At 56.6% G+C, this 57,671-nt stretch carries 45 protein-coding genes, 3 pseudogenes and 1 riboswitch (2 of these 49 running past the window's edge); of the genes and pseudogenes, 38 read left to right on the top strand and 10 right to left on the bottom strand.

Annotated elements, in window-relative coordinates:
* Window positions 1–946, bottom strand: the 5' portion of a protein-coding gene (gene aceB / locus ACQUQF_RS21790) for a malate synthase AceB (protein WP_435181320.1). Its footprint begins 359 nt before the window's first position; the window shows 946 of its 1,305 coding nt (coding positions 1–946); it begins with the start codon at window positions 944–946; its stop codon lies beyond the left edge, outside the window.
* Window positions 947–1,183: 237 nt separating this feature from the next.
* Between aceB and ACQUQF_RS21785 the strand changes: the two genes are divergently transcribed.
* On the top strand, window positions 1,184–2,278 hold the full coding sequence (locus ACQUQF_RS21785; protein WP_435181319.1) for a phosphotriesterase family protein: 1,095 nt from the start codon (window positions 1,184–1,186) through the stop codon (window positions 2,276–2,278).
* Between the two features lie 125 nt (window positions 2,279–2,403).
* Window positions 2,404–3,804 (top strand): dihydroorotase, encoded by a 1,401-nt coding sequence (locus tag ACQUQF_RS21780; RefSeq protein ID WP_435181317.1) that lies wholly within the window; start codon window positions 2,404–2,406, stop codon window positions 3,802–3,804.
* 21 nt (window positions 3,805–3,825) lie between these two features.
* Here ACQUQF_RS21780 and ACQUQF_RS21775 read toward each other — a convergent pair whose 3' ends face one another.
* Window positions 3,826–4,248, bottom strand: coding sequence for a DUF3830 family protein (locus ACQUQF_RS21775; protein ID WP_435181315.1), 423 nt, complete (start codon window positions 4,246–4,248; stop codon window positions 3,826–3,828).
* A 93-nt stretch (window positions 4,249–4,341) separates the two neighbouring features.
* On the opposite strand from ACQUQF_RS21775, the gene ACQUQF_RS21770 reads away from it, so the two are divergent.
* Complete coding sequence (locus tag ACQUQF_RS21770) at window positions 4,342–6,075, top strand: hydantoinase B/oxoprolinase family protein (RefSeq protein ID WP_435181313.1); 1,734 nt, start codon at window positions 4,342–4,344, stop codon at window positions 6,073–6,075.
* An 18-nt stretch (window positions 6,076–6,093) separates the two neighbouring features.
* Here ACQUQF_RS21770 and ACQUQF_RS21765 read toward each other — a convergent pair whose 3' ends face one another.
* Both ACQUQF_RS21765 and rdfA read right to left on the bottom strand, forming a co-directional pair.
* The gene (locus tag ACQUQF_RS21765) at window positions 6,094–7,404 is read right to left on the bottom strand and encodes a M20/M25/M40 family metallo-hydrolase (RefSeq protein WP_435181311.1); all 1,311 of its coding nucleotides are present in this window, start codon (window positions 7,402–7,404) and stop codon (window positions 6,094–6,096) included.
* A 245-nt stretch (window positions 7,405–7,649) separates the two neighbouring features.
* A complete protein-coding gene (gene rdfA, locus ACQUQF_RS21760) occupies window positions 7,650–8,288 on the bottom strand; it encodes a rod-determining factor RdfA (RefSeq protein WP_435181309.1) in 639 nt (212 codons plus the stop codon).
* Between the two features lie 97 nt (window positions 8,289–8,385).
* On the opposite strand from rdfA, the gene dapA reads away from it, so the two are divergent.
* The 11 genes from dapA to lhgO all read left to right on the top strand — a co-directional run bounded on the left by dapA (window position 8,386) and on the right by lhgO (window position 23,518).
* Window positions 8,386–9,264: a 4-hydroxy-tetrahydrodipicolinate synthase gene (gene dapA, locus ACQUQF_RS21755; RefSeq protein WP_435181307.1), complete on the top strand. Its 879-nt coding sequence runs from the start codon at window positions 8,386–8,388 to the stop codon at window positions 9,262–9,264.
* A gap of 121 nt (window positions 9,265–9,385) precedes the next feature.
* Window positions 9,386–11,413: a hydantoinase/oxoprolinase family protein gene (locus ACQUQF_RS21750; RefSeq protein WP_435181305.1), complete on the top strand. Its 2,028-nt coding sequence runs from the start codon at window positions 9,386–9,388 to the stop codon at window positions 11,411–11,413.
* On the top strand, window positions 11,410–13,137 hold the full coding sequence (locus tag ACQUQF_RS21745; protein WP_435181304.1) for a hydantoinase B/oxoprolinase family protein: 1,728 nt from the start codon (window positions 11,410–11,412) through the stop codon (window positions 13,135–13,137). The genes ACQUQF_RS21750 and ACQUQF_RS21745 overlap by 4 nt, the downstream gene beginning before the upstream one ends.
* Window positions 13,134–14,447, top strand: coding sequence for a M28 family peptidase (locus ACQUQF_RS21740; protein WP_435181303.1), 1,314 nt, complete (start codon window positions 13,134–13,136; stop codon window positions 14,445–14,447). The genes ACQUQF_RS21745 and ACQUQF_RS21740 overlap by 4 nt, the downstream gene beginning before the upstream one ends.
* A 120-nt stretch (window positions 14,448–14,567) precedes the next feature.
* Window positions 14,568–16,259, top strand: a complete 1,692-nt coding sequence (locus ACQUQF_RS21735) for an ABC transporter substrate-binding protein (protein ID WP_435181302.1) — start codon at window positions 14,568–14,570, stop codon at window positions 16,257–16,259.
* An 83-nt stretch (window positions 16,260–16,342) separates the two neighbouring features.
* Window positions 16,343–17,362: an ABC transporter permease gene (locus ACQUQF_RS21730; RefSeq protein ID WP_435181301.1), complete on the top strand. Its 1,020-nt coding sequence runs from the start codon at window positions 16,343–16,345 to the stop codon at window positions 17,360–17,362.
* A 1-nt stretch (window position 17,363) separates the two neighbouring features.
* Entirely contained in the window at window positions 17,364–18,263 is a 900-nt protein-coding gene (locus ACQUQF_RS21725) for an ABC transporter permease (RefSeq protein ID WP_435181300.1), read from the top strand.
* Window positions 18,260–19,402 (top strand): ABC transporter ATP-binding protein, encoded by a 1,143-nt coding sequence (locus tag ACQUQF_RS21720; protein WP_435181299.1) that lies wholly within the window; start codon window positions 18,260–18,262, stop codon window positions 19,400–19,402. Before ACQUQF_RS21725 ends, ACQUQF_RS21720 begins: the two co-directional genes overlap by 4 nt.
* Entirely contained in the window at window positions 19,403–20,473 is a 1,071-nt protein-coding gene (locus tag ACQUQF_RS21715; RefSeq protein WP_435181297.1) for an ABC transporter ATP-binding protein, read from the top strand.
* 41 nt (window positions 20,474–20,514) lie between these two features.
* Window positions 20,515–22,266, top strand: coding sequence for a hydantoinase B/oxoprolinase family protein (locus ACQUQF_RS21710; protein ID WP_435181296.1), 1,752 nt, complete (start codon window positions 20,515–20,517; stop codon window positions 22,264–22,266).
* 43 nt (window positions 22,267–22,309) lie between these two features.
* The gene (gene lhgO / locus ACQUQF_RS21705; RefSeq protein ID WP_435181295.1) at window positions 22,310–23,518 is read left to right on the top strand and encodes an L-2-hydroxyglutarate oxidase; all 1,209 of its coding nucleotides are present in this window, start codon (window positions 22,310–22,312) and stop codon (window positions 23,516–23,518) included.
* A 734-nt stretch (window positions 23,519–24,252) separates the two neighbouring features.
* Here the strand turns inward: lhgO and ACQUQF_RS21700 are convergent.
* Window positions 24,253–25,533, bottom strand: coding sequence for a tyrosine-type recombinase/integrase (locus ACQUQF_RS21700; protein ID WP_435181294.1), 1,281 nt, complete (start codon window positions 25,531–25,533; stop codon window positions 24,253–24,255).
* 671 nt (window positions 25,534–26,204) lie between these two features.
* Between ACQUQF_RS21700 and ACQUQF_RS21695 the strand changes: the two genes are divergently transcribed.
* The 5 genes and pseudogenes from ACQUQF_RS21695 (at window position 26,205) to ACQUQF_RS21675 (ending at window position 30,684) form a co-directional block, all read left to right on the top strand.
* The gene (locus tag ACQUQF_RS21695) at window positions 26,205–26,681 is read left to right on the top strand and encodes a hypothetical protein (protein ID WP_435181293.1); all 477 of its coding nucleotides are present in this window, start codon (window positions 26,205–26,207) and stop codon (window positions 26,679–26,681) included.
* The gene (locus tag ACQUQF_RS21690; RefSeq protein ID WP_435181292.1) at window positions 26,668–28,383 is read left to right on the top strand and encodes an AAA family ATPase; all 1,716 of its coding nucleotides are present in this window, start codon (window positions 26,668–26,670) and stop codon (window positions 28,381–28,383) included. The genes ACQUQF_RS21695 and ACQUQF_RS21690 overlap by 14 nt, the downstream gene beginning before the upstream one ends.
* A complete protein-coding gene (locus ACQUQF_RS21685; protein WP_435181291.1) occupies window positions 28,380–28,844 on the top strand; it encodes a hypothetical protein in 465 nt (154 codons plus the stop codon). The genes ACQUQF_RS21690 and ACQUQF_RS21685 overlap by 4 nt, the downstream gene beginning before the upstream one ends.
* Window positions 28,845–28,915: 71 nt before the next feature.
* A pseudogene (locus ACQUQF_RS21680) lies at window positions 28,916–29,690 on the top strand (IS5 family transposase); the annotation flags it as partial.
* Window positions 29,691–29,718: 28 nt separating this feature from the next.
* Window positions 29,719–30,684 (top strand): annotated as a pseudogene (locus ACQUQF_RS21675) (tyrosine-type recombinase/integrase).
* A 92-nt stretch (window positions 30,685–30,776) separates the two neighbouring features.
* On the opposite strand, the gene ACQUQF_RS21670 reads toward ACQUQF_RS21675, so the two are convergent.
* From ACQUQF_RS21670 to ACQUQF_RS21660, 3 genes are all read right to left on the bottom strand, one after another.
* Entirely contained in the window at window positions 30,777–33,572 is a 2,796-nt protein-coding gene (locus ACQUQF_RS21670; RefSeq protein WP_435181290.1) for a DEAD/DEAH box helicase, read from the bottom strand.
* 178 nt (window positions 33,573–33,750) lie between these two features.
* The gene (locus ACQUQF_RS21665) at window positions 33,751–34,878 is read right to left on the bottom strand and encodes a helicase-related protein (protein ID WP_435181289.1); all 1,128 of its coding nucleotides are present in this window, start codon (window positions 34,876–34,878) and stop codon (window positions 33,751–33,753) included.
* 72 nt (window positions 34,879–34,950) lie between these two features.
* Window positions 34,951–35,268 (bottom strand): DEAD/DEAH box helicase, encoded by a 318-nt coding sequence (locus ACQUQF_RS21660; RefSeq protein WP_435181510.1) that lies wholly within the window; start codon window positions 35,266–35,268, stop codon window positions 34,951–34,953.
* 329 nt (window positions 35,269–35,597) lie between these two features.
* Here ACQUQF_RS21660 and ACQUQF_RS21655 point away from each other — a divergent pair, with 329 nt between their 5' ends.
* The gene (locus ACQUQF_RS21655; protein WP_435181288.1) at window positions 35,598–39,377 is read left to right on the top strand and encodes a helicase-related protein; all 3,780 of its coding nucleotides are present in this window, start codon (window positions 35,598–35,600) and stop codon (window positions 39,375–39,377) included.
* Window positions 39,378–39,403: 26 nt separating this feature from the next.
* Here ACQUQF_RS21655 and ACQUQF_RS21650 read toward each other — a convergent pair whose 3' ends face one another.
* Entirely contained in the window at window positions 39,404–43,018 is a 3,615-nt protein-coding gene (locus tag ACQUQF_RS21650) for an Eco57I restriction-modification methylase domain-containing protein (protein ID WP_435181287.1), read from the bottom strand.
* Between the two features lie 180 nt (window positions 43,019–43,198).
* On the opposite strand from ACQUQF_RS21650, the gene ACQUQF_RS21645 reads away from it, so the two are divergent.
* A complete protein-coding gene (locus tag ACQUQF_RS21645) occupies window positions 43,199–43,588 on the top strand; it encodes a hypothetical protein (RefSeq protein WP_435181286.1) in 390 nt (129 codons plus the stop codon).
* Here the strand turns inward: ACQUQF_RS21645 and ACQUQF_RS21640 are convergent.
* Window positions 43,541–43,714, bottom strand: a pseudogene (locus tag ACQUQF_RS21640) (IS4 family transposase); the annotation flags it as partial. The gene ACQUQF_RS21645 and the pseudogene ACQUQF_RS21640 overlap by 48 nt on opposite strands.
* Before the next feature lie 538 nt (window positions 43,715–44,252).
* Here ACQUQF_RS21640 and ACQUQF_RS21635 point away from each other — a divergent pair.
* The 17 genes from ACQUQF_RS21635 to ACQUQF_RS21555 form a co-directional block, all read left to right on the top strand.
* On the top strand, window positions 44,253–45,365 hold the full coding sequence (locus tag ACQUQF_RS21635; protein WP_435181285.1) for a hypothetical protein: 1,113 nt from the start codon (window positions 44,253–44,255) through the stop codon (window positions 45,363–45,365).
* Window positions 45,366–45,841: 476 nt separating this feature from the next.
* On the top strand, window positions 45,842–46,009 hold the full coding sequence (locus ACQUQF_RS21630) for a DUF1931 domain-containing protein (RefSeq protein WP_435181284.1): 168 nt from the start codon (window positions 45,842–45,844) through the stop codon (window positions 46,007–46,009).
* A gap of 160 nt (window positions 46,010–46,169) precedes the next feature.
* Window positions 46,170–46,541: a DUF7568 family protein gene (locus ACQUQF_RS21625; protein WP_435181283.1), complete on the top strand. Its 372-nt coding sequence runs from the start codon at window positions 46,170–46,172 to the stop codon at window positions 46,539–46,541.
* 52 nt (window positions 46,542–46,593) lie between these two features.
* A complete protein-coding gene (locus ACQUQF_RS21620) occupies window positions 46,594–47,334 on the top strand; it encodes a hypothetical protein (RefSeq protein ID WP_435181282.1) in 741 nt (246 codons plus the stop codon).
* Window positions 47,335–47,796: 462 nt separating this feature from the next.
* Window positions 47,797–49,203 carry an ABC transporter substrate-binding protein gene (locus tag ACQUQF_RS21615; RefSeq protein WP_435181281.1) on the top strand — a complete coding sequence of 469 codons (1,407 nt, stop codon included), beginning with the start codon at window positions 47,797–47,799 and terminating at the stop codon, window positions 49,201–49,203.
* Between the two features lie 46 nt (window positions 49,204–49,249).
* Window positions 49,250–50,140 (top strand): carbohydrate ABC transporter permease, encoded by an 891-nt coding sequence (locus ACQUQF_RS21610; protein WP_435181280.1) that lies wholly within the window; start codon window positions 49,250–49,252, stop codon window positions 50,138–50,140.
* A 1-nt stretch (window position 50,141) separates the two neighbouring features.
* Window positions 50,142–51,011 (top strand): carbohydrate ABC transporter permease, encoded by an 870-nt coding sequence (locus tag ACQUQF_RS21605; RefSeq protein ID WP_435181279.1) that lies wholly within the window; start codon window positions 50,142–50,144, stop codon window positions 51,009–51,011.
* A gap of 2 nt (window positions 51,012–51,013) precedes the next feature.
* The gene (locus ACQUQF_RS21600) at window positions 51,014–52,177 is read left to right on the top strand and encodes an ABC transporter ATP-binding protein (protein ID WP_435181278.1); all 1,164 of its coding nucleotides are present in this window, start codon (window positions 51,014–51,016) and stop codon (window positions 52,175–52,177) included.
* Window positions 52,178–52,468: 291 nt separating this feature from the next.
* Window positions 52,469–52,699 (top strand): hypothetical protein, encoded by a 231-nt coding sequence (locus tag ACQUQF_RS21595; protein WP_435181277.1) that lies wholly within the window; start codon window positions 52,469–52,471, stop codon window positions 52,697–52,699.
* A gap of 139 nt (window positions 52,700–52,838) precedes the next feature.
* Window positions 52,839–53,102 (top strand): DUF7389 domain-containing protein, encoded by a 264-nt coding sequence (locus tag ACQUQF_RS21590; protein WP_435181276.1) that lies wholly within the window; start codon window positions 52,839–52,841, stop codon window positions 53,100–53,102.
* A 427-nt stretch (window positions 53,103–53,529) separates the two neighbouring features.
* Window positions 53,530–54,921 (top strand): ATP-binding protein, encoded by a 1,392-nt coding sequence (locus tag ACQUQF_RS21585; RefSeq protein WP_435181275.1) that lies wholly within the window; start codon window positions 53,530–53,532, stop codon window positions 54,919–54,921.
* A 230-nt stretch (window positions 54,922–55,151) separates the two neighbouring features.
* Window positions 55,152–55,337, top strand: coding sequence for a hypothetical protein (locus ACQUQF_RS21580; protein ID WP_435181274.1), 186 nt, complete (start codon window positions 55,152–55,154; stop codon window positions 55,335–55,337).
* Between the two features lie 59 nt (window positions 55,338–55,396).
* Complete coding sequence (locus ACQUQF_RS21575; protein ID WP_435181273.1) at window positions 55,397–55,879, top strand: hypothetical protein; 483 nt, start codon at window positions 55,397–55,399, stop codon at window positions 55,877–55,879.
* 152 nt (window positions 55,880–56,031) lie between these two features.
* Window positions 56,032–56,100: riboswitch (Fluoride riboswitch) on the top strand.
* 6 nt (window positions 56,101–56,106) lie between these two features.
* Window positions 56,107–56,490, top strand: coding sequence for a fluoride efflux transporter FluC (locus ACQUQF_RS21570; RefSeq protein WP_435181272.1), 384 nt, complete (start codon window positions 56,107–56,109; stop codon window positions 56,488–56,490).
* Entirely contained in the window at window positions 56,490–56,849 is a 360-nt protein-coding gene (gene crcB / locus ACQUQF_RS21565) for a fluoride efflux transporter CrcB (protein ID WP_435181271.1), read from the top strand. The genes ACQUQF_RS21570 and crcB overlap by 1 nt, the downstream gene beginning before the upstream one ends.
* A 160-nt stretch (window positions 56,850–57,009) precedes the next feature.
* On the top strand, window positions 57,010–57,399 hold the full coding sequence (locus ACQUQF_RS21560; RefSeq protein ID WP_435181270.1) for a hypothetical protein: 390 nt from the start codon (window positions 57,010–57,012) through the stop codon (window positions 57,397–57,399).
* Window positions 57,396–57,671, top strand: partial view of a hypothetical protein gene (locus ACQUQF_RS21555; protein ID WP_435181269.1) — the 5' portion only. The gene runs 165 nt beyond the window's last position; the window shows 276 of its 441 coding nt (coding positions 1–276); its start codon is at window positions 57,396–57,398; its stop codon lies beyond the right edge, outside the window. The genes ACQUQF_RS21560 and ACQUQF_RS21555 overlap by 4 nt, the downstream gene beginning before the upstream one ends.

Below are 57,671 nucleotides of genomic sequence, written 5' to 3'. Positions count from 1 at the left end.
TGTAGCTCCCCTCGTCGGTCTCCTGAAGGCTCACCGCATCGGTATCAAGGACCTGTCGGTCCTCGCTTCCTTCAAGCTCTATCTCTTGACCGTCCACCTCCATGATCCAGCTACCGATCTTCGGCGGTAGTGGCGACCTGTTCGCCTCGACGACCTGCCCCGGTGTCAACGACCAGATACCTGTCATCCCCTTCGCCCTGTTGTCCTCCATCCGTGCGTGGTAGCCCTCGACATCACGGATATCGTCGTACGGACCGTCGACAGCAATGAGGCCGGCAGCACTGGCACCACGAGAGGTGTTGTGACGGAGTTCCGGCCACGCCGGTAGCTCCCCGGTGGGCGTCATGGCTCGCATATCCTTGGTGTAATCGACCTCACCATCGACGAGAAGGAACAGTCGCTCGAGATTGTTCGCAGGCTTGCCGATCTCCTCTCGGAGGTCGCCCATGGCTAGCTCAGCCTCACCGCTCTCGACGATCACAGACATCGAGAGGCTCCCCTCCTCGAGCCCGTATTCGGATTCGACAATTGTGAGGAACTCGTCGGCCTTCTTCCAATCATCAATATCACCGACCTCCGGAATCACGAAGCCGTCGATATGCTCGATAGCACCATTGCTCGGGTCTGCATTCTCGAGCATGTGCTGGAACCCTTGATATCGGGTCGTCGGGTCGTCACGGTGCCAGACGATGCGGGGATGTATCTCGCCGGGGAAGTCGGCGCCATGCTCGGAGATGACATCGACGATGTTCTCGACGCCCTCGTCTCGCATGTTCGGCGCCGTTGCGTCCTCGTTGTCTGGGACCCAGACATCGGGTGCTTGCATTCCACGAAGTTGGACGGCACTTCGGAGCATCTTGGCGGAATCATCTTCTCCTTCGACTGCGGTCGGTGTGGTGAAGAACGTTCGCACGAACTCACGTTGGTAACGTCTCTCTAAGCTCATCGCAACCATATCGGATGATACCCTGATATGTAATAAAGGTACCGTGAACTGACGTCTACGATCTGTAGGATGCCGTCCTGCCTTCTTTCCCAGGGATGACTGAGGAACCTTAGATACCGATATGAGAAAGCGTATCCAAGGGCCTCTCATCAAGAGATTCACGATCGCCGAGAGAGCTCGGACGGCGCGGCTACCTCAGATGAAAGCTATTTGTATCAGTCCAGCAATGAAGGAGATATGTCCGACGCGACCGGACAGGTACTATCCGTGGAAGGGCCGATTGCACCTGAGACCGTGGGAGTGACGCTACCCCATGAACACGTGTTCATCGACTTCACGGATGGTCCGTCCTCACTACCAGAGTCGAGTGTCGAGCGACGCATCGCTCGTGAACCGGTGACCATGGAGAACCTCTGGTACGTTCGGCGACACCCGATGCAACATGAGGACAATCGCCGACTCGATGATGCCGATGTTGCCGCCGATGAACTCCGCCGATTCACCCAGGCCGGCGGTCGGACCCTCGTCGATGTCACCCCGAAGAACGTCGGCGGTGACCCAGAGCGCGTCCGCGGACTCTGTCACGGACTCGGACTCCACTGCATCCACGGTACGGCAATCTACATGGAGACGTTCCATCCAGAACGGGTCACCCGGATGTCGGTCGACGATATCCGTGAGGAGTTCGTCCGCGATGTCCGCGAAGGTATCGATGGGACACGTGTCCGAGCGGGCGTCATCGGTGAGATCGGGTTGAGTGGTCGGATCCACGACGACGAGAGGAAGGTCCTCCGGGGGGCAGCCAGAGCCGCTGCGGAGACCGGTGCACCTCTTGCCGTTCATCCGCCGGGTCGAACACCCCACGCCCAACGTGACCGAACGTATCCCTCCTCACGATGGGGATTGGAGATCCTGGACATCATCGAGGAGGAGGGTCTCCCACCGGAACGAGTCGCGATATGTCATATGGATCGGACCATCTTCGAGGAGCTTGGGTACCAACGTGACATTGCAGAGAGAGGCGCGTATCTGGAGTACGACCTCTGGGGACACGAGCTCCACCTCGATAGGTACAACGATGCCTACATGCCGGATGCACAGCGACTCGAGTTCACGACGACGCTGATCGACGAAGGGTATGCTTCCCACCTCCTCTTCTCACACGATGTCTGTAACAAGGTCCAGTACACGACCTATGGCGGATTCGGGTACGCCCATATCCCTCGGAACATCACGTCTCTCCTACGTGATCGTGGCGTCGACGAAACTACTATCGACCAGATCCTCATACAGAATCCTGCGGACTGGCTCACCTTCGCCGAACCAATCTGAGCACCGATGGTGGCGACATCGACATGATTGTCACGTGGTGGTAGATCGATCAGCGGATGGCGGTTGTCGATGCCATCAGCGAGCTGGACCCTGAGATATAACTTGATGGCTGTCGAGGTCGTACTATGGGTCTTGATACTATCATCCGTGATGGTACGGTCGTTAATGCCGATGCGACCTGGGAGGCAGACATCGGGATTGCGGACGAGCAGGTGGTGGCGGTCGGTGATGCGACGAGGTTCCCCGACGCAGACAAAGTCATCGATGCGACGGACCGCATCGTGATGCCGGGGGTGGTCGACCCCCACGTTCATGTCGCTGATATGTTCTCGGGCGATACGTATCGGACTGCAACCGCGGCCGCTGCACTTGGTGGCGTGACAACCATCATCGACTTCGGATGGCAGGCCTGGACCGGCGAGATGAGCCCGTACGACAGGCCAGCGTCACTAATCGAGGGGATCGAACGGAAACAGGAGAAGGCCGATGAGGCCTTCGTCGATTTCTCACTCCATGGCGGTATCACCCGTGAGGATCCGGCCGTGTTCGATGATCTCAAGATGGCCATCGAATCAGGCGTCACGTCCTTCAAGATGTACACCACGTACGAAATGGGCCTCTCGTACGGCTTCATCGACCGAGTGCTCGAGCAACTCGCCGATATCGGAGGTGTTGCCGTCGTCCACACCGAGGATCCGACCATCTGTGACACCCGAACGGACATGCTCCGGGCGGCCGGGCGTGGTGATCCGACCGACTATCCGGATTCGCGGCCAGACTACGCAGAGGCCGTGTCCGCCGCGACGGTCGGTCGCCTGGCGGCCGAGCATGGCGCCAAGTACTACGGGTTCCATACTACGAGTCGGAAGGCACTCGCCGAGCTGGAGCGGGTCAGATCCGAAGCAGGACCCGAGACCATCCGAGCAGAGACATGCACGCATTACACCGCGCTTGACGAATCGGTGTACGAAGAACAAGGGAATCTGGCGATGATCGCCCCACCTATCCGCCCCTCCGCCGACCAAGATGCGCTGTTCGAGCATCTCAGACGTGGGACGCTCGATGTCGTCTCGTCGGACCACTGTGGCTACACCCGAGCTGACAAGGATGTCGACGACTGGTGGGACAGCGCGTTCGGTGCGAACGGTCTTCAGACCGAGCTACCTGTGTTCCACGACGAGGCGGTCCATGGCCGAGGATTCTCGTATCCAGCACTGGTCCGCGTTAAGTCAGCGCTCCCTGCGAAGCTGTTCGGCCTCCCGCGGAAGGGGGCCATTGCGCCCGGTGCAGATGCCGATATCGTGGTGTTCGACCCGAATACGACATACGAGATCGATGCTGCCGATAACGCCTCGATCTCGGACTTCACCCTTTACCAAGGACGGGAGGTGACAGGGGGCGTTGAGACGACGCTCGTCCGGGGTGAACCTGTCGTCGAGGACGGTGAGCTCGTGGCATCACCAGGTCATGGCGAGTTTGTATCTCGGGAGCCCCCGGAGTGGACCCCCGACACCGTCCTACAGTGATACACTATCCTCCACACAGCGCTACTCATCCGTTATCCGAAGGGTCACATCTTGACCGCCATCCTCGAGCGTGGTCGCCTCGATCGAGCTCAGTGTCTCTTGCGAGGCGTCAAGTGTGGCGACGTGATTGCCAGCCTGCTCTCCAGCCGGGCTCTTGAAGCAGGTCGGCCCACACGCCACTAGCAGCTCCTTGTCGTTCTTGTAACCCGGATAGAGGAGTACATCTCCGCGTGAGGGGTAGACGGTGTGGTTCTCCCGTGGGAGTTCTGGAAGTGCAGTATCTTCGAGGTTCACCCATGTCGCGTAGCCACTCCACCGAACGTGCAACAGGGTCGATTCGAGTGGGAGAAGGTCGTGAAGGGCGTCCACGCTCTCCGAAGCCTCTTTTTCGAGAAGTTCACCACGCAATACGGTATCGCCAAGGTCGAGTTCTAACGCTGACACAGTTCCATGGTCTCTGTGACCGATGATAAATCTGTCCCCGCCTCCTGCGACGAAACAATCAAGAGGCTGTCCGGAGGAGTATGACCGGTGACGATGTCATCCGCCCAATCTACAGTCGATCCTGCAACGGTAGAGATCATCCGTAACTACCTCCAATCAGCAGCGACCGAGATGCAACGCACACTCGTCCGGACAGCGTACAATACGGCGATCTACGAGATGCTGGACTTCGGTATCTCGATCTACGACGCAGATCTCAACCTTGTCGCCGATTCCCCCGGATTGACACTCTTCCTGGGTGCGAACGACTACAGCATCAAGAAGGGCGTGGAGTACGTCGGGGAGGAGAACCTCGCACCGGGCGACATCGTGATGATGAACTATCCGTATTGGAGCTCGGCCCACACCCTCGACCCCTGTCTGTTCTCGCCCGTCTTCGACGAGGACGACGACGAGATTATCGGCTACACCGTCGTCCGTGCACATTGGATGGATCTTGGCGCGAAGGATGCGGCGTACGTCCACGATTCGACCGAGGTATACCAGGAGGGTATCCTCTTCCCCGGAACGAAGGTCTACAAGCAGGGCGAACCCGACGAGGAACTCCTCGAACTTCTTCGGTTCAACACCCGTGTGCCCGACAAGGTAATCGGTGACCTGAACGCGCAGGTCGCTTCACTGAACATCGGTGGACGGCGGCTCCGTGAACTGTACGGTAAGTACGGGTACGAGACCATTGAGACCGCCGTCGACCAGGTCACCATCCACGGTGAACGGCAGACCAGGGAGGCATTGCGCGAGTTGCCTGACGGGACATGGTACGCTGAAGATTTCGTCGATGATGATGGCATCAACGAGGAGCTCGTAAAGGTCGCGGTCGAGGTGACGATCGACGGTGACGAGTTCCGACTCGACTTCTCGGACTCGTCGGACGAGGTCGAAGGACCGATAAACGTCCCCTACGGCGAGACAGTGACGATGGGGAAGCTCTGCCTCAAGACCCTCACGACCCCGCATGAACCATCGAACGGCGGCCATTACACCCCGTTGTCGGTGACGGCGCCTGAAGGGAACCTGTTCCACGCGACCCATCCGGCGCCGACGTTCACCCTCTGGCCGTCGATGTTGGGTGTCGAGACCGTGTTCAAGGCACTCTCGAAGGGACTCGACGGCATCCCAGCCCATTCGGGCGGCGATATCTGTGCGTTCATGACGTGGGGAGAGGACCCCTCTACCGGCCGATCGTTCATGCTAGGTTGTAACGAAGGCGTCGGTTGGGGGGCCACCGATGAACACGACGGCGCAAACGGACTGATGCACATCACCGAGAGCAACGTCCGCAACACTCCGATCGAGATCTTGGAGCATAAGGCCCCGATCGAGGTCGAGCAGGTCGAACTCCGTACCGACTCCGGGGGTGCTGGAGAACATCGTGGGGGGCTCGGTATCCATCGTAGCTATCGATTCACCGCTGACAGTAACGCCCTCGTCACCGTGAAGAAGACGAAGACCGATGGCTGGGGCATCGGTGGTGGGGAATCAGGCGCGCGGAACGAGGTCGTCCTACGTCCGGAGACGGAGGAAGCCGAGTCAACGGGTACATGTCGTGATTCATTCACTGCTGGCGAGCGGCTTTGGAACCGCTCAGGTGGTGGTGGAGGACACGGAGATCCCCACGACCGATTGCCGGAGGTAGTTCGAGCAGACGTGATCGATGGCTATGTATCCCGGGAGGCAGCGCGAGACACCTATGGAGTCGTACTACATGATGACAACAGTATCGACCACGAAGCGACCCGTGCCTTACGTCAGAAGAAGATCCAGTGACAGGAGGGGATCCGAAGGTCACGTCGTGGGAGTATACTCCACGAGGAATACAGCAAGGGTAGCGATCGTCTCGAGATACTCCTCTCGGTCGATCCATTCGTCGCGATCGCCCATCGCACCGGCCTCTGGGCCGAAACCCACTGTTGGAGCATTCCAATACAGAATCGGGTACCGGATATCGCTGGCCGTATGCCCATAGTAGTAGGTGGGTGAGTGACCTGTTACCTGTTCGATTGTAGTATCCGCTGTCTGGACAGCTGCCGTGTTGGTCGGTGTCTCTGCGGACTCGGCCACGTGATCACCCCGATGGATGGCTACGCTCGTGACGCCGTTCTCCTGGGCAGTTTCATAGACCGTCTGACGGACCCCCTCCTCGACAATGTCCAGCGATACGCTGGGTGGGAAGGCGAGCGCGATCGTAATCGTACAGCGTTGCGGCATCTCATAGACTGCACGACCGCTATCATCGACATCGACATCGGAGAGCAGGACACCGGCAGAGGTTCCAGCCGCATCCTCGACGCCTGAGTGTGCATGTTTGTCGGCAAGTTCGTCAGTCCAAGCGTGTAGTTGCTGTGTTACAGGTCCGACAGCATCGACCGGGTTCACACCTTGGTGGGCGTACAGCGGATGATGGGTCTCGCTTGTCTGTGGTGGTCTTCCTTCCAGGATCACGGTACATTCATAGAGTCCATTGCTGCCCACCTTGAGATCCTTCAGCCCCTGTCCGCTTTCAGCGGGGTGAACGTACACTGCTGCATCAGCTGGTCCGTGTTGTCGCATCAGACCATATGTTCCCGCGACCCCGAGTTGCTTCCCGAGAATGCTGGCCACACTGACCGAAGTTGCTGGGTCCCAACCACCCTCCGCCAATGTCTGAAGGGCCCCGATGGCGGCGGTGACTCCGCTGACGTCGTCCGCAATGCCAGGGCCGGCGAGTCGTCCGCCCTCGAAGTCAACGCCAACGCCCTCTGTTGCATACCGATAACTGGCAGGTGATTTATCTGCATGTGCGAACAGGAGTGTCGTAGCCTCATCTCTCTGTTTTGTATCCTCACGGCTGGGGAACCGACCGACAACGTTCTTGCCGAACTTCATCCCATCAGGATTAGATTCGAGCTCTTCCTGAAACGCTGGCTGGTCCTCGATATCACCGCGTTGGAGGGTGAAATCCGAGGTTGATGCGCCGACCAACTCCAGTCGTTCTGCCACCCACTGCTGGAAGGTCTCGACATCCTGGAGGGATGCCTGTAGCCCGCTTCGTAACACCTCTGTGTGTCGGTCCGCGTGCTCGAACACTCGTTGCTTGATCTCATGGTGCACGGTCATACAGTACTTCTCTAGGTCGAGAAGTTGGGATAAATAGATTTTCCCTGACTCAAGAACGGAGACGCCGCCAAGGTATTTACAGAAGTACTACTGTAAATCACATCCGTCGATAACGGAACCATCCGCTGAAAAACATGAATTTCATGGTAATGAGTACCCAATACCGTGCTAGTCCATACCACGTTTACAAAAGTACTACTGTAAAGACCTGTCTAGGGCTGTCCTGTCAAGAGAAGACACGTTCCTTAGAGGACCCCGTCCTCCTCCTGGCATTGACAGCCACCGTTCCGGAGGAGGTTACCCAGATCATGGCTCGTCTGGCACGCCTTACAGAAGACACTCACATCCACATAGACATCGAATTCATCCAAAGCAATCTGGTCCTGGTTTCGAAGCTGTTCGAGTTTGCTGTCCGCAACAGCAACCGTCCGGTTCTGAATCGAGAAGATTTCACTGGCGACCTTGTCCACTGGATCGTGATTTTCCTTCTCAGGCTTCGAGGTATCGAGACAGTCGGTCAGGTGATTGTAGATGGTCTGATGTGAGACGAAGTCCGATTCAACTTCCTCGATGGCGACATCTGCACGCTTGAGGGCATGGCGGATGTTCACTCGGACCCCTTCGGTCACGTCATCATCGGTGAGCATGCGATAGGTGTTGTCCACTTCCCCCTCAAGGTAATCGAAGTCCCCAGCGTCAAGCGCTGCACGGAGAAGCCGCTTGTTGAACTCATCGGTCAATGCCCGGATACTCATCTGGTCCGTGCCCTCGCCACGCCACTTTGCCGTTAAATCCTCGTCGATCGTGGTCAGGTCGTATTTCTGCCGTAATCGCCCGACCTTGCAACAGTTTTCTTGTTCTGCCGCCCCGGTGGATTTGGTCATATAGTCGTGTTATTCGGCCCCGGCTGTAAAAACTGTTCGAGTACGTGAATCGGCCTGACCCGAACCATTATACACCTACCAGAAAAATAGGGGAGGTATGTCCGTGACAGAAGGTGTACTTCCACCGATCACGACACCAATGGACGACAACGGGAACATCGACTATGATGCACTCCGCGCTCATATAGACCGGCTTGAAGATGCGGGTGTGCACGGGATAATTCCCTGCGGGTCGACCGGTGAGCGTGCGACGCTCACACGCGAGGAACACGAGCAAGTTATCGAAACGACGGTGGAGACCGCATCGACAACGGTCCTTGCGGGGACCGGGGCGAGCTCGACGGAGGAGGCTATCCAACTGTCGCAGCACGCTGCAGATGTCGGCGCGGATGGTGTCCTCATCATCTATCCGTACTACAGCTGGCCATCTAACGAGCACGTCGTCCGACACTACGAGGCCATCGCCGACGCAATCGACATCCCGTTGGTCATATACAATATCCCGAAACGCACGGCACGGAATCTCGAACCGGATGCGACCGTCCGGCTCGCCGAACATCCCGACATTGCAGGCATAAAGGAATCCGCGGGGGACATCAACCAGATCTACGAACTCCTCCGGCGGACACATGACATGGAGTTCGATGTGCTCTCCGGGTATGACTCGCAAGCTCTCTCGACGCTCACGCTCGGCGGAACAGGTATCACGAGCGTCGCTGCGAATGTCTTCCCGGAGACGGTGTGTGAGCTTTTCGAGGCAGCCCGTGAAGGAGAATTAGAGCGAGGTCGGCAGCTTCATGAGGAGATTCTGGAGATCGAGACCGCGATGAACCTCCAAACTATCCCTGTTGCCGTGAAGGCTGCGCTCGATATCGTCGGAGTCCACGGACCACATGTCCGGCCACCGCTGTACGAAGCGGACCAGGACACAAGAGAGAAGCTAGAGGATTTCCTGGACGACCGCGAGCCTGCGTAATCACTAACTGGCCGCAGAACAGATCTCTCACCGCTAACGAGCCAAAAGCAATCTCGCTCGGTGGTTTCGATTGGGCGGGATAAACTATTTAATGATTCCCGAGTATTGACTTGACGTACGCATGTCCGACCATTTAGCTGTAGATATCGGTGGAACGTTCGTCGACGCTATTTCGTTCGACTCTTCTACCGGTGAAATCTCGCTTGAGAAGGCATCGACCACGCAGGAGGATCCGAAGGAAGGAGTCCTGGATGCCGTCGGGAAGGTAGACTTGAACCTCGCTGACTCCCGGGCATTCACTCACGGCACGACGTTGGGTCTGAACGCTTTACTTGAGCGGGAGGGCGCCACGACAGGTATCATCACCAATGAAGGCTTCCGGGACGTGTTCGAACTCGGTCGGTATGACGTCGAAGAAGGTGAGATGTATAACATCACCTACCAACGACCGGAGCAATTGGTGGACCGACGCCGCCGTCTCGGGGTCCCAGGTCGGCTGAACGCTGATGGGGAGGTCGTCGAACCACTCGACGAGACCGCTGTGCGAGAGGCCGTCCGTGAACTCGTCGAAGACTGGGACGTCGAGTCCATCGCGGTCTGCTTCCTCCACGCGTACAAGAATCCCGAACACGAGCAACGAGTTGCTGACATCATCAAGGAAGAATATGATGATGTGAGCGTGTCCCTCTCCTCAGACATCACCAACGAGTACCGCGAGTACGAGCGGACCGCAACGACCGTCCTGGACGCATACATCAAACCGATCTTCGAGTCATATGTCGACCAGCTCCGTGACTCGCTCCACGACCGTGGGCTCGAGGCGCCGTTCTTCATCACCCGTTCCGGTGGTGGTGCACTCGCGGCTGACAACGCCAAGACCGCACCGGTCCAGACAATCCTCTCAGGGCCGGCTGGTGGACTCATCGGCGCATCGTTCGTCGGTCGACGGACCGACCGCGAGGATCTCATCACCGTCGACATGGGCGGGACCAGTCTCGATGCCTGTGTGATCGAGGACGGTACCCCTGCAGTCGAGTATGAGGCAACACTCGAGAACCAGCCCGTGATGATCCCGATATACGACATCCGGACGATCGGGGCAGGCGGTGGATCCATCGCCTGGCTCGACGGTGGCCTTCTGAAGGTGGGTCCGAAGAGTGCAGGCGCCAACCCCGGCCCGATCTGCTATGGGAAGGGCGGTGAGGAGCCGACGTTGACCGACGCAGCCGTCGCACTCGGGTACATCGATGCCGATGCGTTCCTCGATGGTGAGATGGATCTCGCGACCGACGCTGCAGGACAGGGTATCGCAGACCGCATTGCTGACCCCCTCGGGATGTCGGTTGCTGAGGCGAGCGAAGGTATCTTCAACGTCACGCTCGCCAACACCGTAGGTGCGATCAGGGAGATCACCGTCGAGAAGGGACTCGATCCCCGTGAGTTCACGATGTGTGCGTATGGCGGAGCAGGACCGATGTTCGCCCCATTGCTCGCGCGTGAACTGGGGATGAAGGAGATCCTCATCCCGCAAGCACCCTCGGTATTCTCGGCCTGGGGGATGCTGATGGCCGACGTCGTCTACGACTTCTCACAGACACGAATCAACGTGTTGGAGGAATCGGACTACGACACACTCATCTCCGACTTCGAGCGTCTCGAGGATGAGGGACGTCAGACGCTCGCCGATGAGGGGTTCACCGACGACGAGCAGCAGTTTGAGCGGTCCGTCGAGATGCGGTACCTCGGACAGGAACACACCGTCGAGGTGCCTGCCGACGATATTAGTTCACTTGAGGAGCTCGGCCAACGGTTCGAGTCACACCACGTCGATCGGTACGGTCACGCCATGGACGACCCCGCCGAGGCAGTCCATATCCGGGTGCGAGCCGTCGGGACGACGGAGAAGCCCGAACTCCAGTCCGCCGATAGCGTCGAAGATGTCCCAGTGACAACGACCGAAGCGTACTGTTTCGCCACGGAATCATTCACCGACTTCGATGTCGTACCGCGGAGCTCACTTGCCCCGGGCGACACCGTTCCTGGGCCTGCGATTATCCGAGAGCCCACCACGACTATCGTGTTCCACTCCGATCAGCGGGCGACCGTCGACGATTTCGGACATCTGGTCATCGCGGAGGCCGACGAATGAGTCGAACGGCGACCCGGACGGACCCAGCGACCGTCGAGGTCGTTCGTAACTACCTTCACTCCGCAGCGAACGAGATGCAACGCACCCTCATCCGCACCTCGTACAACACCACCATCTACGAGATGCTGGACTTCGGCATCTCGATCTACGACGCCGACCTCAACCTCGTTGCCGATTCCCCCGGCCTCACGATGTTCTTGGGTGCGAACGACTACAGCATCAAGAAGGGCGTGGAGTACGTCGGGGAGGAGAACCTCGCACCGGGCGACATCGTGATGATGAACTATCCGTATTGGAGCTCGGCCCACACCCTCGACCCCTGTCTGTTCTCGCCCGTCTTCGACGAGGACGACGAGATTATTGGCTACACTGTCGTCCGTGCACACTGGCGCGATATCGGCGCGAAGGATGCAGCGTATGTTCACGATTCGACCGAGGTGTACCAGGAAGGCATCCTCTTCCCCGGGACGAAGGTCTACAAGCAAGGCGAACCCGACGAGGAACTCCTCGAACTCCTCCGGTTCAATTCTCGGATGCCCAGTGCGACGTTGGGTGACCTGAACGCCCAGGTCGCAGCCATCCGAATCGGTCGGCAACGATTGCAGGAACTCCATAACCGACATGGGAGCGAGACCGTCGAGGCTGCAGTCGAGCGTGTCCTTGACCACGGTGAACACCAGGCTTGCGAAGCACTACGTGACCTTCCAGATGGCACTTGGTATGCAGAGGACTACCTTGATGACGATGGAATCAACGACGAACTGGTCAAGATGGCTGTGGAGGTGACGATCGACGGTGACGAGTTCGGCGTCGATTTCACCCCCTCCTCGGACGAGGTGGAGGGCCCGGTGAACGTCCCCATCGGGATGACCGAGACGACATGCAAACTGGCGCTGAAGACGTTGACAACTCCGCACGAACCGTCGAACGCTGGTCATTACGCTCCACTATCGGTGACGGCGCCCGAAGGGAACCTGTTCCACGCGACCCATCCGGCGCCGACGTTCACCCTCTGGCCGTCGATGCTCGGAATCGAGGTCATCTTCAAGGCACTTGCGAAAGGGCTTCCGGAGCGCCTCCCCGCTGCGTCAGGAGGTGACCTCGGCGCAATCATGGTCTGGGGGACAGATTCCGACTCCGGGCGGATGTTCATGGAGGGCTGTAACGAGGGTATCGGCTGGGGAGCCACCGACGACCACGACGGCGCGAACGGACTGATGCATATCAGCGAGACGAACGTCCAGAACACACCGATCGAGGTCCTCGAACACAAGGCGCCGGTCCAGATCGAACAGTTGGAGATACGGCCGGACTCAGGCGGTGCCGGACGTCACCGTGGTGGGGTCGGTGTCCAGCGGGATTATCGTTTCCTCGAGGATGCGAAGGCGCTGGCCACGGTCAAGAAGACGAAGACGGACAACTGGGGGATCGATGGTGGTCAACCGGGCGCCAGGAACGCCGTCGTCCTCCGACCAGGCACCGACGACGAGGAGTCGACCGGCACCTTCCGTGACTCATTCACCGCAGATGAGGTCGTCTCGAACCGGACCGCCGGTGGGGGCGGCTATGGCGACCCGTACGAGCGGTCGCCGGAGGCGGTGCGCGCCGACGTCATCGACGGCTACGTCTCCCGCGAGGCAGCACAAGAAAAGTACGGTGTAGTTCTGAACGACGATGATAGCATCGACCATGAGGCAACCCGTGACCGAAGGGCAGACAGATGAACCTCCCTGATGCAGTAATCGGTAGAGCGTATCGGAGTAGACGTGGCTGGCGGTTGCTGGAGGAGATCGTCGATCGTGATCGGATGGCCGGTCATGACGGCGAGAAGGAAGCAGCGACGGCATTGGCAGAGGCGCTGGCTACGGCCACTGGAGGTGAGACACAGATCAACACGTTCGATATCACCGGATGGTGGCGAGATGAGACAACCATCGAGGTAGACGATCGAACCTTTGACGCTGCACATGAGGTAGTCGCACTACCGAACAGCCCTGCCAGCGAAGGTTCCGCGACCGTGGTCGATGTCGGACATGGGACGCCGGAGGAGTTCGAGCAACACGATGTCGAGGATAAGTACGTGCTAGCGACCAGGGGTAGTCCAACCGGTCACCCCCATGTCCACCGCTGGGAGAAGTACGGCCGGTCGGTCGACGGCAGGGCGGCAGGTTTCATCCTCGGAAGCGATCTGGAGGGCTGTCTTCCGCCGACAGGCCATATCGGAGCTCCCGACAAGGCCCCTGCCGCGATACCAGGTGTCGGCGTGAGTCAGGAGGTGGCCGCATGGTTACGACGGCACGAGCCGCAGACGGTCTCGCTGTCGGTCTCCGCAGACTCCCGGCAGGCGACGTCACAGAACGTCGAGGCGATACTCGGCCCGAATACCGACGAGGAGGTGCTCGTGACCGCCCATCTGGATGCACACGATGTCGGAGACGGAGCCGAAGACAACGGTCTCGGTTGCGCAGCATTGGTCGAGATAGCTGCAACGCTCTCAATGGTCGAGGACGATCTCGACACGAGGGTGCGGTTCGTCGGGTTCGGAGCTGAGGAGGTCGGGATACAGGGGTCAGCTCGGTGGGTCTCGGAACACGACCTGGATGCGATCAAGGCTGTGATGAACGTCGACACCGCAGGGACAGGTCGGACACTACGGCTCAAGACGATGGGATTCGACGCCGTCGAGACAGCGGTCTCAGCTGCAGCTCAGACACTGTCGGTGCCGGTCGAGTTCCATCGTGATATCATCCCTGACTCCGACCACTGGCCGTTCGTCCAACGGGGTGTTCCCGCTGTCACCGCTAACTCGGTCCGTGAGACGGAGGGTCGAGGTTGGGGCCATACGCACGGTGACACCCTCGACAAGCTCGATCAACGAGACCTTCGGGAGACGGCGATCGTGCTCAGTGCGGGAGTGCTCCAGCTCGCGGCAGCTGACGTCGATGTCCCACATACAGACCCTGGGGATATCCAGGAATTGATCCCTGAGAATCACCGACGAGGATTGGAGGTCAGTGGCCGATGGCCCTTCTGAATCAGTTCGTTTCTGTAACTCGTAGGAATCGACCGTCGATGTAGGAAAGGGGATAATTTTGCCGGGGCATATAAGAGGTCTCCCAAACCTTTTTATCGGTGTGGGGTGAGATAGGTTCGTATGGTGAGCAGTAACGATGACCAGTACCGCAGGCGAGAGATGCTTAAGTACACCGGCATCGGGGTCGGTACGACACTGATCGCTGGGTGTGCTGGTCAAGACAATCCGGACAACCGGAATAGTCCCACGGACCAAGATACAACTACCACGCAAGATTCTGCAGACGATACTCAGAATCAGAACAACAATCAGGCAAATCTGGTCACTTACATCGGGTCCGGTGAGGTGGCAACCCTAGATCCGGCGAAACACCAGTTCCTGCAGACCAGCACACTGGCTGTCAACCTCTACGACCCTCTGCTCTTCATCGATCCAAAGACGCAAGAGCCGACAGCACACGTTGCGACCGATTGGTCAACGTCCAATAATGGAACAACGTGGGAGTTCAAACTGCGCGACGATGTTACGTTCCACAACGGCGACCAGCTTACCGCCGAGGATGTCGCGTACTCGATGGATCGGCTACTTGGAATCGGACAGGGTTACTCCTATCTGTTTAACGGCATCATCAAGCAGGGTAGTACCACTGCAGTAGACAAGAGGACGGTCCGATTCAACCTACAGCAACCGTTCAGCGTCCTTCCGGCTGCGCTCACTCGGTTATTCATTGTCAACAAAAGTGCAGTAAAACCGAAAGCGTCCGGTGGCGACTGGGGTTCAGGATACCTCCAGAAGAACGTCGAAGGTTCTGGGCCGTACAAGCTCGGGAGGTGGCAGCAGGCGAGTTCACAGATCACGTTGGAGGCGTACGACGACCACTGGCGCGGATGGCCGGACAACAGACTTGACCGGGTTCAGTGGCGCCTCGTCAACGAAGTGTCGACGATCAAGACGATGTTCCAGCAGGGCAATGCCCACGCGGTGCATCTGTTCTTCCCGGACACGACGAAACGGGAGATCGCGAAGTTCGACAACGTCCGGATGGAGAAGGAGGTGAAGAAGTCTACAAACGCCTACTACATCTTCCAGCATTCCCAGAAGAAACCCCTCGACGACGTCAACGTTCGCCGCGCGATTGCCCATGCGTACGATTACGAGACTGCCATTAATCAGATTCTAGGTGGAGCGCCGATGGCAGGGCCGGTCCCGAGTTCCCTCGCGGGGCACAACGATAACCTCAGCCCGATAAAACAGGACCTCGAGAAAGCGAAAGCAGCGTTGGAGAAATCGAAGTACTCGCTGGAGGAGATCAACTCGGTCACCATCCAGGACTCGTACGATCCCAGCCTGCCGACCAACCGGAAGGCCGCGCTGCTTCTCCGGAACAATCTGAACAAAATCGGCATCAAGAACGTGGAACTGGTCCAAGACCAGTTCCCGGCACTTGCCGAGAAGGTGCAGTCCAAGGAGACATCGCCGCACATGTATCACCTGTTCTCCCCGGCCACTATTCCGTCGGCATTCAGTTTCCTGAATGGACTCTTCCTGCCATCGGCATTCGGGACAACCAATGGTGGGCATTGGTTCTCGACCGACAAACTCCAGTCCCTGCTCAACGATGCAGTCCAAGCTGAGACGACCGACAAGAAACAGGAGAACTGGAGGGAGGCACAGAAAATTATCCAGAATAACTATCCGTCACTGAACGTCGCCCAGATGCCGGTCTTGATGCCGATGAACGAGTCCGTCAAGGGATGGACCTATCGCGGTGCCATGGGATACGATATCTACTTCAATGATTGGCATAGATAGATTGTTATAGTTCGACCGAACATCGATTCAGTTATCTGTCTCGAGAATCAGATTCCTTTCAAGCCAACAGACGCATACGATTCATGAAACGAACCGCATTCATCCTGCGCCGTACCCTTCAGAGCGTGCCGGTGCTACTCGGACTCTCGGGTCTTATCTTCATCATCGCACGCGTCGCCCCGGGAGATCCGGTCGCTGCAGCGCTCGGACCAACGGCCTCACAGGAACAGATCCAGGAGTTCCGGCGCGAGCTCGGTCTGAACGAGCCCATCCATGTCCAGTACATCGATTGGATTACCGGTGTCCTCCAAGGCAACTGGGGGATGTCCCTCCAGACCTACAACAACGTCTTCCACGACATCGCCATCCGGTTCGCCGCAACCTTGGAGCTGGTAGTGGTATCGCTACTGTTCGCGATCGTCTTCGCCATCCCACTCGGTATGATTGCAGGAACGCATAAAGATCGCTGGCCCGACCACCTTTCGCGAGTACTGGCCTTCTTCGGTGTCTCGATGCCGCGATTCTGGATCGCAATCCTCTTCCAGGTCATCTTCGTCGCGTGGCTGGGCATCCTACCGTTGACCGGACGCCTCTCGTCCGGCGTGGAAGCACCGCCGACCATCACGGGACTGTTCCTCATCGACAGCCTCGTCACTGGCCAGTGGGCGACGTTCGTCGATGCGGCGAAACATATCCTCCTGCCAGCAGTCGCACTGGGGCTCTCGTCGCTCGCCCGTATCGCCCGGTACATCCGGTCGGACGTCGTCGAGGAGCTGCGGAAGGATTACGTCCTCGCCTCCCAGTCGTACGGGCTACCGAGAAGCCTGATCGAATACAAGTATATCCTGAAGAACTCGTTCTCGAGTTCACTGACCATCATCGGACTTGACTTCGGGTTCCTGATGGGGAACGCCTTCCTGGTGGAGATCGTCTTCGTCTGGCCGGGCATGGCCAAGTACGGCGTCAATGCGATCCTCTTCTCCGACACGAACGCGATCATCGGTATCACCATGGTCATCGGGGTCATCTACGTCGGCACCAATCTCCTCGTTGACCTCCTGTACGGCTACCTCGACCCTCGAATCGTGATGGAGGGAGACTGATATGAGTGTGTTAGAGCGAGACCGGATAATCGATGAATCCGCACGACAACGCCTCCGTGACGTCCGGAAGAAGGGCCGCCGATTCCTCCAGAATCCGCTCTCGGCGGTCGGCCTTCTCATCGTACTGACGGTGATACTGACCGCGATATTCGCCCCTGTCATCGCCCCCTATCCAGCGGACACCGGGGATACGCTACACTTCGACCAGACGAACGAAGCCCCAAGTATCGAACATCCGATGGGGACCGATACCGTTGGCAGAGACGTCTTGACCCGGGTCATGTACGGGGCACGCATCTCGCTCTTGATGGGGCTGGTCGTGGTGAGTATCGCAGTCGCCATCGGTGTTCCACTTGGGCTTGTTGCCGGCTATCTTGGAGGCTGGGTGAACACCGTCATCATGCGGGTGACGGACATCTTCTTGGCGATTCCGCCGGTACTACTCGCGCTGTCGATAACAGCCGTGTTGACGGCCAACCTCTGGAACGCGATGATCGCCATCGCATTCGGATGGTGGACGTGGTACGCCCGGCTCGTCCAAGGTGAGGTGCTCTCCGTGAAGGAGGAGGAGTTCGTGGAAGCCAGCGAGTCACTCGGTGCCAGTTGGCCTCGGGTCGCGTTCAAGGAGATCCTTCCCAACATCGTGGCACCGTTGACTGTCAAGGCCACGCTCGATATGGGAGCAGTCATCCTCGTCGGTGCGGCGCTCTCGTTCCTCGGACTGGGTGCACAACCACCGACGCCGACATGGGGTCGGATGATCTCGATCGGTCGAGACCATGTCACCAGCCAATGGTGGTTGGCGACGTTCCCAGGCCTAGCCATCTCCTTCACTGTGCTCGGATTCAACCTACTAGGTGATGGTCTCCGAGACATGTTCGACGTGGAGGTGGAGGAATGAGTGACACCGCTGGAGAGGAGCCACTTCTTGAGGTCACAGATCTCCACGTCCACTTCCAGACCCAGTCGGGGACGGCAAAGGTCATCAACGGTATCGATCTGACCATCGAAGAAGGACAGACTGTCGCGCTGGTCGGTGAAACCGGCTGTGGGAAGAGTGTGACTGTCAAGACCATCCTGGGACTGCTGTCTCAGCCGCCAGCGATCGTCCCTGAGGGGTCGATTAGGTTCAAGGGACAGGAACTGCTTGGTCTCTCAGACGCAGAGATGCAGCAGTATCGAGGCCAGCAAATCAGCATGATCCTTCAGAACCCCATGACAGCGCTCAACCCGATCTTCACCGTGGGGGAACAGATGGTCGACGTGCTCCGCTGGCAGGGCGAGCGTCGGGTTGGCGTGACAGATTGGATTCGTACCAAACTCGGGGATGACGGGCATCGAGAGCGTGCCCTTGAGGTTCTAGAGAAGGTCAACATCCCAGCTCCCGACCGTGTCTTCGAGTCGTATCCCGTGGAACTGTCCGGTGGCATGCGCCAACGAGTGCTGATCGCGATCGCTCTACTTTCGGAGCCGGACCTGCTCATCGCAGATGAGCCGGGGACTGCACTGGACGTCACGACGGAGGATAAGATCTTATCATTGCTGGATGAGATGATTGAGGAGACAGATGCAAGTGTCCTCTACATCACCCATGACCTGGGGGTCGCTCGTCAGGTGAGCCAGGAGACCAACGTCATGTACGCCGGTGAGATCGTCGAACATGGGCCGACGGATGAACTGTTCGAGAAGCCGAAGCACCCCTACACCCGGGGCCTGCTCGACAGTATCCCCCAACTCTCGAAGGATATCGGGAGTGGGATTCCGGGGGAGATCCCAGACTACACCAACCCCCCGTCAGGGTGCCGATTCGCACCCCGGTGTCCCTTCTCGGAGGACGAGTGCCAAGAGGTCTTCCCCTACCGTCGTCCGACCGATTCCGAGCAATCCGTCGGCTGCCACCTCTACCAGGGTGAGCCAATCTTCGACCGGCATTCGGACCTCGCCGATGAGGATACGTACATCGGCCCACCGCCATGGGTGAACGAACAGACCACAAAGAAAGCCGACGTGGCAACGCCAGATGAATGGGAGGAGTCATAGATGTCTCAGCCAACCGCATCCGAGAAGACGCTCGAACTCGAGCCGCAAGCAGAGTCAACCGTTCGCGCCATCGACGTTAAGAAGCACTTCCCTGTCAAGGAGGGGTTGCTGGGCGGGAAGACCGGGGAGGTCCGTGCTGTAGATGGTGTCTCGTTCAGCATCCCCAAGGGTGAGACGTTCGGGCTCGTCGGCGAATCAGGATCCGGGAAGACGACGCTCGGCAAGACGTTGTTACATCTCCATGAACCGACTGGCGGTACCGTGGAGGTGGCTGGACAGCGGCTAGACGAGCTCTCGAAGCGACAGCTTCGGGAGTTCCGACAGCATATGCAAATCGTCTTCCAGGACCCCACCTCCAGTCTCAATCCCCGTAAACGGGTCCACCAGATTATCACCGAACCGATGCGGATTCACGATATTGGCACCGAGGACGAGCGTCTCGAGCGGGCCGAGGAGCTGTTGGAGATCGTGGGTCTTCCTGAGGAGTACCTTTATCGCTCCCCGACCGCGCTCTCAGGCGGACAGAAACAACGCGTCGGTATCGCGCGAGCCGTTGCGGTCAATCCGGATTTCGTCGTCCTCGACGAGCCGACGAGCGCGCTTGACGTAAGTGTCCAGGCTCGGATCGTCAACCTCTTCGAAGATCTCCAGGAACGGTTCGATCTCACCTATCTGTTCATCACGCACGACCTATCGCTCGTCAAGAACATCGCCGACTGGATCGGCGTGATGTATCTCGGTCGGTTAGTGGAGGTCGGTCCGACCCAGCAGGTGTTCCGAGATCCCCAACATCCCTATACGCGTGCGTTGCTGTCGGCCATCCCGACGATCAACGAGGCCGATGAACGATTCAAGCCCGAGAAGATCGTCCTCGAAGGAGAGGTCCCTGATCCGAGGGAGAAACCGAGCGGCTGTGCATTCCGGTCTCGCTGTCCGCATGAGTTCCCCGCCTGTGCCGAATCTGAGCCGGGATTCTATGACGTCGGTCCAAGTCACTACTCGAGATGCTTCCTTCACGATGACGAACTCGAGCCTGATGGACCACCCTGGGAACCAACCAGCACCATCTGATCGAGGAGTCGATCTGAACAACCAACAGGATATGATGAACCATGACAGGTAACACGGAGGGAGCGACGGTCGAGATAGACACAGAACTGAATCCAGCGACTGTAGAGGTGATTCGCAACTATCTCCACTCTGCCGCCACGGAGATGATGCGAACACTCGTACGGACGGCGTACAACACCACCATCTACGAGATGCTGGACTTCGGCATCTCACTCTACGACGAGGAGTTGAACCTCGTCGCCGAAGCCCCTGGGCTCACACTCTTCCTAGGGGCCAACGACTACGGCGTCAAGAAGGCAGTCGAATACGTTGGTGCGGAGAACCTCCAGGAGGGGGACGTCGTCCTCATGAACTACCCCTACTGGAGTTCCGCTCACACGCTCGATCCGTGTCTCATCTCCCCCATCTTCCATGATGATGACCGAATCGGATATGCCGTCGTTCGCGCTCACTGGATGGATATGGGTGCGAAGGACGCAGCGTACGTCCACGATTCGACGGAGCTCTACCAGGAGGGCCTCGTGTTCCCTGGTACGAAGATCTATGAAGCTGGTGAACCTGACGAGGAACTGATCGAACTCCTTCGGTTCAACACGAGGATGTCACAGAAGGTCCTGGGAGATCTCAACGCACAAATCTCCGCACTCCGTGTCGGCCGTCGCCGATATGCAGAGCTGTACGACCGGTACGACGCCGAAACGGTCAGGGCAGCTGTGGCTCGAGTCGTCGAACACGGTGTTACGAAAGCGAGGGAAGGTGTCCAGGAGTTACCGGACGGGACGTGGTACGCCGAGGATCATCTCGATGATGATGGGATCTCGGATGACCTCGTGCGGATGGCCGTCGAGGTTACCATCGATGGCGACCGTTTCACCGTCGACTTCTCGGACTCCGCCGACCAGGTCAAGGGCCCGGTCAACCTACCGTACGGCAAGACCGAGACGATGGGGAAGCTGGCGTTGAAGACGCTCACGACCCACGATGAACCCACCAACGCGGGTCATTATGAACCGCTCTCCGTCATCGCTCCTGAGGGGAACCTGTTCCACGCGACTCCTCCGGCACCGACGTTCACGCAGTGGCCTGCACACACGGGTATCATGATGGTCTACGAAGCCCTCGCCGAAGGGATGCCGGACCGCATCCCTGCAAGTTCTGGCAGCGATCTCGGCGCGGTCATGTTCTGGGGCGAACGTCAGGAACGCGATGAGTGCTTCATGATGGGCTGTAATGAAGGGGTCGGATGGGGTGGAACAGCGGACCATGATGGTGTGAACGGTGTGATGAACATCACCGAGAGCAACGTCAGGAACACCCCTATCGAGGTGATGGAATCGAACACACCTCTGTTGATTGAACGTGTGGAGCTTCGGACCGATTCCGGGGGTGCAGGAGAACACCGAGGTGGACTCGGCATCCAGAAGGACTATCGCTTCACACATAACGCGGATGCACTGGCGACGGTCAAGAAGACGAAGACGGACAACTGGGGGATCGATGGTGGCCAGCCGGGCGCCCAGAACGCGGTGGTGCTCCGGCCAGGCACCGACGACGAGGAGTCGACCGGCACCTTCCGCGACTCGTTCACGGCGGGTGAGCGACTCTCCAATCGAACCGCAGGCGGTGGAGGCTACGGAGATCCGTACGGACGGTCGCCAGAGGCGGTGCGCGCCGACGTCATCGACGGCTACGTCTCCCGCGAGGCAGCACGGGATACCTACGGTGTCGTGCTGAATGATGATGACAGCATTGATTATGAGGCGACCGCTACTCTTCGGGAAGAAGAGAAGTAATGGTGAGTTTCAGTTCGACTATGGTGTCTAGGAGTGAGATAGTTTGACCGACCATGACATCGCCATCGTCGGTGGTGGAATCTTCGGCGTCTCAATCGCGAAGCATCTTGCCGAAGGAACCGAACATGATGTCTGTCTGATCGAGAAGGAGTATCAGCTGGCGACCCACCAGAGCGGACGGAACTCTGGAGTCCTTCATCCCGGCTTGGCGCTCGACCTCGAACCCGGTACTCGGAAGGCTGAGTTCGCTATCGAGGGTAGCCGCCGGCTTCGAGACTACTGTATCGAACGGGACCTTCCAATCCGGGACACGGGTCTTCTTCTGGTCGCGACGAACGAAGCCGAGGTCGGACAACTTCAAAGCGTCCACGACCGAGTCAGGGACCTGGGTATCGATATCGAATGGCTGGACGGCGAGGAACTGTCCGAGTACGAACCCAATGTCCGTGGTCAAGCAGCACTCCACACGCTAGACGCCGCGACCGTCGATACCAAACCGATCACGTACGAACTTGCGAAGGACGCCCGTCGCGGAGATGTCGAGTTCTACCTTGGAACGGAGGTCCAGCAGGTCGACCGTTCACAGGATGGGATACACATCCTCACGGACAAAGGAACCCTCAGTGTCGATTATCTGGTCAATGCTGCTGGAACAGCAGCTGTCCATCTCGCACATGAACTCGGCGTCGCTGAGGAGTACAGCTCGGTCCCCTTCCGTGGACAGTACTACGAGCTCACCACGAACCGTCGAGATCTCATCCGGACGAACGTGTATCCGGTCTCGATGCCGCCTCGGGTGCCGAACCAGGTCGGAGTCCACTTCACCAGGCGTCCGGACAACAAGGTCATCGTCGGTCCGACCGGAATGATCGCATTGGGACTGGACACGTACGGTGTGACTCAGTTCGATCTCGAAGAGGTTCGTCGAACGGTCTCCTCATCGAACTTCTGGCGGTTCATCGGATCGCCGGATACGATGCGTATCGCATGGCGAGAGCTCAACAAGACGTACAGGAAGGAGGTGTTCCTGGACCACTGCAAGAAACTTGTTCCAGAGATAGATGAGTCGGATATCTCACGAAGTTATGTCGGTATCTCTCATTACGTATTGGATCAGCAGGGACAGGTAGGGGATGAATCTCGGTTCGCCTACGGAGAACGCTCTTCTCATATCCTCCGCCCGAAACCGGGTCTGACCTCCTCGCTCTCGATAGGCGAGTATATCGCACACGAGGTCGACAATCGGTTCTGATCGACGGACTGACCGGCTACTCGCCAGTTCGATGAGGCTACTGATGAAGAGCACCATGTCACGATGCGGTGTGTTGTCTACGAGTGGGACTAACAGCGGTAGTTGCTGTTACCCAGCTTCTCATCCGTATACCCTATAGGGTGCCTTCCAGAGGTGGTAACCGTAGCTTCTTGGTGTACTCCTCCGAGCGGTCGTTCGAGAGCACTACCTCGGGGGTGGAATCACTCTGTTTGGCCGCGATTCAATCGAGCCCCTCCATAGTAGCGATTACGGTAGTTCCAGCAAGTGTAACGACATCGTCTAATTGGGTAGGATACGAGAGGGCCAAGACCACTCAGATATTCTGAGGATGATCAATACGATAAACAGCAAGGTGGCAGACGCGGTACAACTGCCGCGCTGCCGCCATCTGGCTATCTAAGTTGACACTTCGGCCCTCCAAGCGAAGTGTCATCATACTACAAGCGAGCCACGTACTTAAACATCAGGGTCGTGGAAACAGAGATGCGGATGATTATCGGGTGACTGCCCTCTTCATCAGACAGCATACTTCCTATATCGGGATATGGTTTATGCGTGGAGCTATGTTCTGAAGTCAGAGTGTCCTGGGTTAGAGCCTTCTTCTAACAAACCGGAGTTCCCAGCAGGCGACGGGCTTTCTTAGAACTACGGGGATAGTATCGGATGGGTATCATCACCGCGGCCTGATAGGTCGCTATGGTTCCTCGATAACGTTATCCGAACACCTTCTTCAAGATCTTCGACATATGGTCGCGCCGGAGCTTCCGGGATCGCTCTTCAGACAAGTAGTTCTGAAGGACCACCTCTGGGCTGGAACTACCCTGTTCGGCCGCCACATCCTCGAGTCCCTCTGTTACAGCGTCGAGTGACGTCGAGTACGCGTCGTACCAGAACCGCCGCCCCATCTGGGGGACAGGATCCTCTCCATCGATCTCAGCCGGGAGGTCCGCCGCCTCGGTGAGCGTCTCGAACCAGTTCCGTACCGTCTGGCCAGTCACGTGCCCGCTCGCTGACTGGTTCGAGGGGAAGAGATAGCCATTCCAGTCGTCACGATCACTGAGATCGGCGATACGCCTTTCGAGCACGTCGACCCCGTACAACAACGAGACCTGACCCGGCCCGTTCTTCCGACTCTCGAACGCAAGATACGGGACCTCATCCTGGCCGACATCGAGGATGATGTTGGACCGATGGAGGGCTGCCACCTCGCTAGAGCGTAGTCCCCATGCACAGAGTGCAAGCACGAGGAGACGATCTCGGTCGTCAGCGGCCGCATCGTAGAGCGCACGGACATGGTCGGGTGAGAGTGTCGAAGGGTCCTCGGTGGTGACCTCCCAGCGGTACTCTTCGTCGAGACCGTCAGCCGGATTGACCACCGCGCGTCTACGACGGAGCAGGTGCGCATACCAGTTGTCGACGATGCGGTGGATGCGGCGTTTCGTACGACCACTGTCGAGTTCATCGTGGAGCCGGTCGAAGGCCGCCAAGCAATCATCTACGGCCTCATAGGCCGGGACATCGCTGTCACGTGCGACCGGGGTCAACAGGTCGTCTGTCTCGTGCTCCGCCGAGTAGGCACGGACGTACCTCGCGAGGCGGTAGCGTAGTGTGGTGATCGAGGACTCAGAGAGACCGCCGCGTGAGCGCTTGGAGTCGAGGAAGCCCTCTAGTGCCTCGATCGTCGGTCGATGGGAGATGCCCCAGTTGTAGTCATCGTCACCATCACCATGGCCGAGTTCCTGCGTCCAGAACTCCGTCAGCGTACGGCCGTGGTGTTCCCGAAGCGTGTAGATGAACCGCCGGAACCCGTGTTCACGGAGCCAGCTGTAGGATGGGCGTTCTGTCTCCGGATCACGGTCGTCGGCGCGCATCGTCGGCGCGATGACAGCCCAGTAGGCATCGATGAGGCCGTCGACGTCGAGGAGGGTCCAGGGGACGTCGTCCGGTTCTGACCAGTTCGCGGCATCGTGAGTTACTGTAGTCTGGTCAGGCATCGTGACCTCCGTTGCGAGCGGGGGGTTCGGGGGAGTGAACCCGGGATACCGTGGGGGATGGTGATTCTAAGCGGTTCATCTGTGGACGATAGAGCAATTTAGTCAGGTGTGATATAAATCTTGAGGTTTGGGTGACTATTTGAGTCTCCCAAACTCCAACCGATATCCCGATAACATCTCCAAAAACCAATAAATTACATTACGATATACAGAAATTGGCCTCTTGCACCCCACAGAGGTTGGCAGTTTAGGATTTGACAAGTCACCACTTTGCTGAGATGTCTATCAGGAGAGAGCAACTACGATTCCAATACTGCTCTGCAACCTCTGGAGCGGTAGTCGGTTGAGCAAGTCACCGGAGTAATCGATTCCAATCGGTATTCCGTCATAACAGGGGCTTGTGATACGGCTTCAAGCCTATGTAGAGGGATTTCGGGAGCTGGAAATAAGCCAAAGCCCCCTCGCTACGGTTGATTTCTCCGAGTTATCGCGTATCCTCTGGTGACCGAGTAAAATCGTCAATCCCGTCTAAGCCCCACTATTATCGCCCTACCTTGTAGAATCCCAACTTGTAGCCACCACTCCATAATTTTATCTATTGTGACTGATTACTGAATGATTGGAACAGAATGAGTGTTGCATCGCAAGTGGTTAACGGTGGGTGGGGAGCAATGGCCGTCTACCTCTACAGTTATGCGGTAATCCACTTCTGGAACCTCGCCACGCCACGCGCAGGAATGTTGATTGCAGTAGGGCCAGCAGCCCTTCTTATGTTCTTGGTCTACCGATTCAACCACGAATTGAACGACTTCTGGGCTGGTGGCAACCTCAAAGAATCAACACAAACGATTCAGCGGATAACCGGTGAAAACGATAGTTACTATTCCGCCTCACAGGAAATTCGAGAGACTATCGACGGGTTTGACGAGAAAGCCTTTGCACACCACGTTGGGATTATCTCTGGACTGACGTTGGCCATCACCCTCCCCGTCTCAGCGTCCCTAGCTTTCGGAACAAAAGGATTGCTAGCCGGCCTATTAGGGGCGTTTCTAGCGGTCTGGGGGCTCAGTATGCAGTCCTACAGAGAATTGAACCGGCTTGCAAGTGACCTGTCCGTTCCATACGAAGAAAATTATGAAAATCAGTAGATTCGAAAGCGAACAGTTCGCCATCGACGAAAGCCCAATCATCAAAGAGCAATCAATAAGCGGCAAAGATCTACTGCTCTATGGTGGAAACCGTTCTGGGAAAACACTCACCTTCAACGCCCTACTCTACGGGTTATTCGGTCGGCGTGGCACATTCGGTGTTACACCTGGCCAGAGTAGTACGGTCGAACTCTACTTTGATTCAGCAGACGCTATTATTCGAGATAGGAGCCATGAATACCAACATGACGGAAACACCCTTGATGTGGAAGAGGGCGTAAGAGAGCATCTCGGGCTAGAGGAAAACATTGGACTCCAATTCGTCCCGTCGAACCCATCGAAGCAGCCACTTAGCAGGCTCAGCGAGAACGATTTACTTGACCGAATCCGATCAGTACTTAGCAGCGAGAAACAAGAGGCAATTGAACGCCACCGCCGGGCCAAGTCGGAACTTGAGCATCTCAAAGAAATCAGGCGTCGGGGTGAATCTCAACCTGGAGTGAGAGAACTGGAAGAACGATTAGATGATCTTCCCGTCAAGGACACCCGGGACCGGATTGAAGAAATTGAGGAGCTGCTAGAGCTTATCGAGAGTGGACGAATACAGGAGATTAGCGACAGACTCCAACAGAAAGACGACGTAGCCGAGGAACTGGATGAGCTCTACGACCGCCGCCGTGAACTGAATCAGACGCTCAAAGAGAAGCGTAGAAAGCTCGGTGATGCATCTCGATACACGCAGAAAATCAACGACCTCATCATCGACGCCATACAGGAATTTACCTGCCCTGTATGTGGACGGTTAGTCGAAGAAGATACTGCGCGTAACCGTCTTCCGGACCGGTGTCCCCAATGTGCTCGACCACGAGATCTTTCTGACCTTCGAGATCGGCTGGAAGATAGAGTCTCGAAGGCAGACACACAGATTGAGACCCTCAAAGAAGAGATTGGAGATCTGGAAGAAGAATTAGCCAAGGTCAACGCTGATATCGACGAGCTTCAGGAATCAGAGCCAGAACTTTCCGATTTAAACGGCTTTGTGAGGACTGCTCTTGACCAAGCCGATCACGATATTGAGAACCTGCGCGAGCGTACTCACCGAGAGCTCCGGACGCATGAAGAACAGCTTGCCGAACTTGAAGAAGAACAAAGTATAGTCGAAGAGCAGCTGATGGCTCGAAGACGGCTGCTGGACGAGTTTGAGGAATCTATTCAAGTCGCCGAGGAAAGAGTTGTCGAGCTTGAAGAACAGGCCTTCGATGAGGTTCGTGAGAAGTTCACTGACCGTATTTCGGAGGTGTATCAAGAGATAGCGCCTGATCTGGGGACAGACGTTGGGCTTACCCAAAATGGGAAACTAGACTTCCCCGGTACGGGATCAGAAGGAATCCGGCCGTATGATAGGCTTAGCAGTGGTGAACGGAGGCTCGTCAACTTATCCTTTGCAATCACGATGGCTGAGTTCGCCCGGGAGAACGACGAAGCCCATGACTGGGAGGTATTGGTGCTTGACGAGCCGCTCACGAATCTTGAATCCGACATCCAGGATGCTGCAGCCCGTTATCTTCGAAACACCGACATCCAGTGTATTATGACGTCGCCTCTGGATCGCATTCAGTCCCATTTCCGTGATGATAAAGCAGAGATCGTCGAATTAGATCGAATTGAGACAGAGGACACGACGCTTGAGGATTACCTATGAGCAATGATGACCGCCAGATTCGGCTGTTGCTGTTGCATGAGGCAGGCGGTGAAATCGAGGGGCGTGGCAAGTACCACAAGTTGCTGGACCGGTATCGCAGGGAAGCCGAAGACGCTAAAGTTGAGCACGTTGTAAAAGAGAGAGGGCCATACGACCCGGGGTTATCCCGGTCGGTTCAGCGGTACCTGGATCTCGAATTAGTGGAAACTGACGAGGAGGGGACATCACGGGATGTACGCGAGACGCAGAAGGGCGAGCGATATGTGAGCGGCTACGAGCGAGTCCGGAGCCGACTGGACGAATCTTTCCGGAACACGGTCGAGCAGGCCCGACAGGTGGTCGGGGAATACGGGGATAAAAGTATGTCTCAGTTGGTACAGAAAGAGGACGTTCAGGCTGATAAGGAACTTCCGTATGGGACGCGATTGTCCGACGACGAGTCTAGCGAGGAAGACGTCTAACTGCTGAATACCCTGGTTGGCCCTGTTGAAACCCTTGCTGAGAAACACACCGAGTGAGTAGGGGAGGAGAGATGGATTCCTTCCCGAAGTCACGCCTCCTTCGATTCGTTGAACGTGCCGTCGTGTTGGCTCGCCGTGCCACGGTTCTCGACACGCTATTCCCGGAAACGGTTCACCCTGCGTCAGCACGTCGTCTTGCTTTGTCTGAAAGTAAAGAAGACAGCCACGTACCGCAACCTCGTTGACGAACTTATCGAAATGCCCCGCATCCGCGATGCCCTTGGTCTCGATTCGATCCCCGCACCCTCGACGCTCTGCAAAGCGTTCGACCGCTTGGAGATGGACGTCTGGCGAGTTCTGCTGAACGTCTCGTTCGCCGACGTGCCGCTGAACGGCGTCACCGGCATCGATGCGTCCGGGTTCGAGCGGGCGCATGCCTCCACGCACTACACGAAACGAACGAATCTCTCCATTCAACAGTCGAAAGCGACGTTGTTGGTTGATACGGCGACCAACGCCGTACTCGATATTCACGTAACGACGACACGAAAACACGATACGCAGATCGCGCCACAGGTGGTGAAACGGAACGCAGCGTCCATCGCGGTCTTGACCGGTGACAAGGGATACGACGACCAGAAACTCCGGCGGCTCGCCCGAGATAATGATATTCGGCCCCTCATCAAACACCGTGAGTTCACCTCACTCCACAAGGCGTGGAATGCACGGCTGGATAGCGATCTCTACCATCGACGGAACATGAACGAGACAGTCAACGCGGCGATCAAACAGAAATTCGGGGCATTCGTGCGGTCACGCCGATGGTGGAAGCAGTTCCGCGAACTCGTCCCTCAACCCAGCGACGGCCAGACAGATGTACCTCGACGAACGCCGCCACGAAGTATCGGACGCGACCATCCAGTCACACGGCTACCGGCACAAACAGTTCGTCCAGTGGTGCAAGCAGGAGGCATCGACAATCTGAACGACCTCTCAGGACGCGACGTGCATCGCTTTCGGGTGAAACGCCGGAACAACGACGAGTTCGCAACGCCGACGATGAAAGGGCAGCTTGCGACGCTGCGAGTCTTCCTTCGCTTCTGCACGACCATCGACGCAGTACAGTCGGGACTCGACGAGAAAATCATCCTTCCGAAGATCGCCGACGACGACGCGCGCGATGAACTCATCGAACCAGAGCGAGCGCGGAAGGCGCTGGAGTTTCTCGAGAAGTATCGCTACGCATCGTTGGAGCACGCGTTACTGGAAGTCCTCTGGCACACGGGATTGCGGATCGGCGCGGCCATCGGACTCGACATCGAAGACTACGACGCCGACGAGCAGTATCTCAACCTCGTTCACCGTCCGGACGAGGAAACATCGCTGAAGAACGGCCAGACCAGCGAACGACTGGTCGCGTTGAATAATCGTGTCTGTCGCGTACTCGATGACTGGCTCTCGGTCAATCACTCCGGCATCGTTGACGACTACGAGCGGAGTCCGCTCTTCGCAACGAGGGGCAGTCGGCTTAGTCGAATTCGCGGGCGAACCATCGCGTACCAGTATACGAGGCCGTGTATCTACGAGGATAGGTGTCCGCACGACCGCGATATCGAGACGTGCGAAGCCCGGCCGACGGAACGCTTACGCGTGTCCATCAGCTTTGAGCCCCCATCCGTTTCGGCGTGGTGCGATTACGTACCATCTGCAGGAAGATACGCCGGAACAGGTCATGAGCGACCGGATGGACGTCGGGATGAACGTGCTTGACCGGCAGTACGATCAGCGGTCGAAGCGGGAGAAACTACGACAACGGCGACGGTATCTTCCGGACAAGTAGGTGCTGTTTTAGTAGAGAGTTCCTCTCTTTATCGTGATAGCAAAAATTCTGTTTAGTAAACATCCATTGCGGATTTTAAGCCCAAGTGATTATTAGTCGAAGGCTTCTCGCACTTCCTCAAGATCGATCAGCCCAGGCTCCCCGAACAATTCTTGATAGATTTCCCGCGTCGCTTCCCCATTAATTGCTCTAGCGACAAACTCACCAAATGCAGTAGCGGGCATCAATAAAACATCATTGCTGATTGCGTCGTCTTCTACGCCATCAACAAAAGATGGCGTCCCCACAGTCAACTTGACCGGAGCGTCAGGAGCTTTTGTCTTTACAGCAGTAGCCTTCTTCGCAGTAACCTCATTGTCGAAGTTTTTCTTTGACTTGCATTCCACGGCGATAGTCATCGTCCTTCCATCCTTAGTTTCAAGATAATTTCCATCAGGAAGTTTGATTTTCATTCGGCATTCTGGTTCACGGGTCCGACCGTCCTCATCCGCAGGCTCTACAAAGAGTTCCTCAACCGAATCGAGAAGATTGACACACGTCGTTTCAAACTCATCAGTATGTGAATTTAGAAGTCGTTCAAAAGACGACGAGGACAGTTCTCGTTTTGCGGCAGTCAAGAGTACATGTTGTGCTTCGGCCTCTCGTCCGTCGTACACCGCGTCGACAGCTCCGCGTTTAGCACGGACTGCATCGTCGGTCCCCATCCGCGCCTTCATATCCGAGATGTCACAATCTGCCAATTCTTCAATTGTCTCTATATCCAGTTTCTCACGGAGAGCACGCACCTCGTTCCTGCTAGTCGCAATACCAGCACGAGCAAACGAGACTCCTGCTTCGTCAAGACCATATTGGAGTTGATCGGCTAGACGTTCGACTTCCTCGCCCAAGGCATCGAAGAGTTCTGAATCAGCGGCTTCAAGAACCCTTGTTACCGTCCGCAGAACCCGGGCCATCTCGGGAGCCAAGCGTTCATAAACATCTGCAGGAGTCCGAGAGTCGATAACCGAATACTTCTCAAAAGCATCCTCTAGACTCATCCCCTCCAACCAATCCGCGACGACACACGCAGAAGTGTACGCAGCAGTAATCTCGTTATCTGCCAAGTCCTGCATATCATACCGTCGTCGTAGTTCGCTCGTCCGGAGGTTGGTCTGTCCCTTTTTGTGATAAAGTCGTAGATACTGACACTCTGGCGTCCCGCAGATAATCGTGAAGAGATCCTCCTTTTGGATTGACTCGTTAGAAGAGATAGTTTCGAGAAAGTTCCGAATCATGTGGACGGACTTCGGACTAACAAGCTGTTTGGACGTAGCCTTACCGAGCTTCGTTAGAGTCAGACCCCCATCTGCCCGATCTACCATATCATATTCCTCAAGCTTAATAGAGGTCTCCGTAATGACTGCTTCCACTTGTGGTTTCGTGAGGCCAGACTGTTGTCCAAAGAGGGAATCCTCGAGGAAGGAATAAATCAGATTTGGGGTTTGGTACCCTCGTATCAGGTCCAGCATTAAGTCTAAGTCCTCACCGAGTTTGATTTGCGAAGAGATTTCTTCTAAATCCCCATTTATATATGTGTTTTTATATTGAAGCTTCTCTGTGAAATCTTCGGCAAAAAGTATGGACTCACCGCGTCTATCGGTGTAATTATATCGTCCCGCCCGTCCAGCGAGATTCTTATACTCCGCAGTAGTCATTTCAGTACCGCTATAAGAACTTCCGTATCTAGGGTGCCGGATAAATACTCGGTCAACAGGGAGGTTGATACCGGCACCTAGATTACTCGTGGAGGAAAGGGTACGAATAACTCCGTCTTTGAAGCCACGCTCAATGACCGAGCGGACTGCGCTATCAAGTCCAGCATGATAGAACGCAGTACCCCACTTCACACAGGTTGCAAGGGTTTCGATGTTTGGCCCAGTCCGGCGTGCAGAACTTTTTATTTCTTGACTCAGCTCATCTGCTGCAGCCTCGTCAATAGCGAAATCGTACGCCTTCGGATGGCTATTGATAAAATCTGCCAACTGTTCAGCGGTATTCTGTGCTGCCGAACGCGTCGATGCGAATACTAGGGCTTGGCGATCTCTTTCTTGTGATGCCGTCCGAAGGAGATAGTCAGCGATGGCATTCTCCCTGAAGTTCGATAGCAAGTCATTCTGACAAGGTTCAGATTCCTCGTCGTCCTCATGATAGAATGTAATCTCATCAGATTGCGCTGCGTAAATTCCTTCATATAGAGGGTTCGGTCGCCAACCTCGACAGTCGATATAGTTTCCGTCAATCCAGTCAGATATCTCATCAGGATTGGCTGCGGTAGCACTAAGACCGACAATTTTGAGATCACCGTAATCGTGGAGTAGTTTCGTTATGGTCGTTTCTAGAACCGGCCCTCGCGTTTCGTCGTTAATTATCTGGAACTCGTCAACGACGACGGTACTAGTCTTCTTTCCCACAACATCTGGGTGATTCCGAAGGTAATAATTGAACTTTTCATAGGTGAGAACGACGATATTGTTTTCAAATAACTCTTGAGGAGGAGTAATATCACTGCCGATGGAACTGTCGATCTCCATCCCGAATTTATCAGATAGACCTTCGGTAAAATCTTGGATTTTCTCTTCTGCTAGAGGCTTAAATGGGACCAAGAAGACTCCACATCCACCGTCATGGATGTTTTGGTGAAATATAACGAATTCGGCCAGTAATGTCTTTCCAGTCCCTGCTTCTGAAACTACGAGAAAGTTGTCTTCCTCAAGAATACCTTCGTTTATTGCCTGTAGCTGGGGCTCCCAGAGAGAATCTACTCCCCGTTGTTCAAGAAGATAATCAACGTATTCCTTAGGGAGACCTGCCTCAACCAATTTAGAGAGTTCAGTACCGGACTCTGACATTAGGTGAGACTATCCCAGACGTATAATTAATCTTTTGAAAGGATAGCTGGCGTCATCTATCTAATGGATAAGGCTATAAGGATCAATTGGTATGACGTGACTGTTCCCCGAACTTCATCAGAGAAAGTCGTCGAGACTCGAGTTTCGACTGTAGGAAGTCGTCCCACCACTCTTGCTCTCAGCGGCATTTTCGCCAAACAGGGGGAATCACGTCCAAGTCGTCACCTCGTTGTTCAGCAAATACAACAAGAATCTCCGAGCGGGCTTGACCGATGCCGCTAACATTCGTAAGCAATGCTCGAAGCTGGTCTTCGCGTTCAACCTGCTCGGCGGCCTCGACGAGTCCACCGACCACAGTATCACTTTCTAGTTCGAGAGCGATATCACTACTTGCTGCAGCTTCGCTATACCAATCTCGGAGACCCCGAATCGTCGCCCGGCCAACGCCGTTGAACATTTCGCGCGATAGGGAGATCCACACGGGACCCTTTTTTACGCTCGTAACGAGATCGTCATACCAGTCAGGGCGATCCGCCTGAATTGCGTCGAAGAACGCGCTCGCGGCGTCAAGTGTCCGCGAAATCTGCCGAGCAGCCATCCGGAGCGATGTAGGGTCCACGTGCGACGTGATCCGTTCAAGATCTACATCACCGAAGTTGCGGTCAGCCGCCTCGTCGAAGTCTGTGTAGAACGGGTAGACATATCCCTTCTCGAATCCCTTGCCGGGACGAGCGGCGCGACCAATCCATTGAACGTATTCGTATGTATGGATGTAGCTCATGCCCGCACCGTCGAAGCGCTTGAGATCTGCTACGACGACAGATTGGACAGGGGCATCGAATCCGTACGCGAGCGTCGGCGTGCAGAAGATAGCACCGATATCTCCGGACTCGAAGCACTCTTCGATCCAGTTCCGGATCGACTTTGGGAGGCCTGCGTGATGGTAGGCCACGCCGTTCGACATGAGGCCAGCAAGATCACGGAGCTTCCGGGTTGGTTCCATCCCTTCCAGTCGATCCTGAAGCTCGACGTAGAAATTCCGGTCGCCTTCGTCAGCGAAGAACGGCGTCTCTGCCAATCCCTCGGCGCGAGCTTCAGCAGTCCGTTTCGACTTATTGAACACAAAATAGGGTGCGTGGTCGCTTTGCGCGTAGATGTGGTCTACAATCTGATTCTTACGAGATTCATGTTCGTCAACCTCGATAGGACGCTCGTCAATCTTGATGCTTCGGTCCTGTTCGCTTACGACTAGGTTCGCGTTCATCCAGTCGGCGAGTTCGACTGGGTTACCGACTGTTGCGGACATAGCGAAGATTTTGATGTTGTTATCGAGGATATCTGCAATCGACTTTTCGAGTGCTGCACCGCGTCGAGTACCTTAGATAATGTGGAAGTCGTCGAGAACAACGAGATCAAGTGCTCGGACATCACCAGTGTCGCGGAGCATCGCTTGATAGAACGAGTCGAAGGTAGCTACAGCGACGTCAGCATCGCGGTAGCCACCGGGCCGTACGTCGTACTCGCCCTCGGCCCACTCGTTCAGTTCGTCTTCTTTCGCACCAACCAGTTGGTGACTCGGAACGAGGTAGGCAACGCGGCCGCCAGCGTCGAGCGTCTGTTTTGTGACAGCCTCAGCGCAGAGCGTCTTTCCATTGCCGGTCTCGGCGACGAGTAAGTGATTGCCACCGTCAAGGATTCGGGTCTTAAAGGCGTGGTACTAGGTCTCAGTTAGGGAGTCGAAGCCGTGGGCAGCGAGGAGGTCTCGGACGAGAGTTTCATCCTCGGGGGAGAGGGTGCCAAGGAATGAGAACATGGTTAGGGAGAAAAGATGTTCGTATTAAAGTGTTCTCCCTCGATACATGAATCTGCTGCGGAAGAGCTCATACGAGGATTCACCGGGAGTCATCAAGATTCGTTTAGTGCAGCACCAGAGTCAAATCACAGGGCTTTCTCGGAGACTTAGACCCATATGGAGTGGAATAAGAGAAACGTTTATTTTGCCATCACAACCGTTGTTCAACATTAATGCTCCATCTAGAACCTCTCGTCGATAACACCGATACCAATTTAGCCGACACTTATCGTAAGGTCATCCGGGAAAGTGAGGAAGCTCGGATAGCAACAGGATATTTCTACGTCTCCGGATTCGACTTGGTCAAAGAGGATCTCGACTTATTTGCCGACCCTGAGGAACTCGGCCGATCACCAATGCGAATTCTGATGGGTCGGAGTACGGATCGACGTACTGCCGACGAAGTTCAGGAGGGCCTCAGTCTTCGAGAACAACTTGAAGAGCAAATCCGCGAGGATATTGACGAACTGAATAACGCCCAAGTAGAGCGACTTGACCGCCTACGCGACTTCATCGCAAACGACTTAATCGAGATACGAGTTCGAAATCCTGAGTCGGGGTATTTCCATGCAAAGGGTGCGAGCTTCCGTTCTCCACCTGCATCGCCAGACATCCGGGAAGGTGACAAAGATCAGCGCGGTGGGGCGGTCGTCGTCGGGTCGTCGAATTTCTCGAAAACAGGTCACACGAAGAACATCGAACTCAATCTGACAAGCCGCGACCCGCAAGATCTTGAAGCGTTCGACGATTGGTTTGACAACCAGTGGGCGAACGCCGACGAGTTCGACGAGGACCTCCTCGACATCATCGAATCCCACGAAAAGTACCAGGACTGGAGAGACAATCAGGGGACGTCGGACGACGACCTCGGTCAGTACCTCGAACCGTTCGAGCTGTACAAGCTTCTCGCCTACGACGCCCTCAACGGCAACGTCGGGACGCGAGACAGTCCACTCTTCTACTTCCAGAAGCTCGGATACGAGAGTGCGAAGGAGAAACTCGCCCAGTACAACGGGTGTATCATCTCCGACTCGGTTGGCCTCGGCAAGTCCTTCATCGGGAGTGAGCTCCTCTACGACTATCGCCAGCGGGCGAAAAACTGCCTGTTAATCGTCCCAGCGAACCTCGTCGACCAGTGGATCGATCTCCTCCAAGATGCGACGAACGAGGACGGAGACCCCCATTTCGGTCTCGAAGTCGACGGGACCCACCTCGACGTCATGAGTATCAGTAAGTTCCAGAACCTCCAGTACGACGAGGTGCTGGAGCTACGTGATGCGTTAGACGTCATCCTGGTCGACGAAGCTCACCGATTCCGGAACTTCGGCAAGTGGCGTCCTCAACCCGATGACAATGACGACTACAAGGGGACACGCCGCCACGCGAACCTTCGGCAGCTTCGCGGGAAGACGATGATTATGCTGACCGCGACCCCGATCAACAACAGCGCGACGGACTTGAAGAATCTCATCAGCCTGTTCACGGGAGAGAACCAGCTTCGGAACAACGCCAGTCTCGACTTCGGTGTCTTCGACGACTACATCGAACTTGCCGAAGAGCGGAAGCGAATCATCGCCGACAAAGAGGACGTCTCCGAGGAAGAACGCGAACGTATCACGGGCCAGCTCACACGGAAGTCAGAGGTCATCAGCGACATCCTCAACGAGGTGATGGTCCTCCGGACGCGGAAGCACGTCAAAGAGCAACTACAGGACGATGAAGAGCTCGAAATGAGCTTCAGTCCGCCGACGCTTCACAAGGAAGAGTACTCCCTGCCCCTCGCGTACCAACCTGTCTATCGCGTTTTGCCGGACGTGATGGACGCCCTCCATCTGCCACACATCACGGTCAAGAACCCGCAAGCCGGTGGAACGCTGAAAGCGCTCTACAAGCTCAACCTCCTGAAACGGCTCGAATCATCGACGTACGCCTTTGTCCAGTCTATTCAGACGCTCCACCAGAGCGAAGTCACCCTTCTGGACTTCCTCGAAGACCTCCCTGAGGACGAGGACATCGACGTGCTTCGCCAGTACGACGAGGAAGATCCGTCGTCGCTCGACGACTTTGTCGAGGGAGAGGACGCCGCGGAAGAGTTCGCTCAGACGCTCGAAGAGTTCGGTTTCGACTCAACCGTGGTCCGGGCCGATCAAGAGGACTCCGAGCAGAACGAACTCGCTGACGCGACCGTCGGTGAAGTCCGAACGTACATTCGGGAGGATCTTACGCTCCTCGCGCACTTCCTCACGAAGTTCATCGGCGATGTCGCTCGCCACTCCGGACCCGTAAACGACGCCGCGGTCAAGTTGCGGACGTGGCTCGAGGACAATCGCGTCGACCGAGTCCCGGACGTTCCCGAGGACGAACAGAACCCCGACCTCTACCCGCACGCCGAACTGGCCGACGTTCGAGACGCAACCGACGAGTTCTACGAGGAGGTGTTCGCACTCCACGAGTTCCGGGACCCGAAGGTCGAACAGGTCAGCGACGTGCTCCAGGGCCACGACAAGAAGGTCCTCCTCTTTACGCAGTACCGGGCTACCGCCGACTACGTCTACGAGTCGCTCGTGAACGACCCTGACTCCCCGATGACGCGCGCGAATAGCGCCGTGGTGAAGGGCGGTGACGACAACAAGCAAGCGGTCATCGAACGATTTGCGCCGGAAGCATCGGGCTATCAGCAGACCCTCGAAGAGACGGGCGAGAGCGAACTCCAGTACGTCGTCGCGACCGACACGCTCAGCGAAGGGGTGAACCTCCAGGACGTCCACGTCGTCGTCAACTACGATCTCCCGTGGAACCCGATGCGCATCGTCCAGCGGGTCGGTCGGGTTGACCGCATCGGGAGTACGGCCGAGAAACACGTCCACAACTTCTACCCCGACGGCGACATCGAGGCCGCGATCAAGCTCCTCAAGCGCCTGCAGGCGAAGATCAACGACATCGCCCTGATCGTCGGGAAGGAGAACAACATTCTCGACCCGAACGAGGACCAGATTTTGGATCGCGCAGGGGTCGAGACGGAGAAGACAATCGGCGAGCTGGAGGTCGAGGAGATCGAGGCGTCGCTCGAACAGTCGCGGGCCGTCGACGACTACAACGAGCTCGACGACACGAGCAAGAACCCACTCCTTCGGAACGCCGGGAGCAACGAAAGCCAGGCGTTCGAGCGGTTCCTCTTGAAGGAGGACCTGAACGACGAGTACGGACTCGACGAGGAGGACTTCGAGTACGCAGAGGACTTCTTCGAGGAGTCACCTCCGGAGCGCGAGTTCCTCTACACGAACGTCACGGACGGAAGCGGCCCCCGACCGGGAGTGTTCGCCCTCGCGCACATGTGGTTCGAGGACGACGATGACGCCCCACTCGGGCGAGTCCGACGCGGGTTCTACCACAAGCCGTTCGGTGACGACGAGGTGAAAGAGCGCGGGGTTCGGTCGTTGAAGATCGAGCCGGACGCGGAGGGTGAGCCGATGTCCGGCGACTTGACACGGGTACTGGGAGATCGAGAGTCGATCTCGGAGCTGGTCGATAAACGGCTCGAAAACGTTCGGACGAGTCAGATGGAGGGGACACTTGAGCAGGGGAAAGAATTCTCGAAGGAGCAAGAGACCCTGATCAGCTATCTTCAGCACTTACAGGGTTCGGCATCGGAAGTAGAGGTCTCACAATCGGACGAGTTCGGCACCGTCGGAGAGTGGGCGTCCGAACTGGAGTCACAGCTTCGCGACGTGAAGTTAGCGAGTACCGACGAGGACCGGATTCTCCGCGAGACGTTCCGACATCACGACGAGTACGACGCTATCGGTTCGTGGCCCGTCGAAGAGGTGCTAAGCGAGTTGGAGACGTTCCTTGACGAGAACATCGAAGAGTCGACGGAGTACCAAGAAACGCTCGTTCGTGAGAGCGAGATCCACGCCGAGTTGATGTGCTGGGGCGTCGTCGCAGGGAACTGAGTTCGAGGGAGTAGAAGAGCAGCGCTCTATCCCATCGGGCCTTCCATATCGAGGTAGTCGTACTTCTCGAACACCATGTCGAAGTACTCCTCGTCCATCAGACGCGGATTCTCGACGCGGTGGAAGTCGTCGAGGATGAACTTCACCTCTTGAGCGTCAAGCCCGTAGGCGTGGAACGCCGCGGCGTCGATCTCGGCCTGTAGGTCGCGACGTTCCTGTTCGTCGGTCGCGGGGTCGATTCCGCCGAGGCGTTCGCGCATCTCCTCGAACTCATCGCCGTAGCAGTTGAGTTTAGCAACCTTCTTTGAGATGAAATTAAAGAAATCATCGCCTTCGGTGAGTCTCGGCACTTGAGACTCCATGAACCGGTAACTGAGCAAATCCGTTTCTATCTTCAACCGCATCAAATAGTCAAACGGTATGCTATTCAATAGCCCTGTGATTGCGAACAGTTCACCGTCAGTGTGTGCCCGGTCATAGACGGAGTGTAAGGGGAATTTAGACAAATCTTCCTCCTCCGGGTTAATTTCATATGGTGAAATCGTTTGAACTGAATCAACGCAGACAATTCCTGGCGGGATGACGGCTGCAATCATCGTACGCTCATTCGTCGAATTGGTAATTTTCCGGTACACAAGTCGGTACTCCGTGAAGTCCGGAAGCGAATCCTCCATCTGCAACTCCTTCCCCCGGTGTTTTTCTAACAAATCATTAACGAATCCTATTTGTGATTTACTTGTGGATTCTCCCCCAAACTCCTTGTAAATCGCTTTCTTGAGAGACCCACTATTATATGCTCGTTCACGGGCCCTATACCGAGCACTTTTTTCAGGGTTTTCCTCAGACTTGCTCCAGAGAGACGGTTCATTTCCTCCAGGATTAACATCTGAATTGTAGGCAAATTGGTGGAAATTCCCACCGCTATATACAGGGTAATCGCCTTCAGATTCATCCTCAGTAAATCGGTGTGCTTGTCGAGCCCTATCTAAACCCCGTAGCGGCCTCACGTTCCATGCGTTCTCAATTCCTTCCTCAAGCCGAGGTTGATCGAGAATTTTTTCTAAGAGAGTAAGTTGGTACTTATCGGTGATCTGAGGGAATGTTCGGGCTTCTTTCGAGAACTCAGACAACACCTTACTAGGAATTTCTATAGCATGGTCTTCGAGATTTGTCAAAATCCCTGTGTCACGTTGCTCAAAACTCCCGCGTAACTGTCCGGTAGACCCGCTATTTTTTAATACAACAACACCAAATCGGAACCGGTCATCCAAATCCTCAAAAATGCCTTTGTTTCTGAAGCCAACAAGTGCCCTAATCTCCTTTTCGTTCAACATCTTCATCCGCAGGTCCTTCGAAAAGGACCCATTGAATATTATATTTGGAAGAACTTGTGAAATATATCCCTCCTCTTTTACAAGGTCGTAAATTCGCTCAAGGAACAACGCAGAGAGGTTGTTTTCATTCGGGTCTTTCCGGCCATTCACCGTGGGTGATTGAAGATTGTACTCTGTCCCATCGGTAAAGTAGCTCATCTGTTTTTGAACACGTTCCTGATATGCTTCCCATTCTTCTGCGATTTCATCGTCTTCCAACAGTCTATTTTGCATCTCGTCTTTTGAGTCGGGACCACGAACTCTGAAGCGCTCATCGAACTTGGGGAAGAAGTCATCTCTACTTGCTCGGAGTTGATCCCAAGGGGGGTTACCTGTAACTATATCGAATCCCCCTTCTGCATACACCGTCGCGAACTCTAGTACCCAATGGAAGGGATGAAACTCCTCTACATCGTCTAAAGTTACTTCTTCAGCACCTGCTTCATGAAACTGTTCCAAAATTTTCTTGTTAAGGGCGTGGGTGTGATCCTTGATTCGAGACTCAGCCAACTTTCGAGCATTAGTCGCCTCTTCTGCAGAGTCAGATTCTTTGTGCCGTTTGACAGCAGTGATAATATCTTCAAACATTTCTTTGACACTGCTCCCTACTCCATTACCGAAATTAGAAAGAGACAAATCTCCCTGTTTACGCGCAACTTCTCTTTCGTTAGTAAACCCAATTAGACTATTTCCTTGACGAATATTGAAATCGATATTGGGCAGTTTCTCGACCTCGTCAGGGTCGTCCTCGATATCAGCAACCATCGATAGCCAGAGCCGAAGTTTGCAAATTTCGACCGCACCGTCGTCAATGTCCACTCCGTAGAGGTTGTTCAGGATAATCTCACGTTTGGTGTACAGCGAAGCGTTCCCCTGCCGGCCCTCAATGATTTCGAGTTCCTCTTTGATTCGATCCGTTAGCTCCCACGGCTGGCTGTCTTCCTGTTCTTGGAAGTACTCGATGCACTGCATGTAGATGTCCAAGAGGACCTCCTGAGCGGCAAGAAGGAACGCGCCGCTACCCACCGCTGGGTCAAGGACACGGGCGTCCTTCAGCACGTCGAAGTACAGCGTCTCGACGTGGTCCTGGGTCACTCGCTCTGTCGGAGCTTGAGTAGTGATCGTGCCGCCGTCGGCGGCCACCGTCGCATCGCCACTGGTGTCGGCCGACGCAAACCCGAAGACTTCGTCCAGCTCCTCGTAGTCTGTACCCACTGCCTCATTGAGTTGATCGAGCAGATACGGGTGAATCGTCCGGCGAGCCATGAAGCCGGTGATATCCTCTGGCGTGTAGTACGCGCCCATCTCCTTCTGGTTGACCGTCTGCTCGAAGATGTGACCGAGGACCGCAGGCGAGAGGTTCTTCGGGTCGACGATGTCGAGGCGTTCGTCGACGTTCCAGTTCCAGTCCGAGAGGAAGTCGAGAATTTCATCGAAACATTCGTTCGTCTCCTCGGCGGTTTCGCCGAGTTTCGCGTCCTCGAACTCCTCCTCGATGGGATTCTTCGAGAAGAGGCCGCCGTTCAGGTGGGGAACCCGGCCGTACTTGTTGTCGAGTCGGCCCTCCGCGAGCGCGTCGAAGAAGAGATCGTGGTAGAAGTCCTCGTAAACGTCCCCGTCCTCGGCGTACTCGTCGTGTTTCTTCCGGAGGTAGTCCTTGTCGTGGTCCAGCAGGCGCTTCTCCTGGATGAAGTAGAGGAAAATCATCCGGTCGAGTACGACCTGCACGTAGCGACGCTTCGCGTCACCGCGGTTTTCCTCGATTCCGGAAACTTCCTGAACGAGGTCGGTGCGTAGGTCCTCGAACTTTCGATAGAATTCCTTGACGACCTTCCGCGTGTCGTAGATGTCGTCGTAGATCGTCGCAGGGTTTCCGTACTCGATGCTGTTCAACTTCTCCAGTACGGTCCGTTTCTCGCCGGATTCGCGGGTGAACTGGTCCTTCGAGAAGGAGAATTTTTGGTACTTGATGCGGCCGTGTTCCTGGTCCCACGTTCGGACGCGAGTGATGAAGGTGAAGTCCTCGAAGTCGTTCGTAGCGACGAAGTTCGTGTGCTGGGTCATGCTCTCCGGCTTGAAGTCCTGCGCGTGTTCGCCGGGTCCGGCTTCCACGAGTTTGACGAACTCGTCGTCGGAGAGCTGGAGGACGATTTCGTTCGAGTCGCCGAGGTCGGGTTGGCGCTTGAGTCCGCGCTTTTCCAGCGAGTTGGCGATGTCCGTGAGGGAGTCCCAGTTGGTGATGTCGGCGGCCTCGATCTGGGTGGTCATACCCCACCGGTTTGTGTCATGGGTTAAGAAACTATCTCTCTTAGGATATCAGAAGACAGCATTCAATAGAACTAGTTAGATTCGGTAACACCAACACAAGCCGAATCTGATCAGATTTGATGCTGTACACCTCAGATATATGCCGATAGAGTAACAGTCTAGCGTCGGATATCTCTGTTGATGTGGGTAGAGACGTTGGACAAGCACTGGGGGACGATCTGGGTGTTTTTCTTCTTTGGTATTCTCTACTATTTGGGTCCAGAGGTAACCGGAGATTCCACACTAGCCGGGATCCTCGTTGGACCAGCATGGGGATTAGCTGGCTTCATGGCCGTATTTTATAAGCTGATGGTGTCCGAGGATGCGCAAAAGAAGCTTGAAGAGACAAGGAAAGAGGATTGGAAGGAAAGACGGGAGCATATCAAACGTAAGGTAGAACGAATGAATGAGGAACTCGAAAAAGAAATTCCCGATGAACAACCCGACTTCTCATTTCTTTATAACACGGCCATCTGTTCTAGTTTAGTGGCGGTCAAAGCCGAACTCACCTTGTTCAACCTGTTCACGTAACCGATCTCTGTGTGGATTTGGATTTCGTGACGCCCACAGCAACAGCTCGTCCAAATCCGGCAGTTCGTAGCCCAACTCGACCATGAGATACAGTTGGATTAGATGAGCGTGGCGTTCAACGGCTAGATACTACGATGGTAGAGCGTTCGATAATCGACAGTAAGCCGCTGAGCGTCCGGCTGGACGGGTTCCCGAATTCAAGCGTACGTGAGGAACGACCCTCTGTATTTGATTCGAGACTCAAGTATGACTAAATCGTCCCGGATTGAACAGTAACCGACTGACTTTACAGTCTCCTCAATTAGCGAGACATCGCTCAATGCCGGCTCAAACACCATCAGGTGCTAGTCACGTACTATGCCCGTAATTGGTGGTCTCCGATAACTATTCTAATGAATAAGGTATTCAATAGATCAATTGAAAGCAATAGCCAGTGAAACCACAGACAGCGGTTCTTCTCGGACTTTGCCTGATAGCATTCACTACTACTCCTACAGCTTTAGTCAGTAGCTCGGAACTCCAGCCTCCAACAGATTCTGGAATCAAAGACTGCCGAAATGTACCCCTTCCCCGGCCAACGCCAGCAGCAGTCGAAAAACCTGCCGTCACCGGCACCATCCAGCAAGTACCCAACAACAACTCACATATCCAAATCAACTTCACTGTGAAACAGCAGACCCCCGACCAGACACTTCAGATCGATATGGACGCCGGAGCAAGAATCGTCGACGCAGAGGGCATCACCATCGAAAACAAGAACGAATCACATGTCGGTCTCACCGCCGAGAATTTCTCACTTACCTATACTGCGACATCCCCGATGACCGGAATCACGTACACCCACAGCACTAACTATGTGTTTGCTCCGACGCCTGATTTCGGCGGGGCAGATGTCGCCCTCAAGCCCAAGAACAACGGGTTCATCGGCCAGAATCTGCTCTATCTCGGGAACTATTCGATGCATTCCGCTCGAGCAGGCTGTCACAACATCTCGGTCATCAAACCTGAGGACGCTGAGTTCAATGTCGGGGAACGATTGACTATGCTGACCGCTGCTGCTCGGACGCTTGAAGTTGGACATGCCTATACATCCGTGTATGTGTTCGCCTCGCCAGAAGACCTTGGAGCCCGTGACGGGTTCGTTATAGAGTATGAAAACGAGGTCTTCCTCTATGGAGCAGCCCCGGTCAACAAAGCGAGAAACACGTGGCTGCACGAATACATCCATACTCGGCAAGCGGCCTATCTGGCAGAGGGCGAGAATTTCGCCTGGTTCGCTGAAGGATCGGCGAACTACTATGCCGCCCGGCTCGCACTCGATCTTGGACTGATTACCCCGCAACAGTACGACGCCCGACTCGCAAGTTGGGCGAGTTACACTCCGACTAGTCTCCTTCGGAACGCCAAACGCGAGGACGTAGCATACCGTCATGGGGCCGTTGTCCTTGCGGAACTCGACGCCCAACTCAACGAGAATGGTTATGCCACACTACTTGATATATTCGAGGAACTCAACAGAGGCTATTCAGCCGACTACGACCAGTTTGAGTCGCTCCTAGCAAGAGAGGGTAGGCTCAACGAGACACAGTTGAATCAGACGAAATCCATCGTTTGGGAAGAGGCACCGCCGCAACCACAGCAAGCATACATGGCCTCTGAAGCCGGGTTACTTCGCAGAGTCCAGAAAATCATGCTTGGACTCGGCGTAATGCTTTTTGGATTTGGACTCTCTAAATTCATTGTAGCTCGTAGTGATTTCCTCCAAGAAATCAGGTGAATGGAGTTCGAAACACCCTCCGTGACGTTACTGGGTAAAGCAACAAAGACCAGCAATAGGTTAATCCCTCTCGACAGACTTCCTTCCACTATGAGCCTCGAAGAGACGGTTGATTACCTCGCCGAGGAACTCGACCTCGAGCGAAGTGAACACGTCCGTGAGGTCGGTCAGTCGGTCGCGGAGCTTCGCGACTAATTAGAACATTTCTCTGAAGTCACGTTCGACGAGTCCTTCCTCCAGATACGTGATGAATTCTTGTTTCGTTGGTCCTTGACGGTCGAGCAGGTCATTTCGATCGACACGTTTGAGAACTGCCTGAGCGAAGTCCGTATAGAGTAGAACCCATTTAACAGCGGCGCTCGTCCCAGAACAGCCATCTCGTTGACCCTCGATGGAGAGCAGCGGACGTGACGCGCAGGAAATAGGCCGTGCATTAGCGGTAGATTTTTCTAGGAGCGAACAGGAGTTGCAGATGCATGGCAGACCTGATTGTCAAAGCCGCTGTGAAGGACGCTGTCGATGAGAAGAACGTCTCGTCGGACTTCTACGAAGCGCTTGACGAAGAGGTCACTGGCCTTCTCGAGGACGCAGCCGCGCGTGCCGAAGCCAATGACCGGAAGACCGTCCAGCCCCGCGACCTCTAAAGCAGAGACACCATCTCACCGCTTTTCAGTGTGTTCTCCCATCACCACTCTAATCGGCCCACCAGCCAGTAATTTCTAAGCCGCCAGGACAGCGGCCTCCGCTGAATAGGGCGAGCGTCTGACTCGCCTCTCCCGAGGCGGAGCAAGGTGTTCACTACCTATGGCGAAAATCAAGAACTGGGCGAAGATCCTCGACTCGAGAAAGCTCCAGTACAAGAACGACGAAACCCGAGCGAAAGCGACTGTTCTTTCCGGACCGGAGTCCTGGCGGCAAAACTGGTACGCCATCATCACCATCGACGGCTACACGATCTGGAGCCGCGGACTCAGCACCAAGAAGGAAGCGGTCAGCGAACTTCGCGACGAACTCCGCGAGCGACCAGACCCCGTACTCTACTGCACTGACTGCGGCGAAGAGATTGAGCACGTCGTCGAGAACGAACGGAACGGCGAGTCGGTGAAGTACCACGCAGACTGTCCGAACTGCGGGAACGAGGAGCCTGCCCGCTGGGTGCCCGTCGGCGCCGTCTAGGTTTCTCGCCGCCCAGAGGAGCGAGCTCTTCGGTACAGGGCTGGTGCTCACCATGGAACAAGCACTCTACACACCACATACGACTGACGAGGACTGTTCGTGCCCGATTCACGTCGACGGGAAGCCCCAGGCGCTTCCGCTCGGTGTGCCGTTCGCCGATCGGGTCTCCATCGACCCCGACCTCGACCGCGAGGTTGCCGAGGCCATCTACGGCCACCATCACTCGTACATGGACGACCTCCCCGACATCAACATCTGCCACCACGGGATTCTGTTCGACAGCGATCTCGTCGGCGCTATCACCTATCGAGCGCCGCTGCTCGGGAAACTCAAGGTGTTCGAGGGCCCGGACGGCCAGCTGACCCGCGACGAAGAGACCGCCCAGGAGAACGGCTGGGAGAAGCACATCATCTGCGGCGGGGATATCATCGAGGTGAATCGGATCTGTATCGGGGCGCCGTTCAAGAACATGGCCTCCTGTGGGCTTGCGGCGTCGATGGACCAGTTCATCATCGACCACGCCGCCCGCCTCGATGCAGAATGGCTCATGACGTTCATCCGCGTCGACCACGTCGGGTCGATGCTGAAGGCCCTGATGGATAAGGCGTGGCAGATGGTCGGCATCTCCCAGCCCAAGCAGGCCGGGAATCGGCCGGACAAGGAGATCCGCGAGTGGGCGAAGCAGCGGTGGCTCTGCCACATCGACGACGTCACCACGGTCTCGCGAGAAACCGTCCAAATCACCTTCGACGAGTTCACTGCGTCCCCCGTCCAATCGCCACAGAACGCCTAAGCGGTCGTTCGCAATTTGGGTTTGTTAGTCTGCAAGGAGAGTAGAAGACGTATGTCTCAGGGTTCACAGTCCAGTCTTGGCGCGTTCGGCTCCGGGTTAGAGCATCCCGCTAACGAAGTGGGTTCCCCGGATGAGGAACCGGCTCCAGAAACCGACTCCGGACAGACGGCAAACAAGCCCCCCGGAGCATCATCGCTCGAATCCCTCTACGAGACCGTGAGAGGAGTCCGAGTGGCTTCTGTTGCATTGGTTCCCTTTAGTGAAGAATTTGTTAATACTCATTACTTAACTGCATTAGAGAAGTTCCTACTCACTTCCGTAGTCCTGACTGTTTGCAAACCCAGTGAGGGCGGGCTATATACCGGATTGTTCGCCTATAGGGTGGAAATACGCCTCCGCCCAACAAAATATAGAAAATATTAAAGTTCTATAAACGGGGCGGGGTCGACCCAGACGACGCTGATGACCTCGCAAAAATCTCGACGGACTTTCCTGGAGAGCGCGGGCGTAGCCACGATTGCTGGCCTGGCAGGCTGTTCGGGACAGGGATCGCAGAACGACACGACCACCACCGGAGGCGGCGAAACCAACGAGACGACCGGAACCACTACGGGATCGATGCGGACCGATACGGTCAGCCTCCGCTTCTGGCACGCGATGGGCGGTGACCTTGGGAAGCTCATCGACTCACTCGTCGACGACTTCACCAGCCAAGCCGACGGCATCGAGATGACGGCCACCCAGAAGGGGAGTTACCGCGAGACGCTGAACGCGACCACGACCGCGGTGCAGTCGGGCAACCCGCCGGGTATCGCACAGATATTCGAGATCGGGACTCAGTTGGCGATCGACAGCGGGGTGTTCGAGCCGGTCGAGAACATCCTCCCCGACGCGGTCAACTTCGACAATTACCTCGATTCGGTGCTGAACTACTACCGGATCGACGGGAAGCTCCACTCGATGCCGTTCAACTCATCGAACGCCATCTTCTACTACAACAAGAACGCGTTCGAGGAGGCCGGTCTCGACCCGGAGAACCCGCCGACGACCTTCCAGGGGGTCACCGACGCCGCCAACGCGCTCACCGATGCCGGCGTCGTCGACAAGGGGACGACCTGGCCGAACCACTCCTGGCTGGTCGAGCAGTGGTTCGCCGAGCAGGGGCAGGTGCTCGTTAACAATGAGAACGGCCGCGCCGGCCGCGCTACCGAGATCTTCCTCGAGAGCGACGCCTCGAAGAAGGTCTTCAACTGGTGGACCGACCTCTACGAGCAGGGGCAGTACCTCAACCCGGGCATCGAGGCGTGGTCCGCGGCCCAGCAGGCGTTCCTCACCCAGAGAACGGGCATCCTCGGCTACTCGACGTCGAGCATCGCGCCGATGAAGGAGGGCGCGAAGAAGAACGGGTTCGAGCTCGGGACGATGCAGCTCCCGACGCCCGGCGGCGTCCGCAACGGCGTCGTCATCGGCGGGGCGTCGCTGTGGGTGCCCTCGAGCCTCTCGCAGCCAAAGAAGGACGCCGCGGGCGAGTTCCTCGCTTGGCTGACCAAGCCCGCACAGCAGAAGCGCTGGCACAAGGGCACCGGCTACTTCCCCGTCCGGAAGGAGGCGATCTCCCAGCTGAAGAACGAGGGCTTCTACGACCAGAACCCCAACTTCCTCACCGCCATCGAACAGCTCCGGGCGACGAAGGACATGCCCGCTACCCGCGGGGCCGTGATGGGGCCGTTCACCAAGATTCGCACCATCGTCGAGGAAGGCTACGTCAGTATGATCCAGAACAGGAACAAGAACGTCGACGACGTCATCTCGAAGATCGACAAGGAGGCGACGAACGCCCTCAAGTCGTATAACCAGAAAGTGCGTTAATCGGACGGCTAGACCGAGTGACTAACGACCAGACGTTACACCCTTTATGGCAGAATTCACGAAACCGTTCGACTCGAAATTGGGTGCAGGACTGCTGCTCCTCCCGACGTTCGTCGTCCTCACCGTCTTCCTGTACTACCCGGCGATTCAGACGTTCCGGTTGAGCTTCTTCCAGACGCTGCTGCTGGGCGCGAGGCAGACGTTCGTCGGACTGGAGAACTACGCCACGCTCGCGACGTCGCCGGCCTACCGGACGAGCGTCCTCGTCTCGTTCGTGTTCGCGGCGATCGTCGTCGCGGGGACGCTCACGGCCGCGCTGTTCGTCGCGTACCTCCTCTTCGAGGTAGAGGTCGGCGAGTCGGGCTACCTCCTGATCGCGATCTGGCCCTACGCGCTCCCGACCACCGTCGCGGCGACGATACTCCTGTTCGTTCTGCATCCCAACCTCGGCGTCATCACGTACGCGATCGAGTCCGCGACCGGGCTCTCGCTGGACTGGTTCACGAGCGGGCCGCAGGCGCTGGCGGTCGTCTCGATCGTCGCAATCTGGAAGCAGTTGGGGTACAACATTATCTTCCTGGTCGCGGCGCTGAACAACGTTCCCGAGACGCTGACCGAGTCCGCGAAACTCGACGGCGTCGGCCGGCTCACGATGCTGTACCGGGTGTACGTTCCGCTCATCTCGCCGACGCTCGTCTTCCTCATCGTCATGAACACGATCTACGCGTTCTTCAGCACATTCCCGATCGTCGACCTGATGACCAGCGGTGGGCCCGACAACGCGACGAACCTGCTTATCTTCAAGCTGTACCGTGACGCGTTCGCCTACAGCAGCCTCGGCAAGGCGTCGGCGGAGTCGGTCATCCTGTTCGTCATCGTCTCGATACTGATGTACGTCCAACTGCGCTTCACCGACAACCACACCCACTACACATAATATGACAACACGAACGTCCGAATCGACGGCGTCGGCCCGGGTTCGAGTCAGCGATCTGTTCGGCGACCAGCTGTTCGTCCACCTCGGACTCGTCATCTCGGTCGCCCTGATGGCGCTCCCGCTGGTCCTGGCAGTGTTCATGAGCACCCAGACCCCGACGGAGGTGTACGACGTCACGAACGTCGGCTTCGGGAGCGCCGGGTTCTCGAACTACTGGACCGCGCTGTTCGACTACAACCTGCTGCGGTACATGATCAACTCCTTCATGATGGCGTCGATCATCGTCGTCGGGAAGGTGACGCTATCGCTCCTGGCGGCGCTCGCGCTCGTGTACTACCGCCTGCCGTACGAGCGGGCCGTCTTCATGTTCATTCTCCTCACCCTGCTGATCCCGGTGCCGGTCCGGATCGTCCCGCTATTCCAGTTGATGGCGGATCTCGGATGGGCAAATACGCTGTTGTCGATCACGGGCCCCTACATCGCGAGTGCGACCGCAGTGTTCCTATTCAGACAGCACTTCATGTCGATCCCAGAGTCGCTGGTCGAGAACGCGCGACTCGACGGCGTCGGCCCGATGGAGTTCCTGTTCCGTGTCCTGATCCCGATGTCGAAGGGGATGATCGCGGGGGTCTCGGTGATCACGTTCGTTTACGCGTGGAACCAGTACCTCTGGCCGCTGATCGTGATCAGCGCGCAGAAGAAGCAGGTGGTCCAGGTCGGTATCAAGTACCTCCAGGGCGCGAGTCAGTCCGGACTGACACAGTGGGGATTGATCATGGCCGGGGCGGTCATCGCGCTGCTCCCGCCGCTCGTCGTCCTGTACGCGTTGCACCGTCCGCTCCTCGAAACGTTCGCGATCCAGCAGAAGTAAGAATGGCACGCATCAACTTCCAGAACCTCACGAAGCACTTCGGTGCGGTACGAGCGGTCAAGGGTATCGACCTCGAGATCCGGGACGGCGAGTTCATCGTCTTCGTCGGGCCGTCGGGCTGCGGGAAGTCGACGACGCTTCGGATGATCGCGGGCCTGGAAGACATCACCGAGGGGACGCTCAGGCTCGGCGAGCGCGTCGTCAACGACGTGCCGCCGAAGAACCGGGAGACCGCGATGGTGTTCCAGAACTACGCGCTCTATCCGCATATGACCGCGGCGGAGAACATGAAGTTCGGGATGCGGTCGGCGAGCGACTTCTCGAAGTCCGAGATCGACGAACGCGTCGTCGACGCCGCCAAGACGCTCGACATCGAGGAACTGCTCGAGCGCAAGCCGAAGAACCTCTCGGGAGGTGAGCGCCAGCGCGTCGCGATCGGCCGTGCGCTGATTCGCGAACCGCAGGTATTCCTCCTCGACGAGCCCCTCTCGAACCTCGACGCGAAGCTCCGGGTGGAGATGCGCGCGGAACTGCTCAAGCTCCACCGCCAACTGGAGACCACGACGATCTACGTCACGCACGACCAGACCGAGGCGATGACGCTCGGGGACCGGGTAGCGGTCCTGAACGACGGCGAACTCCAGCAGGTCGACCCGCCCCAGCGGCTGTACGACTACCCCGAGAACCGCTTCGTCGCCGAATTCATCGGTGAGCCGGCGATGAATGTCCTCCCCGTCGAGGTGCAGGCCGACGGGGACGCCATTACCGCCGTCCACGACGGGTTCTCCGTCGACCTTCCCGGTCCGAATCGCATGAACGTCGACCATGCCACGCCCGCCTCGTTCGGCGTCCGCCCAGAGGACATTGAGTTCGGGTCGCAGCTCCCCGACAGTGCGGCGACGTTCACGGCGGAGGTGACCGTGACCGAACCGCTCGGCGAGCAGTTGTTGCTGCACTGCCAGGTCGGGTCGGACGAACTCCAAGTGAAGGTCGAACCCCGGAGGGACGTCGCGGTCGGAGACGCAGTGACGCTCGGCTTCGACGAGGACCGACTCCACCTGTTCGACCAAGAGTCAGGCGAGACGCTGTATCACTCAACTCCGCGCGACGAGGGCGCTGAAGCGGACAGTGACGACACCGTGCGGCCGACGGCGGACGGAGCGTGACGACCGAAGCGCAATTCCCGGTTCGAAGCAAACTCCGGCGGTCGCCATTTGCTCACTAGTGGCCAAACGAACTGTCGCCTGCCGGTGTCCAGTAATCCCTCTCGGTACGCGTCCGGAGGAATCCGTAGATTTCACCATGGCTACCTGACGACGTTTCTCCCGATGGAACAAGACAAGCAACGTACGCGCCCAAACGAGGCGGGAAGGTGACATGAGACGAGGTCGATTCCTCGGAGCGAGATCTAAAACGGAGAGACCGTCAAAATCGGGTTCGACGAGGAACACCTCTCCGTGACCGGGGAGCGAGTAAAGCTCCTGCTCTACAACGACGGGGACCGGGTGGCCGACCAAAAGCCATTCCCAATCCCAGTGCTGGAGGATATCCCCAAGAACTGCGTGACCCAAGCGCACAATCAGACGAACATCGAAGCGCCGATCGTGATGCCGCCAATCGTTCACCACATTCTCTCACATTCACCAGGCGAACTCATCGACGCGGCACAATCGGCTGTCCAAGAGTAGAGTTTGTATCGCCGCGCCGGGAGCGGCGGCGCGTCACCGTCTCTCTGCCCACGTCATGTGGTTAGTGTAGCGGCGGACGTCGTGGACCTGGACGACCAACAGGTCTCGGAGAGCAGGCCCGTTAGCCTGCTGTAAAACCATGACTGAAGACGAAATTCCGACCCACGAGCTTCCCGCTGAGTACGACCAAGAAACGCATGTCGAACGGACCGACGTCGGAGTCACCATCACCACGCGGGTCAAGCGCGGCACCGGAACGCGAGACGAGGACAAGCACAAGGTGAAGGCGAAGGGCCGGACGTTCGAGCACGCTCGCGACCAGCACCGCCAGGGGATGGACTATCTCGAAAAGGAGGTCGTCGACCGGACTCGCAGCCTCGATCCCAACCGCGACGAAGAGTAGCGCAAAATCCCATCCTTTCGATAGGTCAATACTACGGCTCCAAATACAGAGAATCCACTTGTGAAGGGCCACCAATACGTGAAGCCCTGCTCTCCGGACTGGGACAGTAGGACCCTCGACTTTCTCGTGTTCCGCGAGGTCTCCGAACCAGCCTCCATCACTGTCGAGGCAACTTGTGGAGACTGCATATTCGAGTTTATGCTCGACTACGCCGCTGTGAACGTTGCTTGGGAAGACGGAAGGTACCATGACGGCCACGCCGAAGGCGAATATGGCGCCGGCGAAACTACGAAATAGTTCTCCCCATCCTGATCAGGAACTCTCTTCCAGAGCTTCATAGCGGGATATAGTAATGATACTCCGAAGTATCGTACTTCAGAGTACGATTAGGGGAAGTATTATAGATGGACAGTGAATAAGAGCAAGTATGCCAGACTTCGTGAATCGGAGCGAAGAACTCTCGCGGCTCCGCGCACTTTATGAGTCAGATGACGCCGAACTCGCAGTAATATATGGCCGGCGGCGACTTGGTAAGACGGCGCTCGTCAAGCAGTCACTCGACCAGTACGACGACGCCGTCGTCTATCAGGCGAAGCAAAAAACAAGCGCCCTCCAACTCCAGCAGTTCATCGACGCAGCCGCGGAATCATATTCAGGTGTGACCCGGATACGAGAAGACTGGGAGGAGATTCTTCGATACCTCGCCGAGCAAAACGCGATTATTGTCCTCGACGAATTCCCCTACTTGGTCGAACAGGACGAAAGCCTCCCCTCCGTGTTACAGGCAATGTTCGATTACGAACTCGACGAGTCGGCCGCGACATTCATCCTCGTCGGTTCATCGATCAGCATGATGGAAGAGGCTGCCCTCCTCGGAAACAGTCCACTGTACGGCCGTTCCTCACTCAAACTCGATATTAGACAGCTACCGTTCGACGCCGCGATGGAATTCTTCGACGATACGTACAGCGTAGACGAGCAGGTCCTTACGTGGGGCGTGTTCGGCGGTGTCCCGTACTACCTCGAAGAGGTCTCCCCCGACTCGACGCTTGCAGAGAACATCCAGCAGACAATTCTCTCACGCCATGGAACCCTCCACGATGAACCAGACTACGTACTTCGAATGGAGCTCACGGAACCGACGCGGTACTTCTCGATCTTAGAGGCTATCGCCGGCGGAAGCACCAGTCGGAACGAGATTGCAGGGACAACGGGTATTGACTATAACCAGCTCTCGAAGTATCTCAATCGACTCTCCCGGCTTCGTCTCGTTGATCAGCACGTGCCGATCACCGAGCAAAAAGAACGGAGCAAACGAAGCCGATACCGTATTCGGGACCCGTTCTTCCGCTTCTGGTTCCACTTCGTCTACGGGACCAGCGAGCAATACGACGAGTTCGGGGGAGACGCGTACGACGTGCTCATTAAACCGGAGATGGCTAATTTCGTGAGTCGGTCGTTCGAGGAGTTATGTTGTTCGGCCCTGCGGTCCCTCTATCCGGAGTACACGATCACGAAGACCGGGCAGTGGTGGTACGGTGAACACGAGATCGACGTCGTGGGCCTCACTGCGGGAGAAACCCTAATTGCCGGCGAGTGTAAATTCCAGCAATCGCCACTCGGGTACGACGCCCTCTCGAAGCTTGAACGACACGTCGATGAACTCCGTTGGACGCCAAACGACGGCAGCAGTCGAGTCGAGAAGTACGCGCTATTCTCACGGAACGGATTCAAACAATCCGTCAGGGAGGCGGCTGCAGAGCGAGAGAATCTTCGACTATTCTCAGTCGAAGATATCGTTACTGCGTTGAGCAGCTAACAGCACCAGAGATACATTCGCAGTTTTCATCGAAGATAGGGAACCCAGATTCTCGGCATTCAAGCCGGTGTTTGAGATTCGAAAGGGAATGACTGCCGCCTCACCCTCGATTTTCGAGATGGAGACCTCGAGCGGTTGGTTGGGCTGCCCGACCTTCTCGTGAACACCTACTAGAAAAGTTGAATTTCAGGATATAAATCATTAAATTCTGTAGGTTACGAGAATCAGTCATGAGTTCCTCCGAATCTCTCTTAATCGCAGGTGCCCTCCTACTCGGCATCTGCCTGCCAGTGGTAGCCGCCAGCCTTCCAAATTCATATAGCCTGTTCTTCTTTTCCCTCGTGGCATTCGCCGTCGTTGCGATCGGGGCGCTCGGTTTCATCGCATTCTATGCGAAAACCCGACGCGCCTACTGAGTCAGTCTCAACTAAAAGCTCCCTCGGTTTCTCTCCCCCAGGGGAGGTGAGGGTATCTAATGAGTGTCACCGACTATCCGACCGACGAAAACGGCAACCCAGACCACGAAGCAGCTATAGAAGCCATGGGGCTCACTGATATTTCCTCAGCGAATCCCCAGTTCTACGTCGCGCCGGCCGGTAACATCCTCGCAGTGATAGGCGTCGATGCCGACGCTGGAGAGGTGACAGGAATCAACCCAGCAGACCTGCTGGATACCGACACCTGGACGGCCAACCTCCAAGTTCTCTGGGACGAGTGGGCGAACGGCTCGCTCACCTTCCGCTCGCGACAGTACCTCGCCCCCGAAGAAGCAACGTACAACACCGAACAGAAGGCTGCCATCGACCGAACCTATCTCGCCGAGCTCGCCGACATCTCCGACAGGCTCCTCAAGGAGATCACCGACAACGACGAATCCCCTGACGGCGACTTGGCTGAGGCAGTCCAGGCAGTCTACGCGGCTCTCGACTACCACGACGGATTTGTCACACCGCCGTAAGAGTAGATAAGAACACGGGTTCTGTATTCAGAATCGCTGCTGGAATCACCGCTAAGTACAGAACGTGAATTGAACCCCCGTAATTTCGTCGGACGATAGATGGTCACTGACTAGTTCCGTAATATATATTTGGAAACGCCAGAATCTTCCGGTAGCAACCGGGCGATGGAGTCCGCCTGCTCCAACTACCGGCGACGCCGGTTGATGACTCCTTTTCAGAGGCCCCTATGACAGATACACATCCGCTCGTGACACTCGAAACGATCATCCTGATCGGCATCGGCGGCTTTGCTGGGTCGAACCTCCGGTACTTCGTCGGGCAGTTACTTCCCGGAATCGAGGGGACTCTCCTTGTGAACACGCTTGGGAGTTTCGCTCTCGGCTTCCTGTTGTACGAGGCCATCCATCTCGGTGTGTTAGCAGGCGAGACGAAACTAGTCGCCGCAACAGGCTTCCTTTCGTCGTTCACGACGTACAGTACGTTCGCATTGGAGACGGTGCTGACGCCGGAGTTGGCGCTTGTGAACGTGGTCGGAACCTACGCGCTTGGATTCACGGGCGTGATTGTCGGGCGTGAAGCCGTGGCCGTCTTTGAGCGGGGGGAGCAGTAGTGGTGACTGTTGACCCGGCGCATCTTGTGGGGACAGGCGGTGCGTTCGGGGCGCTCTGTCGGCATTACGTGGCCCAAGCCGTGGAAGGGGATGGATTTCCATTGGGAACGATGACGGTAAATGTTCTTGGGAGTTTTGTCCTTGGAGTGGTGGCCTTCGCCAGCGTGAACAGCGACATTCTGTTGTTCGTTGGAGTTGGGGCCGCCGGGTCGTTCACGACGTTCTCATCGTTTTCGTTCGAGACCGTTCGGCTGTGGGAGGACGGGTATCGGCGGCAGGCGACAGTAAACGCGCTCGGGAATCTCGGCGGGGCACTTGTTGCGCTCGGCGTCGCATGGGGGATAGTGACCGTTGTTTGAGGTATTGAATTGTACTTGATGTCTAACACGAAAGATCTGCACCACGTACTTATCGGCGCTCTATTCCCATCTCAAATGTAGACTAAATAAAAACCGAGCTGCCAAGTACTGGTAAGCAGCCCGTCGTTTTTGGTCCCCAGCGTGGGTGAGGGTTCACTTCATGAGGCTTATTCCAGAGCTCCAAGACGCTGCGCCGGACAACTGGGCGTTTGAGACCGAAATCGGTAACGGAGAACGGTATCGGTTTGCACTAGAGTATAGCTGTGTGTTCTGCCATATCGCGTCCCGTAGCGGTGGTCGATGGCAGGTCGTTGTGAACTATCGCCCCGATTCGACGGAAGATGCAATCTTCGGGATGGAAGAAGAGAAGTGGCAGAACGCGCTGTCACTCGCGAGCGGCGTCATGGCGTTGTACACCGCAGCAGTCGAAAACACCATCGACTCGCTCAGTTCGTACGCAGACCTCCCACCGGACGTCGTCGACGGGATGCCAGGTGCGAACGCGACACAGAGATCCCCCAGCAACGAGAAGGGGGAAAGAAGCTCATGAGCAGTACGACCGACCGCTATTCCGAAAGTCGCCTAGAGAGCCCGCCCGACCTCGACCAGTTGAAGCAGCGAGCAGAAGCGCTGAAAACCCGGTACTCCGAACACGTCATCGGGAAATCAACACCAACGGAGGGTGAACCTGCCGACCTTGCAGCGGTGTTCGCCCGCGTCGACGGACTCGTGAATCTCCGGACGGCGATCTCGTGTCCGCATTGTCCGTGGATGGAAGGCGTCTCGGACAACAGCATCGGCTACGCGCTCGTCGATACGAGC

Origin of the sequence: Halorussus sp. AFM4 (genome assembly GCF_051194995.1) — an archaeon.
In the GTDB taxonomy this organism is placed as follows: domain Archaea; phylum Halobacteriota; class Halobacteria; order Halobacteriales; family Haladaptataceae; genus Halorussus.
The sequence above is the reverse complement of the archived record's forward strand: the minus strand, read 5'-3'. Positions and strand labels throughout refer to the sequence as shown.

Coding starts and splice junctions, on each gene's coding strand:
- ACQUQF_RS21785 (WP_435181319.1), top strand. CDS start 1,184: ATGTCCGACGCGACCGGACAGGTACTATCCGTGGAAGGGCCGATTGCA.
- ACQUQF_RS21780 (WP_435181317.1), top strand. CDS start 2,404: ATGGGTCTTGATACTATCATCCGTGATGGTACGGTCGTTAATGCCGAT.
- ACQUQF_RS21770 (WP_435181313.1), top strand. CDS start 4,342: ATGTCATCCGCCCAATCTACAGTCGATCCTGCAACGGTAGAGATCATC.
- ACQUQF_RS21765 (WP_435181311.1), bottom strand. CDS start 7,404: ATGACCGTGCACCATGAGATCAAGCAACGAGTGTTCGAGCACGCGGAC.
- rdfA (WP_435181309.1), bottom strand. CDS start 8,288: ATGACCAAATCCACCGGGGCGGCAGAACAAGAAAACTGTTGCAAGGTC.
- dapA (WP_435181307.1), top strand. CDS start 8,386: ATGTCCGTGACAGAAGGTGTACTTCCACCGATCACGACACCAATGGAC.
- ACQUQF_RS21750 (WP_435181305.1), top strand. CDS start 9,386: ATGTCCGACCATTTAGCTGTAGATATCGGTGGAACGTTCGTCGACGCT.
- ACQUQF_RS21745 (WP_435181304.1), top strand. CDS start 11,410: ATGAGTCGAACGGCGACCCGGACGGACCCAGCGACCGTCGAGGTCGTT.
- ACQUQF_RS21740 (WP_435181303.1), top strand. CDS start 13,134: ATGAACCTCCCTGATGCAGTAATCGGTAGAGCGTATCGGAGTAGACGT.
- ACQUQF_RS21735 (WP_435181302.1), top strand. CDS start 14,568: ATGGTGAGCAGTAACGATGACCAGTACCGCAGGCGAGAGATGCTTAAG.
- ACQUQF_RS21730 (WP_435181301.1), top strand. CDS start 16,343: ATGAAACGAACCGCATTCATCCTGCGCCGTACCCTTCAGAGCGTGCCG.
- ACQUQF_RS21725 (WP_435181300.1), top strand. CDS start 17,364: ATGAGTGTGTTAGAGCGAGACCGGATAATCGATGAATCCGCACGACAA.
- ACQUQF_RS21720 (WP_435181299.1), top strand. CDS start 18,260: ATGAGTGACACCGCTGGAGAGGAGCCACTTCTTGAGGTCACAGATCTC.
- ACQUQF_RS21715 (WP_435181297.1), top strand. CDS start 19,403: ATGTCTCAGCCAACCGCATCCGAGAAGACGCTCGAACTCGAGCCGCAA.
- ACQUQF_RS21710 (WP_435181296.1), top strand. CDS start 20,515: ATGACAGGTAACACGGAGGGAGCGACGGTCGAGATAGACACAGAACTG.
- ACQUQF_RS21700 (WP_435181294.1), bottom strand. CDS start 25,533: ATGCCTGACCAGACTACAGTAACTCACGATGCCGCGAACTGGTCAGAA.
- ACQUQF_RS21695 (WP_435181293.1), top strand. CDS start 26,205: ATGGCCGTCTACCTCTACAGTTATGCGGTAATCCACTTCTGGAACCTC.
- ACQUQF_RS21690 (WP_435181292.1), top strand. CDS start 26,668: ATGAAAATCAGTAGATTCGAAAGCGAACAGTTCGCCATCGACGAAAGC.
- ACQUQF_RS21685 (WP_435181291.1), top strand. CDS start 28,380: ATGAGCAATGATGACCGCCAGATTCGGCTGTTGCTGTTGCATGAGGCA.
- ACQUQF_RS21670 (WP_435181290.1), bottom strand. CDS start 33,572: ATGTCAGAGTCCGGTACTGAACTCTCTAAATTGGTTGAGGCAGGTCTC.
- ACQUQF_RS21665 (WP_435181289.1), bottom strand. CDS start 34,878: ATGTCCGCAACAGTCGGTAACCCAGTCGAACTCGCCGACTGGATGAAC.
- ACQUQF_RS21655 (WP_435181288.1), top strand. CDS start 35,598: ATGCTCCATCTAGAACCTCTCGTCGATAACACCGATACCAATTTAGCC.
- ACQUQF_RS21650 (WP_435181287.1), bottom strand. CDS start 43,018: ATGACCACCCAGATCGAGGCCGCCGACATCACCAACTGGGACTCCCTC.
- ACQUQF_RS21645 (WP_435181286.1), top strand. CDS start 43,199: ATGTGGGTAGAGACGTTGGACAAGCACTGGGGGACGATCTGGGTGTTT.
- ACQUQF_RS21630 (WP_435181284.1), top strand. CDS start 45,842: ATGGCAGACCTGATTGTCAAAGCCGCTGTGAAGGACGCTGTCGATGAG.
- ACQUQF_RS21625 (WP_435181283.1), top strand. CDS start 46,170: ATGGCGAAAATCAAGAACTGGGCGAAGATCCTCGACTCGAGAAAGCTC.
- ACQUQF_RS21620 (WP_435181282.1), top strand. CDS start 46,594: ATGGAACAAGCACTCTACACACCACATACGACTGACGAGGACTGTTCG.
- ACQUQF_RS21615 (WP_435181281.1), top strand. CDS start 47,797: ATGACCTCGCAAAAATCTCGACGGACTTTCCTGGAGAGCGCGGGCGTA.
- ACQUQF_RS21610 (WP_435181280.1), top strand. CDS start 49,250: ATGGCAGAATTCACGAAACCGTTCGACTCGAAATTGGGTGCAGGACTG.
- ACQUQF_RS21605 (WP_435181279.1), top strand. CDS start 50,142: ATGACAACACGAACGTCCGAATCGACGGCGTCGGCCCGGGTTCGAGTC.
- ACQUQF_RS21600 (WP_435181278.1), top strand. CDS start 51,014: ATGGCACGCATCAACTTCCAGAACCTCACGAAGCACTTCGGTGCGGTA.
- ACQUQF_RS21590 (WP_435181276.1), top strand. CDS start 52,839: ATGACTGAAGACGAAATTCCGACCCACGAGCTTCCCGCTGAGTACGAC.
- ACQUQF_RS21585 (WP_435181275.1), top strand. CDS start 53,530: ATGCCAGACTTCGTGAATCGGAGCGAAGAACTCTCGCGGCTCCGCGCA.
- ACQUQF_RS21580 (WP_435181274.1), top strand. CDS start 55,152: ATGAGTTCCTCCGAATCTCTCTTAATCGCAGGTGCCCTCCTACTCGGC.
- ACQUQF_RS21575 (WP_435181273.1), top strand. CDS start 55,397: ATGAGTGTCACCGACTATCCGACCGACGAAAACGGCAACCCAGACCAC.
- ACQUQF_RS21570 (WP_435181272.1), top strand. CDS start 56,107: ATGACAGATACACATCCGCTCGTGACACTCGAAACGATCATCCTGATC.
- ACQUQF_RS21560 (WP_435181270.1), top strand. CDS start 57,010: ATGAGGCTTATTCCAGAGCTCCAAGACGCTGCGCCGGACAACTGGGCG.